General features: G+C 39.5%; 44 protein-coding genes and 1 pseudogene. 24 read left to right on the top strand and 21 right to left on the bottom strand.

The features are described from left to right. Window positions 1–5: 5 nt before the first annotated feature. Window positions 6–1,526 carry an ABC transporter permease subunit gene (locus QUB80_RS33220; protein ID WP_289793727.1) on the bottom strand — a complete coding sequence of 507 codons (1,521 nt, stop codon included), beginning with the start codon at window positions 1,524–1,526 and terminating at the stop codon, window positions 6–8. Between QUB80_RS33220 and QUB80_RS33215 the strand changes: the two genes are divergently transcribed. Both QUB80_RS33215 and QUB80_RS33210 read left to right on the top strand, forming a co-directional pair. Continuing rightward, the gene (locus QUB80_RS33215; RefSeq protein ID WP_289793765.1) at window positions 1,429–1,677 is read left to right on the top strand and encodes a hypothetical protein; all 249 of its coding nucleotides are present in this window, start codon (window positions 1,429–1,431) and stop codon (window positions 1,675–1,677) included. The genes QUB80_RS33220 and QUB80_RS33215 overlap by 98 nt on opposite strands. Beyond that, window positions 1,646–2,419, top strand: a complete 774-nt coding sequence (locus QUB80_RS33210; protein ID WP_289793726.1) for an amino acid ABC transporter ATP-binding protein — start codon at window positions 1,646–1,648, stop codon at window positions 2,417–2,419. The genes QUB80_RS33215 and QUB80_RS33210 overlap by 32 nt, the downstream gene beginning before the upstream one ends. 127 nt (window positions 2,420–2,546) lie before the next feature. Here QUB80_RS33210 and QUB80_RS33205 read toward each other — a convergent pair whose 3' ends face one another. Then, on the bottom strand, window positions 2,547–3,500 hold the full coding sequence (locus tag QUB80_RS33205; protein WP_289793725.1) for a hypothetical protein: 954 nt from the start codon (window positions 3,498–3,500) through the stop codon (window positions 2,547–2,549). Window positions 3,501–3,963: 463 nt separating this feature from the next. Between QUB80_RS33205 and QUB80_RS33200 the strand changes: the two genes are divergently transcribed. After that, entirely contained in the window at window positions 3,964–5,484 is a 1,521-nt protein-coding gene (locus QUB80_RS33200) for a cryptochrome/photolyase family protein (RefSeq protein WP_289793724.1), read from the top strand. A gap of 341 nt (window positions 5,485–5,825) precedes the next feature. Here QUB80_RS33200 and QUB80_RS33195 read toward each other — a convergent pair whose 3' ends face one another. Further along, window positions 5,826–6,698, bottom strand: a complete 873-nt coding sequence (locus QUB80_RS33195; RefSeq protein ID WP_289793723.1) for an MBL fold metallo-hydrolase — start codon at window positions 6,696–6,698, stop codon at window positions 5,826–5,828. Between the two features lie 320 nt (window positions 6,699–7,018). On the opposite strand from QUB80_RS33195, the gene QUB80_RS33190 reads away from it, so the two are divergent. Continuing rightward, window positions 7,019–7,648 carry a DUF3611 family protein gene (locus QUB80_RS33190; protein ID WP_289793722.1) on the top strand — a complete coding sequence of 210 codons (630 nt, stop codon included), beginning with the start codon at window positions 7,019–7,021 and terminating at the stop codon, window positions 7,646–7,648. 178 nt (window positions 7,649–7,826) lie between these two features. Here QUB80_RS33190 and QUB80_RS33185 read toward each other — a convergent pair whose 3' ends face one another. From QUB80_RS33185 to upp, 3 genes are all read right to left on the bottom strand, one after another. After that, entirely contained in the window at window positions 7,827–8,099 is a 273-nt protein-coding gene (locus QUB80_RS33185) for a YggT family protein (RefSeq protein WP_289793721.1), read from the bottom strand. 139 nt (window positions 8,100–8,238) lie between these two features. Continuing rightward, window positions 8,239–8,589, bottom strand: coding sequence for a ssl2009 family thylakoid membrane protein (locus QUB80_RS33180; RefSeq protein WP_289793720.1), 351 nt, complete (start codon window positions 8,587–8,589; stop codon window positions 8,239–8,241). A gap of 74 nt (window positions 8,590–8,663) precedes the next feature. Then, the gene (gene upp / locus QUB80_RS33175; RefSeq protein ID WP_289793719.1) at window positions 8,664–9,314 is read right to left on the bottom strand and encodes a uracil phosphoribosyltransferase; all 651 of its coding nucleotides are present in this window, start codon (window positions 9,312–9,314) and stop codon (window positions 8,664–8,666) included. Window positions 9,315–9,650: 336 nt separating this feature from the next. Between upp and crtH the strand changes: the two genes are divergently transcribed. From crtH to QUB80_RS33155, 4 genes are all read left to right on the top strand, one after another. Further along, the gene (gene crtH / locus QUB80_RS33170) at window positions 9,651–11,192 is read left to right on the top strand and encodes a carotenoid isomerase (RefSeq protein ID WP_289793718.1); all 1,542 of its coding nucleotides are present in this window, start codon (window positions 9,651–9,653) and stop codon (window positions 11,190–11,192) included. A gap of 223 nt (window positions 11,193–11,415) precedes the next feature. Further along, on the top strand, window positions 11,416–11,685 hold the full coding sequence (locus tag QUB80_RS33165) for an RNA recognition motif domain-containing protein (protein ID WP_016872798.1): 270 nt from the start codon (window positions 11,416–11,418) through the stop codon (window positions 11,683–11,685). 331 nt (window positions 11,686–12,016) lie between these two features. Further along, on the top strand, window positions 12,017–12,280 hold the full coding sequence (locus QUB80_RS33160; protein ID WP_289793717.1) for an eL43 family ribosomal protein: 264 nt from the start codon (window positions 12,017–12,019) through the stop codon (window positions 12,278–12,280). Between the two features lie 79 nt (window positions 12,281–12,359). Then, window positions 12,360–12,914, top strand: coding sequence for a pentapeptide repeat-containing protein (locus tag QUB80_RS33155; protein WP_289793716.1), 555 nt, complete (start codon window positions 12,360–12,362; stop codon window positions 12,912–12,914). Window positions 12,915–13,042: 128 nt separating this feature from the next. Here the strand turns inward: QUB80_RS33155 and QUB80_RS33150 are convergent, their stop codons facing one another. From QUB80_RS33150 to QUB80_RS33140, 3 genes are all read right to left on the bottom strand, one after another. Beyond that, window positions 13,043–13,864: a sterol desaturase family protein gene (locus tag QUB80_RS33150; protein WP_289793763.1), complete on the bottom strand. Its 822-nt coding sequence runs from the start codon at window positions 13,862–13,864 to the stop codon at window positions 13,043–13,045. A 133-nt stretch (window positions 13,865–13,997) separates the two neighbouring features. After that, window positions 13,998–15,167: a formate-dependent phosphoribosylglycinamide formyltransferase gene (gene purT, locus QUB80_RS33145; RefSeq protein ID WP_289793715.1), complete on the bottom strand. Its 1,170-nt coding sequence runs from the start codon at window positions 15,165–15,167 to the stop codon at window positions 13,998–14,000. Between the two features lie 152 nt (window positions 15,168–15,319). Then, complete coding sequence (locus tag QUB80_RS33140; RefSeq protein WP_289793714.1) at window positions 15,320–15,805, bottom strand: pentapeptide repeat-containing protein; 486 nt, start codon at window positions 15,803–15,805, stop codon at window positions 15,320–15,322. A 178-nt stretch (window positions 15,806–15,983) separates the two neighbouring features. Between QUB80_RS33140 and QUB80_RS33135 the strand changes: the two genes are divergently transcribed. Then, window positions 15,984–16,547 (top strand): hypothetical protein, encoded by a 564-nt coding sequence (locus QUB80_RS33135; protein ID WP_289793713.1) that lies wholly within the window; start codon window positions 15,984–15,986, stop codon window positions 16,545–16,547. An 18-nt stretch (window positions 16,548–16,565) separates the two neighbouring features. On the opposite strand, the gene QUB80_RS33130 is transcribed toward QUB80_RS33135, so the two are convergent. The 3 genes from QUB80_RS33130 to QUB80_RS33120 all read right to left on the bottom strand — a co-directional run bounded on the left by QUB80_RS33130 (window position 16,566) and on the right by QUB80_RS33120 (window position 19,145). After that, window positions 16,566–17,192: a TenA family protein gene (locus tag QUB80_RS33130; RefSeq protein WP_289793712.1), complete on the bottom strand. Its 627-nt coding sequence runs from the start codon at window positions 17,190–17,192 to the stop codon at window positions 16,566–16,568. A gap of 214 nt (window positions 17,193–17,406) precedes the next feature. Continuing rightward, window positions 17,407–17,658, bottom strand: a complete 252-nt coding sequence (locus QUB80_RS33125) for an acetyltransferase (RefSeq protein ID WP_289793711.1) — start codon at window positions 17,656–17,658, stop codon at window positions 17,407–17,409. 170 nt (window positions 17,659–17,828) lie between these two features. Beyond that, window positions 17,829–19,145: an NAD(P)/FAD-dependent oxidoreductase gene (locus QUB80_RS33120; protein ID WP_289793710.1), complete on the bottom strand. Its 1,317-nt coding sequence runs from the start codon at window positions 19,143–19,145 to the stop codon at window positions 17,829–17,831. 706 nt (window positions 19,146–19,851) lie between these two features. Here QUB80_RS33120 and QUB80_RS33115 point away from each other — a divergent pair. Next, the gene (locus QUB80_RS33115; protein ID WP_289793709.1) at window positions 19,852–20,280 is read left to right on the top strand and encodes a hypothetical protein; all 429 of its coding nucleotides are present in this window, start codon (window positions 19,852–19,854) and stop codon (window positions 20,278–20,280) included. 45 nt (window positions 20,281–20,325) lie between these two features. Here QUB80_RS33115 and QUB80_RS33110 read toward each other — a convergent pair whose 3' ends face one another. Continuing rightward, entirely contained in the window at window positions 20,326–21,225 is a 900-nt protein-coding gene (locus QUB80_RS33110; protein ID WP_289793708.1) for a DUF3267 domain-containing protein, read from the bottom strand. Between the two features lie 284 nt (window positions 21,226–21,509). Continuing rightward, window positions 21,510–22,451: an S-layer homology domain-containing protein gene (locus QUB80_RS33105; protein ID WP_289793707.1), complete on the bottom strand. Its 942-nt coding sequence runs from the start codon at window positions 22,449–22,451 to the stop codon at window positions 21,510–21,512. Between the two features lie 1,001 nt (window positions 22,452–23,452). On the opposite strand from QUB80_RS33105, the gene QUB80_RS33100 reads away from it, so the two are divergent. The 6 genes from QUB80_RS33100 (at window position 23,453) to QUB80_RS33075 (ending at window position 35,631) form a co-directional block, all read left to right on the top strand. After that, window positions 23,453–24,139 (top strand): helix-turn-helix domain-containing protein, encoded by a 687-nt coding sequence (locus tag QUB80_RS33100; RefSeq protein ID WP_289793706.1) that lies wholly within the window; start codon window positions 23,453–23,455, stop codon window positions 24,137–24,139. Between the two features lie 202 nt (window positions 24,140–24,341). Further along, window positions 24,342–27,098, top strand: coding sequence for a CHAT domain-containing protein (locus QUB80_RS33095; RefSeq protein WP_289793705.1), 2,757 nt, complete (start codon window positions 24,342–24,344; stop codon window positions 27,096–27,098). Window positions 27,099–27,607: 509 nt separating this feature from the next. Further along, complete coding sequence (locus QUB80_RS33090) at window positions 27,608–28,570, top strand: DUF1822 family protein (RefSeq protein ID WP_289793704.1); 963 nt, start codon at window positions 27,608–27,610, stop codon at window positions 28,568–28,570. Between the two features lie 44 nt (window positions 28,571–28,614). Further along, entirely contained in the window at window positions 28,615–30,957 is a 2,343-nt protein-coding gene (locus tag QUB80_RS33085; RefSeq protein WP_289793703.1) for a CHASE2 domain-containing protein, read from the top strand. 76 nt (window positions 30,958–31,033) lie between these two features. After that, a complete protein-coding gene (locus tag QUB80_RS33080; RefSeq protein ID WP_289793702.1) occupies window positions 31,034–31,867 on the top strand; it encodes a DUF928 domain-containing protein in 834 nt (277 codons plus the stop codon). Window positions 31,868–32,724: 857 nt separating this feature from the next. Then, window positions 32,725–35,631 carry a substrate-binding domain-containing protein gene (locus QUB80_RS33075; RefSeq protein WP_502875344.1) on the top strand — a complete coding sequence of 969 codons (2,907 nt, stop codon included), beginning with the start codon at window positions 32,725–32,727 and terminating at the stop codon, window positions 35,629–35,631. Between the two features lie 360 nt (window positions 35,632–35,991). On the opposite strand, the gene QUB80_RS33070 is transcribed toward QUB80_RS33075, so the two are convergent. Further along, a complete protein-coding gene (locus tag QUB80_RS33070; protein ID WP_289793700.1) occupies window positions 35,992–36,726 on the bottom strand; it encodes a glutathione peroxidase in 735 nt (244 codons plus the stop codon). Window positions 36,727–36,878: 152 nt separating this feature from the next. Continuing rightward, window positions 36,879–38,825 carry an alpha-amylase family glycosyl hydrolase gene (locus QUB80_RS33065; protein WP_289793699.1) on the bottom strand — a complete coding sequence of 649 codons (1,947 nt, stop codon included), beginning with the start codon at window positions 38,823–38,825 and terminating at the stop codon, window positions 36,879–36,881. A gap of 674 nt (window positions 38,826–39,499) precedes the next feature. Between QUB80_RS33065 and QUB80_RS33060 the strand changes: the two genes are divergently transcribed. The 5 genes from QUB80_RS33060 (at window position 39,500) to QUB80_RS33040 (ending at window position 46,481) form a co-directional block, all read left to right on the top strand. Continuing rightward, window positions 39,500–41,578, top strand: a complete 2,079-nt coding sequence (locus QUB80_RS33060; RefSeq protein ID WP_289793698.1) for a cation:proton antiporter domain-containing protein — start codon at window positions 39,500–39,502, stop codon at window positions 41,576–41,578. Between the two features lie 198 nt (window positions 41,579–41,776). Continuing rightward, window positions 41,777–42,022 carry a hypothetical protein gene (locus QUB80_RS33055; protein ID WP_289793697.1) on the top strand — a complete coding sequence of 82 codons (246 nt, stop codon included), beginning with the start codon at window positions 41,777–41,779 and terminating at the stop codon, window positions 42,020–42,022. A 113-nt stretch (window positions 42,023–42,135) separates the two neighbouring features. Further along, window positions 42,136–43,104 (top strand): GDP-mannose 4,6-dehydratase, encoded by a 969-nt coding sequence (locus QUB80_RS33050; protein ID WP_289793696.1) that lies wholly within the window; start codon window positions 42,136–42,138, stop codon window positions 43,102–43,104. 272 nt (window positions 43,105–43,376) lie between these two features. After that, complete coding sequence (locus tag QUB80_RS33045) at window positions 43,377–44,684, top strand: glycosyltransferase (RefSeq protein WP_289793695.1); 1,308 nt, start codon at window positions 43,377–43,379, stop codon at window positions 44,682–44,684. Between the two features lie 6 nt (window positions 44,685–44,690). Continuing rightward, a complete protein-coding gene (locus QUB80_RS33040; protein ID WP_289793694.1) occupies window positions 44,691–46,481 on the top strand; it encodes a glycosyltransferase family 2 protein in 1,791 nt (596 codons plus the stop codon). A 220-nt stretch (window positions 46,482–46,701) separates the two neighbouring features. On the opposite strand, the gene QUB80_RS33035 is transcribed toward QUB80_RS33040, so the two are convergent. Next, window positions 46,702–47,436: a hypothetical protein gene (locus tag QUB80_RS33035; protein WP_289793693.1), complete on the bottom strand. Its 735-nt coding sequence runs from the start codon at window positions 47,434–47,436 to the stop codon at window positions 46,702–46,704. Window positions 47,437–48,376: 940 nt separating this feature from the next. Here QUB80_RS33035 and QUB80_RS33030 point away from each other — a divergent pair. Beyond that, window positions 48,377–49,147 (top strand): pentapeptide repeat-containing protein, encoded by a 771-nt coding sequence (locus QUB80_RS33030; RefSeq protein WP_289793692.1) that lies wholly within the window; start codon window positions 48,377–48,379, stop codon window positions 49,145–49,147. A 238-nt stretch (window positions 49,148–49,385) separates the two neighbouring features. Beyond that, window positions 49,386–50,012, top strand: a complete 627-nt coding sequence (locus QUB80_RS33025; RefSeq protein ID WP_289793691.1) for a TenA family protein — start codon at window positions 49,386–49,388, stop codon at window positions 50,010–50,012. Between the two features lie 212 nt (window positions 50,013–50,224). On the opposite strand, the gene QUB80_RS33020 is transcribed toward QUB80_RS33025, so the two are convergent. The 3 genes and pseudogenes from QUB80_RS33020 to QUB80_RS33010 all read right to left on the bottom strand — a co-directional run. Next, a complete protein-coding gene (locus tag QUB80_RS33020; protein ID WP_289793690.1) occupies window positions 50,225–51,214 on the bottom strand; it encodes a peptidoglycan-binding domain-containing protein in 990 nt (329 codons plus the stop codon). Window positions 51,215–51,637: 423 nt separating this feature from the next. Further along, window positions 51,638–53,899, bottom strand: a complete 2,262-nt coding sequence (locus QUB80_RS33015; RefSeq protein WP_289793689.1) for a PAS domain-containing sensor histidine kinase — start codon at window positions 53,897–53,899, stop codon at window positions 51,638–51,640. Between the two features lie 618 nt (window positions 53,900–54,517). Beyond that, a pseudogene (locus QUB80_RS33010) lies at window positions 54,518–55,474 on the bottom strand (RNA-guided endonuclease InsQ/TnpB family protein); the annotation flags it as partial. 20 nt (window positions 55,475–55,494) lie between these two features. Here QUB80_RS33010 and QUB80_RS33005 point away from each other — a divergent pair. Further along, window positions 55,495–55,644, top strand: coding sequence for a transposase (locus QUB80_RS33005; protein ID WP_289793688.1), 150 nt, complete (start codon window positions 55,495–55,497; stop codon window positions 55,642–55,644). Window positions 55,645–55,712: 68 nt separating this feature from the next. Here QUB80_RS33005 and glcD read toward each other — a convergent pair whose 3' ends face one another. Further along, entirely contained in the window at window positions 55,713–57,200 is a 1,488-nt protein-coding gene (gene glcD, locus QUB80_RS33000; RefSeq protein WP_289793687.1) for a glycolate oxidase subunit GlcD, read from the bottom strand. Window positions 57,201–57,671: the final 471 nt, after the last annotated feature.

Genomic DNA, 57,671 nt, shown 5'->3' with positions numbered 1-57,671 from the left:
GTCACCTATTTTTTGCGCGATCGCTTGACTGGATTCATCCAAATTTCTAACTTAGAAAAAGCTTGTGAAGAAAGTAGTGTCAAACATAAGTAAACTATAGCCACAGCTGTATAAATTTCAAAGGTACGATAATTTTCTGAAACAATTAATTGTCCTTTACGGAATAGTTCTTCAAAACCAATAATTGCAACTAAACTGGTATCTTTGAGCAAACTAATAAACTCATTACCTAATGGTGGTATCATTCGCCGAAAAGCTTGGGGAAAAATCACATAGCGCATCGTTTGCACAGAATCTAAACCTAATGACTGTGAAGCCTCCTTTTGCCCTGGCTCTATAGATTGAATACCAGCTCGGACTATTTCTGCAATATAAGCGGCGCTATTCAAACTTAATGCTATTACTGCTGCTACAAAACGATTAAAGGTAAATGTTGAACCCAATTCTTGGATAATGGCAGGTATACCAAAGTAAATTATAAAGATTTGCACTAGCAAGGGCGTTCCTCGAAAAAAATCTACATATACTCTTGCTAGCCAACGTATAGGTTTAAGATTGGAAAGGCGTAAAATTCCAATTAAAGAACCACCAATTAAACCAAAAATTACCGAGACTACAGTTAGTTGCAGCGTTATTAATGCTCCTTGTAACAAAATGGGAATAGACTGCAAAACCAAATTAATGGAAGTGACAAATCTAGATGCTCCAACAGGAGTCGCAGTTGTAAACGTTAATTTTTCTGGTAATTGAGGTGGCGCAGTTTTAAACCACTTTTGATAAATTTTGGTGTAGGTGCCATCTTTCAATACTGCTGCCAAACCTTGATTTATTGATACTAAATTCGGTGAATCTTTTGCTGTGGCAATGCCGTAATACTCCTCAGTGAGTAGTTGCTGCACCACCTTAATGCCTTGGAGATTACCAGTATTAATTGCATACAAAGTCACTGGTGCATCGTTAATTACCGCATCTACATTGCCGTTGAGTAGCTCCTGAAGCGCTAAAGGTGCAGAATCGAAGCTCCGAATTTGTGCGCCAGAAATACTCTTAGCTTTGCCTGCACCAGTGGTGCCAATTTGTACGGCAACTTTTTTATTTTTGAGACTCTCAAAATTAGTAATATCTTGATTATTAGTACGGACAGCTATTGCTAAACCTGCTCTAAAATAAGGACGTGAAAACGAGATAGTTTTTGCGCGTTCTTCTGTAATAGTGATGGCACTAATTGCTGCATCCACTGTTTTTGCTTGCAAAGCTGGGATAATTCCATCGAAAGGTAAACTTTGAAACTCAACTATAAAATCACTGCTGTTGGCGATCGCTTTCATTAAATCAATATCAAAACCCTGCAACTCACCCCCTTGCCCTTGAAACTCCATTGGTGGAAATGCAGGCTCTGTCGCCACCCTCAAAGTTTTAACCGCGCCATTGACACTCGAATTGAAACTACAACCACCAAGCAGCAGACAACTAAATCCAATCAGTAAACTCAAACGCAACCACCGTATCACAGCCAACTTAGCCATACTTCCTCTTTTTCTGCGTTCTCTGTATCTGGAGCGGTTTGAAAATCAAGTCAACTTTAACACCAACCGTCCTGATGGCAGTCAGATTACAATCAACTGTAATGCAGCTGAATTTGGCTATGAACAACTCTACTCCCGCGATCGCATTTGAAAACATTGAAAAAAACTTTGGCTCCCTCAAAGTTCTTAAAGGGATTAGCGGCAAAATTCACCGTACGGAAGTAGTGGCGATCATTGGCCCCTCTGGTTGTGGTAAAAGTACTTTACTACGCTGCTTGAATCGCTTGGAAACTATTGATGGTGGGCATTTACTAGTTAATGGTATCGATTTATCCCATCCTCGTTTCAACAAAAAGCAACTGCGACAACTGCGGACACAGGTAGGCATGGTTTTCCAACAATTTAACTTGTTTCCTCATTTGACTGTTCTAGAAAATTTAATACTCGCTCCCTGCAAGGTGCTAGGGAAAACTCGTAAAGAAAGTGTCCAACTGGCGGGGCTTTATCTCGAAAAAGTAGGGCTTTTTGACAAAGCCTCAGCCTACCCAGAACAACTTTCAGGCGGACAAAAACAACGGGTAGCGATCGCTCGTAGTTTGTGCATGAATCCCCAAATCATGCTCTTTGATGAACCAACTAGTGCTCTAGATCCTGAACTTGTAGGCGAGGTTTTGCAAGTTATGCAGCAGTTGGCAGCAGAGGGTATGACAATGGTAGTTGTTACCCATGAAATGCTATTTGCTCGTGAAGTTGCCAATCAAGTGATATTTATGGATAAAGGTGTGGTGGCAGAACAAGGCTCCGCCCATGAAGTTCTGACAAATCCTCAAAGCGATCGCCTACGTCTTTTCCTCAGTCGCCTCAATAGAGATTGGCAGGTAAACGCCAGCTAATACAGCGTTTTGAAGTACATGAGGTACACCCCTCCCTAACCCTCCCCTTGGCAAGGGGAGGGTTAGGGAGGGGTATTTCTGTACGTCACGAAGTTGAAATCTGCTGTATCTGTAATAAAATCAAATGCTATTGGTGAGGAAATCCAGAATCAAAGTTACTTTTCATCATGTTGCTTGGAGCAACAAAATCCCGATTAGGAGTTTGGAGATTGTAAGGTGTGATGTCTGAAGATGACTGACTGCTATTCAAATTCACAGAGGTATTTGGAAATTGATTTTGAGTATTAGTGAAGCGAGAATCTAAATTATGATTGGGGATGGGAACTGAGTTTTGGGGCTGGCTTGTTGCTGTCACCGTATTATAATTATTGCCATTCATCATGGGATGACTTGGTTGTCTAGTTAACCCCGGATTTGACAGCGATCGCTCAAAGGAATTCATCTGAGTTAAACTTGTACCATGTCCAGTTGGTAGATTCTGGTTTGCTGATTGGTTGAGTGCTGTTTGCAAAGCGCTAACTGGAGCAGTACTTTGACTAGAGCTAGAAATTTCTCCTGAACCTATTTGAGTTGGCAATGCCGTTACCCCATTTACTCCAGAGAACTGGCGATCGCTTTGAAAAGCCTTTAACTGTAATAAATTTTCGGCTTGTACTACAAATGGATTTTCTAGATTGGGGATGGATGCAGGATTAGCTAACTTTAAGCCTGGATTTGAATTGGCATTAATTAAATCGTTGACTACGCCTTTATTGTCATTGGTTCTGGTATTTTTCTTTGGCGTACTAGCCGTTGAGGTTATCTCTGCATCTTCAATGTTATAAAAAAGAACTGGCAAATTATCAATATCCGCAGCGATCGCTCTATCTTCCACCGATAAAGAAGAGTCAGTAGATTTTTGTGATGCGACTTGCTCTTTTTGCCCAGTACTCAAAAAATCTGGATGTGTTAAGTATTCTTTAACCACCAACCCCACAACAGATAAAAAAATTGCTGTTCCCCAAAAACCTGGTTGGCTTAGATTCCATAATTTAGTTTTGAGATTGCCTAATAAAGTGGGGTTGAAACGACGGTTTGACATGGACAGATCCTAAACTAATCAATGCATAAAGGTTGAGAAAATTGTTGCTCTCTCATTCAAGTTAGAGAGAGTTAAGACTGATGCGGTTGGCTATAAACTACAGTACTAGAATTTTCTAGTAGTTTTACTTAGATATTTTTTTACTTTTTTTTCATGCTAACTCTAAAGCACTGAAATGTTTATTCCTTATTAGTTAATACTTTTATCCTAACTCTGGAATATAAATTAGTCATTAATAACTAGATGAAATTGTAATATAAATCGTCAAGAGATTATTTATCAAGTAAACCTAAAATGTAAGGTGCGTTACGGCTAGTTCTTACTCTGTTTAACTCTCAAAACTTTACATAGCTGTGTCACGCCACTACCACCTACCACCGTGGCGTAAGTTCTGACTTTTGTGCGTTCCGGAAGCTAACTGCGTTATGTTTATCTGTAGTTCTGGGTAGTTTTGGTACTTACAATGACGATTGGGGTTTGGATCTTAGGTGATCAGCTTTGGGAAAAACAAGCAGCTTTGCAAAGTTGTTCTCATCAACAGAATGTGCCTGTAATTCTGATTGAGTCGTTGCGTCATGTCCAAGTCAGACCCTATCATAAGCAAAAACTAGTCTTGGTTTGGTCGGCAATGCGGCATTTTGCTGAAGAATTGCGCCAATTTGGATACTCAGTAACATACAAAATTGCTGAAGATTTTGAAACACCGCTTCAAGAATGGATCGAGGCAAATCAAATTACTGAGTTGCGGGTGATGAGGCCAAGCGATCGCCCATTTTCGCAGATAATTCAAAGTTTAGAACTTTCTTGCCATAAACTTTTGATTCCCAACAATCATTTTTTGTGGACTACAGAAGAATTCAACAATTGGGCTAAAGGTAGAAAGCGCCTGCTCATGGAAGATTTTTATCGCGAAGGAAGGCGACGTTTCCAAATTTTAATTGAGAAAGACAAACCAGTGGGGGGAAAATGGAATTTTGATCAAGAAAATCGTCAACCACCAAAAGGAAAGCTAAATACACCACCTGCCCATTGGTTTGAGCCAGACGAAATTACTCGCGAGGCGATCGCCAAAGTTAATTCTCTTTCTGTGCCAACTTACGGTGAGGTGGAACCTTTTCGCTGGGCAGTAACTCGCAAACAAGCACTTCAGGTATTAGATTGGTTTCTTCAAAATCGACTTAATAACTTTGGTTTCTACCAAGATGCAATGTTGACGGGAGAAGAGACAATGTGGCACGCGCTGCTTTCTCCCTATCTGAATATCGGTTTACTTCAACCTTGGGAGGTAATTCAAGCAGTTCAACAAGCATATGAGCAACATCAACTACCTTTAAATAACGTGGAAGGGTTCATTCGTCAGGTGTTGGGTTGGCGAGAATATATGCATGGCATCTATCACTATGTCGATGCAGACTACTCGGAAAAAAATTGGTTTAACCACACACAACCACTACCGGAATTTTTTTGGACAGGTAGAACTAAAATGAATTGTTTGCACCAAGTTCTTACGCAAGTGCAGCGCACGGGCTATGCTCATCATATCCAACGGTTAATGGTGGTGAGTAATTTTGCGCTAATTGCCGGAATCTCGCCGCAATCAGTCGAAAATTGGTTTCATGCCGCGTTCATTGATGCTTATGACTGGGTAATGCAGACAAATGTCATCGGTATGGGTTTATTTGCTGATGGAGGGGTTTTGGCATCCAAACCTTATGCCGCTTCTGCTAACTACATAAATAGGATGAGTGACTATTGCAAAAGCTGTGTTTATAATCACAAAGAACGTATCGGTAAGAATGCTTGTCCGTTCAATTTTTTCTACTGGAACTTTCTAAATCGACACCGCGAGCAACTCCAACTTCAAGGGCGGATGAGCTTTATGATGAAAAATTTAGATAAAATATCCCAAGAAGAATTACAAAGCATCCGCCAACAAGCCCACGATTGGCACGCTCAAGAAATATCCTCCCCAAATTTTGGATGATTCCTCAACGAATTGATGAAAAGCCCTCTTCCCTAGTTAAGTAGGGGAGGCAAAAAGCGGAGTGGATGTTCCTCCCGCTTTATTGCCGTTGTGTTACGGGTATGCAAGGATTTGAGAGAGTTTAAGAGAATAAGAACTAGCCGTAACGCACCATAACCCTGCGGTGCTCTATGCGTTGCTTTAACGCACCCTACTGGCTAGCCAGCGTCAGTAGCAGTTATCTTGCTTTATATTGCGGCAGCTTTTCTCTACTGTCATATCTTTCTTAAGCTAGACGCTCATGGGATTAATGCAATGGCAATGACGAATTGATGAAAACCTCTCTTCCCTAGCCCCTATTTTCAATTAACTTCCATCCACTCAATACACTTTTGCATTTGCTCTTTCATAGTCTTGGCATCAGCATGATATCTTCGTCCATGACCGGGTAAAACCCATTCAAAAGTATAATTAGCTAATTTACGCATTGACTTAATTAATTCTGTCCAAGAGTAAAAGCAATATTGACGAAAAGCGAACAAATGCCCAAGTTCATCATTCCAAGCCAGATGATCGCCAGCAAACAAAAACTTGTTTTTATATAACAAGACTGTATGTCCTTTACTGTGTCCAGGAACTGGAATAATTAATAAATCAGGAGTTAACTGAGTTGGCTTTGAGCCAGTCAATTGAATTTCTACATCACGAGTATCGGCAGTAATATCATCCTTGTGAAGGATGCGCTGGCATCCAAAATGCTCTGCATACTTTTGATGATCTGCCACATCATCCATGTGAGTCAGGAACATATAACGCATTCCTCCCATCTCTTCCAAACGCTTGACTAAAGGCGGCGTAAAACGAGGGGAATCTACCAAAACATTACCTTCTGGTAGTTGAATAAAATAGCCTGCTCCACCATAGGATTTTTCTGAATGATAACCACAATCGTAAACGTTATCCTCAACAGGAATTGGAAAACTTAGCTGAACTGTTTTGATATCTTCGGGCTTCTCAATTGTGCCAATAGAACTTGTTGGGCAAGCTAAAAGTGCTTGCAGTGCTTTTATTCTTTCCTTTTTATTCGCTGGTTGATGATAAACAGCTGACATTCCCTCGGCTTCAATAAAAACTTCGGGAGCCATCCAACGACAAGTATCGCAGTCAATGCAGGTGGTATCTACATAAAAGTCGCCACTAATATTTTCGGGGCGACGCAGATTTAAATGAGCCATTTTATTAAACCTTTTTTAGCTAGTCGCAGTCATTTTCTGGAAAAGGAATGAAATTTAATATAACTATATAACTAGGTTAGCAAAGATAGTTCTTGGGTTTGATGGGCTGTTTTTGGTAGTACTTCAGCAGCAACAATTTCTCTTTGATCGCTGCCAATAAAGTAGCGATCGCAAAAATACCTCTACATAAGGCGTTAACTACCGCTACTTAAGTAATACTTTCAGCCAAGAATATTCTTACTTCAGAAAGTCGTAATCTCCTGCCCAGATTCCTACTGTTGAGATAAGAAAATCTTATCTTCCATTTAGATTAAACAGCCATGCAAGCCCAGCCAGAAGTACATACTCTTAATCCTAAATTGGAAAGAATCGCCAACATTTTACGCTTTGTTAGTTGGGTTAGCTTGTGGTTACAGCTTGGATTGGGAGCAGCTTCTGTTCTAATGTTGATTTTTGCAATTTCCGGTCGTAGCTTCAACCAAGCCATAACACCTACTCCAGGAGCACCAGGTGTAGTACCAGGTGTTAATTACAATCAAGGAACAACCCCTGGAGTTAACATTAGTATCTTTTGGGGAGTGTGTGGAATTCTTGCCTTATTATTTACTAGCTATCTCGCTTTTAGAATTACTCGCTTTGCCAAACGACTCCGCAATCCTGATCCAACATTGCATCCTAAGAAAGCAGAAGTAATGAAAGTGCTGCGAATCGCTGTAATTGCAGGTTTTGTAGGATTGTTGCTAACTATTTTGGGAGGAGGATCTGGTTTGGGTGTTCTGCTCTCAAAATCTATTGCTCAACCACAAGGGGTAGCAATTTACGATCCGACTCGGATTATTCGCTCGCTAGATATCTTTGTTGCCATGGCAAGTATGACGGGCATCACCGCTCATTACGTTGGCACAGTTGCTTCTTTGGGGTTGTTTAATTGGTTACATCCTGAGTTGTAAGCAAATTAAGTGGTTGTGCAAAATAAATTATCTAGTTAAGCAAGGGAACGGGGAACAGGGGACAGGAAAAATGTGTAATTAATTCTGTCTGGTTACTTAAAAACAAAAAACAAAATGTAGAGACATCCGTCAGGAAAGTCTCTACAATCGTAATTTTACTTGCTTTGTTGTTCCTAATTTAACCAAGCAATGGCAAACCTCTAAGAGAATAGAGTAGATTGCCAACTATGTTAAGTAGCAGAAATGCCAAGATGGGGGAAATATCGATACCACCCAGTGGGGGAATTATATTACGGAAGATATTCAGATAAGGGTCAGTAACTTGGCTTAAAGCAGCAAATGGTTGGTTGTACCAGTTGATATTGGGGAACCATGACAACAACACCCTGATAATCAGTAAGGTGCTGTAAATTTGGATGAAAGTAGCCAGTGTGGCAATCAGTAAATCCATGGATGGGTGAGTTTCCTTTCTAGCGTAAGTGTAAACTGCGGTCTTATATTTTGATTTTAAGGTAGCTTATGCTGTGGCGTATGAAGTTTGTGGCTGCTATTTGCCACAACGAAGTTGTTTTGCTCCTGTAATCTTCGATTTAGGCATCTTTGGTGAGTGGCTTTTCGTGACTTCCCTGGTTAGAGTTACTATTCACGTTGCCTAATTGCTGTCGCACTTCATCAATTGTTGCATTCAATTGGGCTATTTTATCTTCTAGCGATCGCCGCGCCGTTTCCATCTCCATGCCATCAATTTCTAGAGCTTTCATAGAACGCCGTTTCAAAGATGCTTTTCTAGTTTCTGGCTCGGTAGTAATTTGACGCTCTTCTTCGGCTGATAGTTCGCTGTCAGTGCGAGAAGCAACTACTGCACCTACAACTCCACCTATTACACTACCGAAAATCGCTCCAAGGAAAAAACCGCTTGCAAAACCATCACGCTGACTCATATTTTTACCGCCAATAAGAAACGCTGCAAGTTTTGAATTGTTTAGTTACTTATTTGTTCTAGCTGCATACTAGCTTAAGTCCCAAAGGTGCGATCGCCTGCATCTCCTAAACCTGGTACAATAAATCCCTGGCTATTAACCTCCCCATCTATAGTAGCTGTGTAAACTATGAGACCAGGATAAGCTGTACTCAATTTTTGTAAAGCTGGATGAGCAGCCACCACACATACAATCCGGATTAGAGTTGGATCGACACCCCGTTGTGTCAGTTCTTCTAGGGCTTTGAGCATAGAACCACCCGTTGCTAACATCGGATCGGTGATGAGTACGCGTGTTTGGGGCGGGAATTTTTCTGGCAATTTATTTAAATAACAAGAAGGCTGTAGTGTTTCTTCATTTCGTTCCAAGCCTAAATGGTAAATCGATGCCAAGGGCAGCAATGTTTGCGCTCCTTCTAGTAATCCTAGCCCTGCTCGCAAAATTGGCACCACAGCCACTGGTACACCCGGATCAATCAACGTTGCTGGGCAAGAAGCCAAAGGAGTGTCTACTGTTGTCTCTTGAGTCGGCAACCACTCTCTAGCTGCTTCATAAGTCAGCCAGCGTCCCAGTTCTGTCATGGCAGTGCGAAATAATACTGAAGGTGTGGCAGCATCGCGAGCAACTGCCAACCAATGTTTAATTAGGGGATGGGGTGGAACGTAAACACGCAATTGTAGCGTCATAGCCAGAAATAGGCGTTTTACAAATCGTATAGCAACTGAAACATCATAATACTCTTTCTGAATGTCCGGCTATCGGCTCAAAATTCCTATTTCTAAAAATTATTGAAAACTTTTTTCATTAATAGTTGACAGATTTTCTCAATCAAAGTTATATTAACAGTCAGTGTTCTCCTCTCTTTAAGGATCGGCAGACGGGATCAGCCAGCTTTGCAGGCTCGTCCCTCTTTTTTTTGGAGGATCTTAGGGGCTAGAAGCCAGAGACTAGGGGCTAGGAAGTAAAAATACGTGTATTTATAGGATAATTGTGATAAATATTACTACGCAATAATTTTAAAAATGACTGATTTCATGCTTCCAATCCCCAGTCCCCATTCCCCATTCCCCAATCCCGATTATGATGCGATCATCATTGGTTCTGGAATTGGTGGTTTGGTAACAGCGACTCAATTAGCAGCAAAAGGTGCTAAGGTACTTGTCTTGGAAAGCTATTTGATTCCTGGTGGTAGTGCTGGTTACTTTGAACGGCAAGGCTATCGCTTTGATGTTGGTGCGTCAATGATTTTTGGGTTTGGACAACGTGGTACAACCAACTTACTTACCCGTGCCTTGAATGCCGTTAATGTCAGTTTAGAAGTAATTCCCGATCCCGTGCAGATTCACTATCATTTGCCCAATTGTCTAAATCTCAAGGTTGAACGGATTTATGAAAAGTTTCTACAAAATTTAATTGCATATTTTCCTCATGAAGCTAAAGGTATTCGTCAATTTTATAGCGAATGCTGGAAAGTCTTTAATTGCCTCAATAGCATGGACTTATTATCACTAGAAGAACCACGCTATCTGATGCGGATGTTTTTTCGGCATCCTTTGGCTTGTTTGAGATTGTTACAGTATTTTCCGCAAAATGCTGGAGATGTTGCACGACGATACATCAAAGATCCCTTATTATTGCAATTTATTGATATGGAGTGCTATTGCTGGTCAGTAGTACCAGCAGATATGACGCCCATGATCAATGCTGGGATGGTATTTTCAGATCGTCATTATGGTGGGGTGAACTATCCTAAAGGTGGTGTGGGAAAAATAGCCCAAAAACTTGTGGAAGGACTGATTAATGCTGGAGGTGAAATTAAGTACCAAGCAAGAGTCACGCAAATTCTCTTAAACAATGGGCGAGCTATAGGTGTTAAACTGGCTAATGGTCAAACTTATTATGCCAAGCGTATCGTATCAAACGCTACACGCTGGGATACTTTCCAAAAGTTGCTGCCATTAAGTAAAATGCCTCTTAATGAGAAAAAGTGGCAGAAAAATTATCAAAAATCACCCAGTTTTTTGAGTTTACATATGGGTGTTAAAGCATCTATATTACCCGCAAAGACGGAATGCCATCACATTTTGTTAGAAGACTGGCAAAAAATGGAGGCTCCAGAAGGTACTATTTTTGTGTCGATTCCCACACTGCTAGATCGGGATTTAGCACCTGCGGGATATCATATCATCCACGCGTTTACCCCACATTGGATAGATGATTGGCAAGGGCTTTGTGTAAAGAATTATGAAGCAAAAAAAGAAGCCGCCGCTGAACGAATGATTGGGCGACTAGAGAAAATTTTTCCGGGGTTAGATGCAGGGCTAGATTATCTGGAAATAGGAACGCCACGCAGTCACCGTCGCTTTTTAGGGCGCGAAGATGGTACTTACGGAGCAATTCCTCGGCGCAAATTGCGAGGTTTACTGGCAATGCCATTTAATAGAACTGCTATTAGTGGATTGTATTGTGTGGGAGATAGTACATTTCCAGGGCAAGGATTGAATGCGGTAGCTTTTTCTGGATTTGCCTGCGCTCATAGAATAGCAGTGGATTTGGGATTGTAATTTACTTAACAACTTGTGATGCAGCGTGAGTAGCTTGATCGCCAATTGTTAGGAGTAACGTTCTACTAAGAATTACACGGAAAGAAAGCGCGATCACTTATTCCATGCTAGGGTTAAACTAAAGAGAATTATTTTCGGCTATGTAACTACGCCATAAAAATATTGTCATAGACGCCTTCCCGGATCTAAATCTCTACAACCTATTTGGTTCGAGAGGTGCTATGTGTCAATTTATATAAGTAATATATCTTATGAGGTTGAAGAAGACGACCTCAAGCGTATATTTGAAGAATACGGAACTGTTAAGAAAGTTCAAGTACCTACGAGCAAGAAAACTGGTAAGAACAAAGGATTTGCTGTTGTAGAAATGGAAACATCTGCCGAAGAAATATCGGCAATTCAAATGCTCAGAGGCGCTAAGTGGATGGGTCGTATCCTCAAAGTGAATAGAGCTAGGACTGAATTAGAAGAAGTTTACTCGTGCCATTTATAGTACTTACTCGGAAGCTGAAAAACTTGATTGTTGGTATTTCCAAATGCTAATTATTTTGCAATATTGCAGCCATAAATGGGCAATATATAATGACAAGATCTCCAACATCAAGTCGGAACTTTAGATAACTTCCATATTTAGTATAGCTTTTCATGAATAGAGGTATGAAATCAAAAATTTGACCTCTATAGACAAAGATTTCTTTCTCAAGCAAATTCCTAATCCTTTCAATAGAGATAAGTACAAATAATAACTATAGATTCAACTATAACTTGCCACAGTTAAGTATAACAATCTAAGTTAAATATATTAACAATAACCAGGTAAAAAAATGCAAGTTTTATTAAATAAATCTCTTCAAGCATTGACTCCTTCTTTAACTGGAAGAAGGGAAGAAAATACAGCTATATATACTTGGCATCTAATGAGAAGCAAGCATACTTGCCCTTGCTGCTCATATACTTTGCTACGTCATATTGACTTGAAAGGAATCTACTGGCGTTGTAGTCACTGTTACCAAGAAATGCCAGTTTATCAACCCTTACAAAAACATACAGTCACATTCACAAATCAGCAAAAAATGCTTGCTGCATAAAGCTAAAGCCAGATTGATAAAAAGCCCATTACTTAATTAATTTACAGAAATTTTGACAAATTATTAGGAGATAAAAGATATGGATGTTCAGGAACTTTTGAGACGATACGCATTAGGAGAACGGGACTTTAGCAATGTAAACCTGGTTCATGTGTGCTTAACAAATGCAAATTTAGTTGGGGCACATCTGACTGGAGCACACTTGATTCAAGCAGACTTAAGGGGGGCGGATCTGACTGCTGCACACCTTCGTCAGGCGAAGCTGAATCAGGCAACGCTTGCCGATGCAGTAATGATTAAAATATGCCTGATTAGTGCAGAATTAGTTGATGCGGATTTGAGTGGGGCAAACTTGATTAACGCGAATTTCAGTGGAGCAGACTTAAGCTATGTTAACTTAGGTGGAGCAAACTTGAAAGGGGCAGACTTAAGTAATACAAACCTTACTGGAGCAGATATTAGGGGAGCAGATCTGAGTGGAGCCAACTTGAAGGAGGCGAACCTAGATGGGGCAGACTTAAATGGAGCATATCTAGATAATTCAGATCTGAGTGGAGCAAATATTATAGGGGCAAATATGAGGAGAGCAGGCTTAAGTGGAGCAAAAATGCCCGACGGAACTATTCACGAGTAAAGGAGAAGAGAAAAATAGATTCTTGACGGTAGGAAATTGCTTTGGATTAGCGCTACCGTCTGTAGGATTCTAAAAACTGGCGATCGCATTGCTTGCATTTATAGCATTGTCTGCTACAACAACCATTGTTAAAAAATTTCATTCTCAATCCCCGTAGTATTTGTAATTACACTTTCAGCAATGTCCTCATAGCCAGGGATCTGCGTACCGAATAACTTGTCCCAAAAAGTGAAGTACAATCCATAATGCACGGTATACTTACGATGATGTATTGAGTGATGCATCGGCCCAATCAACCACTTGCCAAACCAGTGGCTTTTAAATGACGAAGAAAATACTTCAAATCCAAGATGATTCAACACAGCCCACACAGTCATCGTCATCAGCACAGCAATTAAGGTGATGAAATGAAGTGGGACTATGAAGACTATAACAATAAAGAAGAGCGCCTGTATAATCGCTTCTGGCAAGTCGAATGCAAAAGATGTCCACGGTGTTGAATCTCCTGAACGATGATGCCCATAATGCATCAACCTAAAAAGTGACGGGTGGTGGAATATCCGATGGATAAAGTAAAAGTAGGTATCCTGAAGGATGAGCACCAAAACAAAACTAACTCCTAAATACCACAGCCCGTACTCACGCAAGTCAGTGTACAAGAGTGTTACTCCCAAATCGTACTCTGACATAATGAGCGCCGCACAAACAGCAAAAACTACAGCTGACAGTACAGATAATTCGATATCTTTTAAAATTGACTGAACCATCGGAGGTTTTCGCCGCAAACTCCGTTTGGCAAGTGACTTCCCTAGAAGTGAATAGAAGAGCAAATAGGCTCCCCCAGCGAAGAGAAAGTATCGGGCGATAATCAACCCGAAGAAGACAAACAAATAGAACCAAAATGAGTGGTTCAACAATGTAAAGTTTCCTCCTGAAAGTGAGGGAAGCAAGCCATCTACCATTTGCAACCTAAATATTGTGGCTGTAGCATGACTGAGCTAGAAAGTGGCTAAAAATTCTCTATGGCACCCACTGTATTAATATCAACTTTGCGATCGCACAAACAATAGCCAAATAGACATTTTATAGTAATTTGATTTTCTTGGCGGCTCTTATCGCTTTTTCTGTTGCTTCTTTTATGTTGCTGCCCTTAGCCAAAGCTACTCCCATCCTTCGGTAAGGGTGAGCATTAGGTTTACCAAATAGCTTGATATCTACATCTTGTTCTGATAAAGCCTCAGCCACACCTGTATACACTATTGAATCTGATTTTGCCGAGGCTAAGATTACAGCACTAGCCGAAAATCCTAATTGTTCTATATGGGGAATAGGCAAACCTAAAATAGCTCTTAAATGCAATTCAAATTCATTCAAATTTTGCGAAATTAAAGTTACCATTCCTGTATCATGGGGGCGAGGTGAAAGTTCAGAAAAAATAACTTCATCTTTAGTGATAAAAAACTCAACTCCAAAAATTCCAGCACCTCCCAAAGCATCAGTAACTTTTTTCGCTATTGATTGCGCTTGTGAAATCATTTCTGTCGAAATCTCGGCTGGTTGCCAAGATTCTTGATAATCTCCTCTTTCTTGACGATGCCCAATCGGAGGACAAAAAATAGTCGGGGCATTCCACTGTTTAATAGTTAGCAAAGTAATCTCAATTTCAAAATCTATAAATTCTTCAACAATTACTTTTTGACTGTCACCTCGCGAACCTGCGATCGCATAGTTCCAAGCTTTCTCAACTTCCATGCTATCTTTAACTACAGATTGACCTTTTCCAGAAGAGGACATCACAGGTTTGACAACATTAGGAAATCCAATTTCTTTGGAAATAGCGATTAATTCTTCTAGGGTAGAGGCGTAACCATATTTAGCAGTCCTAATGCCTAATTGTTGATGTGCTAATTCTCTAATTCTATCCCGATTCATCGTATAGTTGGTTGCGGCTGCCGTCGGGATAACTGTAATCCCTCGTTGTTCAAATTCCAACAATTTTTCTGTTCTAATTGCTTCAATTTCTGGAATGATAAAATCTGGCTGATACTTGCTCACAATTCTTTCCAAGTCTTCTGCATTTAACATGGAAATAACTTCTGAGCAGTCTGCAACTTGCATTGCCGGAGCATGAGGGTAACGGTCAACGGCAATTATATAATTACCAAGACGTTGAGCAGCAATTACAAATTCTTTACCAAGTTCTCCCGAACCTAGTAACATTAATTTTTTTGGTAGCTGAATCGAATTATTCATTAATCTTCTTCTTCCTAACTCAAAATTTTTTATCTTTTAGTGTACTTTTTGTGCTAGCTTTTCATAAGTTAAGCTGCTCTTGTGAAAAGACACTTTTATTCCTATGCCTGTCTCCCGGACGTCCATGTGTTTTATTATTTCACTTAACTATTTTATATAAAATTGAACTGAGCACCGCGAGATTTTAAATTTTGGCATTGCTCTTTAGGCAACCCAATTCCTTCACCAAGTTTACATCCATCTACTAGAGTATCAAGCCAAATAGTTTCATTCAAAGTTGCATCACTTAAATTTGCACTTCTCAAATCTGCTCTTGTAAAATTGGCAAAGATTAAATCTGAATTTACTAAACTACTTCCGCTTAAATTTGCATCTGTAAAATTACCACGAATAAAGTTAGAATTATTCAAATCTAAGCCTGATAAATCTGAGCCTGTTAAATTAGGAAATTTTAGTTGATTAGGGTTTTGCAAAAATCTATTTACACAAGTTATATTTGCCTCATTCAAGGAAATTTTGATTAAAAAATCATAACGAGCAATACCGAGTTGCTTGAGAATTTGCAAACGTTTTTCAGGAGTTTGTTTTAGAAAATAGACAGCACTGTAGTAGGAATTATGAAATATATTATCTAACATCCTAAATACTGTATAATAATTCTTTTTGTGCTTAATTTTTTTATATTGTTTGCTTACATAGTTAAGAGATATTTTTGTTAATATAATTCAATTATCGAATTGACATCATACAATTTTAATCACACCATTGTCAAAACTAAGCAAAGTGACTATCTCCATTATATAAGCACCTATGAAAATGAAAAAAATTGCAAGACTACATCAAATCCAACCTCGTGTATTGGTGACAACAATAGGTTTAGGAGTGCTTCTACTAGCTTCATTTACTTTTTTTCTATTTGATATTCTCAAAATCAGAGTTATAAATGTTGATAATGCTAGGAGAATATTAGCCGAGCAAAAGCGAAAAGAGAATAATAATTTTGGTATATCTAAAATTGCCTTTCAACAGGGTTCAAATAATAAAGGACTTGATTTGAGGTGTTTAAATTGGTCTTCAAAACAGTTGTACAATGGTTGGAGCAATATTGGCAAAGACCATGACTTTTTTATTGATTATTATCTACCCTCTGGCAAAAAAGCTATTATTTGTACAACACCTGCATTAGCTACTGCACTAGCTGCAAACTCTAAAACAAGATTTTTATATGAAGTGTCCACGACTGAGTTAGATGATGGTTTATATGTTCGGATTGTTGTTGGACTTTCAGAAGTTAGGGAAACTTGTAAATTAATTACAGGTAGTGTTGATTGTTTGAACTCAATATTGATGCGACAAGCAATAGTGAAATATGAGCCTTGAAACTGATTGTTTATATTGTTACTGTACCGCATTAAAAGCCATCTGCCAAAAATCTTTTTCAAATTTCGCCACTTTTATGAAAGCTTCTTCAGCTTGGTTTTGAATAGAAGTGGAAGCTGTTTGTAATACTTGATCAGCTTGCTGTTCTAAGAGTTTTACATATGCTGTAAAGTCAGAATTACCCCATCTATGTGCAAATTCGTTGTAGGGTGCGGGCATAGCACCAGGTAATTGCCAACCTTGATTATAGGCACATTCAATAGCCCACAATGCAGTTGCTTGTACTGGATAAGGCATATCGGCTAGGCTATGCATATATTTACAGTATTGCTCACAAGTTGGCTGTTTTTTTGTATCAAGATTAAGTTGTCGTTCAGCCGCTTTTTCTTTAAACCAATTAAGCTCATCTTTAAGTGCTGCTAATCCTACAAGTATCACATCAAAATGTTGTGGAGGCGCACTAGCTAATACTCTTGCCAGCATCCGCGTAAAATCGATAACAAATAAGTAATCTTGTACTAACCATGTATTAAATTGATGAGGTTGAATTGTACCTGATTTACAATTTTCTAAAAAAGGATGCACAGTAGCTTCATGCCAAATTTCTGTGTATTTTTGGAGAATGTGAGCGCAGGTAAAAGACATAATTAAAAACTTAGTTAAATCACTACATAATCATTTTTATAGGCAATAGCAAAGGGCGATCGCCTGGGATAAATCAGTGAAATTGATTAGTAGCGATCGCCCTTTGGATACCGAACAATCTCAAATTTTTATTGCTACTCCAGAAAGTATCGTTGCCTTGAGTGTTTTCACACTAGATCAGCAGCGAAATTACTAGTTGCTCTCTTACAAATAATTAGCCGTTCTTAAGACTTAGCTCCTTTTGATTAGTAGAACGTTCTGTATCGCGATAATGGGCATCCAGCCAACAACGCGGCAAACGTTCACCAGAAGGAAACGCCAATTCTATTTTTTGATAGCAAGCTGGATCTTGCATCTCTTCACCAAAGTGATCGACTCCTGTTACTTCTTTAGCACAGGGGTTGAAGAGTTGATCTAAGGTTAAAATTTCGATTAAATCTCCTGTAGGCTTGTGCATCAAGAACATAGTAATTCTCCTATGTCAAGAACTCCTAGCTAAATGCTATAACGAACCTAATCAAGAGATTCATCTCCGAAATAGATCGCAAAATTAAGATACATCAATAGACACTAGTAGTTCGCCACTATAGATCCCCGACTTTTTTACAGAAGTCGGGGATATGAACACTTTCAGTATCAACTCTGCCCTTGCTTCCAACCCTTTAACTTCAAAGCATCACCCTCAAACCGTTTCCCTTTTAACATCCGATTCCAGTAAACCCAAGGTAAAACATGGCGCTTCACCAACCACATACTGTAACGTTCCTCCCTGGGATCAACTGGAAAAGTAGACATGGGTTGGTTAGTGTAATCAAACTCTGCCATGATAACTTTGCCGTATCCCGTAATTAGCGGACAGCAAGTATAGCCGTTATAGCTTCCTGTCAAAGAGCTAGAGTCGATGAGAGCCAGTAAATTCTCTACCAGCACAGGAGCTTGTCGGCGAATGGCAGCTGCCGTTTTGGAAGTTGGCAAAGAAGAAGCATCTCCCAAACTAAAGACATTAGGATAAATATTGTGCTGCAATGTCTCTTTATTGACATCTACCCAACCTTTTCCAGCCCCCTCAGCAACAGCCAGCTTGCTAGTCTTAATGAAATCAGGAGCGCTCATTGGTGGGGTTACGTGAATTATGTCATAGGGGATAACTACCTGCTGTACACCTTCGTCTGTGGTGACATCGAAAACTGCTTCTTTAGCTTCCGCCCGGATTGCTTTGAGATTGTGTTTGAATTTTAATTGAATATTTCGGCGATCAACTACTTTGAGCAATCTTTCTGCATAAGCAGGAACAGGAAAAATCGCACCTACAGCAGAGCAAAACATCATGTTAGTTTTGTTGCAAACACCCTGCTTGCGAAAGGCATCATCAGCCATATACATAATTTTTTGGGGAGCGCCACCGCATTTAATCGGAGTTGCTGGGAAGGTAAATAAAGCATTCCCTCCTTGAAAATTCCGAATTACTTCCCAAGTATGGGGAGCATATTCAAACGCGTAATTACTGCATACTCCTCCCTTACCTAATGCATCTTGCAAGCCTTCTATCAAATGCCAATCAATTTGAATACCAGGGCATAGCACTAAGTAATCGTAGTGAATTTGTTTACCACAACGGCTAAGTACAGTATTATTATCGGGGTCTAGTTCGGTAGCATAATCTCGAATCCAAGTTACTCCTTTGGGAATACAGCTTTGTTCTGACTTAACCGTAGCATCAATGCTGTATTGCCCTCCTCCTACCAACGTCCAAGCTGGTTGGTAGTAATGTTTATCGTTTGGTTCTACAATGGCTATATTGAGTTTGCCATTCTTCGTTTGCAATTGGGATGCGACTGTAATTCCTGCGGCACCGCCACCTACAATAACAATTTGGTAATGTAGCTTTTCCTGAGTAGAACTATTGGCAGCAATTTCCGAAGTATTTGTTTTCGCTTGAATGACTGATGACATATTTTCTTGAAGTAATTTGAAACAAATTAATAGAAGCTTGTAGATGCTGCGGGGTGATTGAAGTTATGAGTAATGCAAATAGCAGTGTTAGCTTACTTTACTTTTGTTGAGGAAGAAAAATTACCTGTGAAAAATTTCATCTTGACTGATGTTAAATCGTTCTGAGAAACATCTCTAACTTTCACATAACTTTCACAATTTTTCGTGAAACTTTTATTGTCTCTACTAATGACACAGATTAGCTGAATTGCTTAGAAAATCTTTACGTAGATTTTGAATCTAACGAAATATAGAAATCCGATTTGATGATTGAAAAAATCTAAAGTATTTGTAGGGAAGGTAATTTGTGGTGTAAATTTTCTGACCACAAAACGGTCGTTGTGTTAAAACGAAGTCCGTAAGCACCAAGACTTGGAGATGGTGCGTTACACCAATACATCCTACGTATGTATTCAAAAAATACTAATCCTACAGACACGTAGATAATAATTACGAATTATACTTATATAGATAATATAGATAATATAGATAAATTTAGTAGTTATAAAATATACAACTAATGAAAAATTATTAAATTATTAAAGATTGCCAATAATCTTTCTTGTGAAGCATACATGAGAAAAGCTTGACGTATAAAATTTCAATTATTATTTATACTTCATACAATCATTATCAAACTCTATCCAGCATGGTTAACAGTTAGGTTATGAATGTTGAAATTTTCAATCATTTCCCTTGGACACCTGTAATGTTACTGTGGCTTTCTTATGCTTTCTTAGGATGGTATCTATCTGTTCACCACATTATTTGGGTTGTGGGAATATTGGTAGTAGGTTTAGTGCTTACAGTTGTTGGGCAGAGCTTATCTTGGTTAGACCGTTTAATTAGATATGGTTCTCAAATATTAATAGTAGTTTTATGTTTAAGTGCATCGGTTGCTTTAGTAGCGACTTGGTCATTATTTTTTACGTTTGTTCTAACGCCATTAGCAACTACAGTTTTAGCCGAAATAGAGTTGCGCTTTGCAGGCTTTAGTAAACGAGACGCACTGTTGTTATTGAGTTTGGTTGCTGCCTTTGGTTTGGGAGTAGGTGAAACAATAGATTTATTTTTCTTGCCCAGTGGCAGATATTAATCTATCAAATTGTGAAACGCTTCAAATAGTGAACTTCTCAAAACTCTAATTTGATGATTGGCTTCGGAAAAATACCTGCACTAAAATACCCAAAATTCCAATTCCAGCAGCTATTAGTAGTAAAGACACCAAGTTAAAAGTAAGCCCAAATCCTGTTGCGTCATTTTGCCACCGGATCAGCCAAAAAGCATCTGTACCTAGCATAAATGAGGGTACTTGCAAAATATTAAAAATCAGGGGTAGCAAAAAACTACCTATCAAAAACACCATTAAGACTATTAACGTGATGTTACCCCAAGCTCCCAAAACCGAACGAGTTTTGTCAATAGAAGATTTAAAGGGTAAAGAACGAGGATCTATCTCACCAGGAGTATAAATTGCCATACCTGCACGACGATCTTCTACTTGAATTAACTGTGGGCAACGCAGAAGCAGTATAGCCATCCAGATATCACCACTTGCACCAGAAGTATTAATTACTAATACCCAAACTAACCAAGTAGCTTGTGGAAAGATTGCTAGTAAAACCAAACACACCAAATCAATCACTATCAAGGGAGCAAGCCCAATTGTTACAAAGGCGTTGCGAGAAAATATATCTCCTGGTGATGTGGCGTAAGCATAGGGAAAGAAATATTTAACTTTGATACCATAACGGGGTGATCCGCCAAAAGCACGAAAAGCCAACCCATGTAATAATTCGTGAATGACGAGCGTACCAAAAAAAATCACAACAAAAGCCAGAAACGTCAGAAATCCAGTCCAGGTTTGGGAAGATGTTTGCCAAGAAAATGTCCACGGTTGCCCGTGAATTACTTGATACAATCTACTTACGCCTGCCAGAGTTAGGACAAACAACAGGATACTCAAACTTGTCCAACGCAGAGCCAACTCAGGTGTGATGCGGAAAACATAAGTTGGTTCTCTATAAGTCGATATTGTCATGATTACGCCATTTCTTTGCCTATATCTCGCCTGCGCCGTAAGCATCTAGCTATGTCGCCAGTGGTAACAAACCCTTGCAAAGAGGTATTTTTGGTAACTGAAAGTTGCCTGTTATTTTCGGAGCGATCGCCAGATAATTAGTTACATTGTTCACTACTAACTCTCCAGAGGAAGCTACACAAGAGTGCAATGATCACTCAACGCGAATTTCAAAATCATGCAAATTCTGATTGAGATTACATCAATATATGAATTAGCAATCACAAATCAGAAGACATAAAATACTATTGACCATTCTGGTTGGTATTATCAGTACGAACAATGTACTGATAAGTTGGCGTATTAATCGCAATAGGTTCTACTTTCCCTTGAGCAACTAAGGTTTGATAAATCAGAGCAGCAACCTCAGCACGAGTGGCAGGCTGATTAGGATTTAGCACATTGGAATTAGGATAGTTGACTACTATATTTTTTTGGGTTGCTGTTGCTACCGAGCCAACTGCATATTGAGGAATCTGATTGGCATCTTTGTAAGTTTCACTAATGAGAACTGATGCCGGGCGCTGAGGAGTTGTTGTTGATGCTGTTGTTGTCGGTGGTGTTTCTGCCTGGGCTGGTGGAACCATTAAAGGCTGCATTAAGGAGGTAATTGCTAATGGGAAGAATAAAAATGGCCTTTTTGCCCTTTGTTGTCTCCTGGGTGCAGTAGCTGTCGGTGGGATTGTGGCTGGTGCAGTAGTTGCTGGTGCTGTTGATGTAGCAGGAGTTAAATCTAAACCTCTTGTTAAAGCTACAATGGCTTCAACTTTGGTAACTTCTTGACGCGGGCGAAAATAACCACCAGGGTAGCCTGCCATAAATCCTTGTTGATAAGCTTGCTCAATTGCATTAGCTGCCCAATAATTTGTAGGAACATCTTTGTAGACAGATCCACTTTCTATTTGCCGTATTGGCTCTTGATCAAAGGCTTGGCGAATGATTGCGGCAAATTCGTCACGCTCTATAGTTTGTTCTGGTCGATATGTACCATCTGGATATCCGGTAATAACATTTCTTAAAGCCAAACCACGAATAAATGGTTGCGCCCAATAACTAGGTTCAACATCAGGAAAAACAGTCTGTGTTGAATTTTGAGCATGAGTTCTTAACGGCGCAGATGCAAACACTGTCAAACATAAAGCTGACAAAGATGTACTGACTAACAACCATCTAGGTAAACTAATCATCAAAAATTACTCCTACGATTGTCTGATTCTGTCTAATTGATTTAATCTTATTATTGTGGGTATTCAGATTTTGTCTATCTAACAAAATTTAAAATATACATCTGTGGATAGATGATATTTGGCAATTATTTTTAGTTATTTGAAAAAGATATGTTTGGAATTTGAAAATAAGCTAATTAACGCTATTACAATTGCGTGATTTATCAATAAAAAACTTGAGATTTAAAAATATCAACAAATATTAATTTAAATCTTAGTTGTTTTATGATTTAAAAGACAAAGCTGTGTAGTTAAAGTGAAAATTCAATAGCAGATTCACAAGTTAATACTTAAATACGTAGTAATTTGAGGTATAATAACAAGTAAGTGCGTCGAAAAGTGCGCTCTCTAATTTTGTTTTAGATATCTAAAATTTCTGCAATGGTACCAACTTGGCGAAGCTAATGATACCTGTTGTTCAATTTTCGCCCCATCTAGGCGATCGCAGTTAAATCAAAGCTAACAAAAAGTTAAAAACTAAATAAAATACATAATTTTTGTACAATTATGGTACAAAAGCATAGATATTTAATGATTAACGGCAAGACTACAAAGGCTAGTTTTCGATAGCTTTTCAATTTGTGAATCTCCGATGACACACGAAGCTTTTCACGAGCCTAAGCAAAGATGTAAAGTTTTGTAAAGTTTTACGTAATAGTTTGCTCTCAAACAGAATATTCCATTGGAATAACTAATTTGCTTCAACTGGGTTAATTTAAGGTGTAAGGAGAATTAAAGTGTTTATTGATACCCATTGATATTCTTTAATATTCATCCTAAAAATTTATTTGGAATCCAATTTTATTTAATGATTGACTCGGTTTGTGCCTCTTAGCTATAAGGTGGCTTTGTACTTTTTCCCTCAACTAATCAAATACCGCCTTTATACTTTTTGTGAAGATGTAGCACACAGAGGGAAAATCAAGCGAATTCCCATAAGTATTGAGATGTGAGAACCAAGCATGAACAAAGATTTACTTCAACCAAAACTTAAAATTTTTTTAATTGATGGTCATGAAATTTGTCTGAGTGGAACACTCAAATTGCTACAAAACCAGTATCCAGAGGCAAAAATTTTTACTTATAAAACTGCTGAGAATGCTTTAAATCAAATTTCTATATTTCAGCCTGATTTAGTTGTCATGGATATTTGCCTTCCAGAAAAACCAGGTACAACGGCACGGACTACTACAGGTATTCAACTACTCAGGCATTTGCTAAATAACTATTCCAAGCTGAATATTGTGATTCAAAGTGAATATATTAGAAAATTAGTGCAATTAAAAACTGAGATAGATTCCCATAAAGGAGGCTTTACAATTGCTGATAAATGTCTTTCTAGCCGAGAAATGCTCACTAGAGTTAGTTGGGCATTACAGGGATTAACTCATCTCAAAGATATTCAAGCAATTTATTTCCAATCAGAACTCAAACCGGAGTTGGTGAAACTGCTAACCCTAGCTTTTCAAGAAGGGCTGCAAGATAAAGCGATCGCCCAAGAAATTAGTGTATCGGAACGCATGGTACGCCACTATTGGGATCGGCTCCAAAATTTGTTGGGTATTGATTGTCAAGAATTAAAAAATCAAGGAAAAAATGTCCGCGTCGTTACTCAAATTCGGGCTAGAGAAGCAGGTTTAATTGACTAGGGGCTAGAGGCTAGTAGATAGAGTAAATTCAATCTATCTGCAACCTCTAACCTGTAATCTATAACTTATAACATATAAAAAGCTTATGGCAGGAAAACGGTTTCTACTTTTTCATCACTGCCAATCCTGCTTGAGGAGGGAGGAGATAAAGAGGCAATGGCAAATATTTCCCTCTACTGTGCGCTTTTTGATTCTGGTGTTGATGACGATTCTATTGTGCATATACACCTCACCAGCTTTAGCAAAACTAGCTCAGAGTAACCCTTCTTTTGTTGCCATCTCTACAAAACTTTCTAATTCTGCCTTACAACAAGGAAAAGCACTATACGATGCCGGGCGATTTACAGAAGCAGTAAAAGTACTGCAACAAGCAGCCGAAGCTTATCAACGGCAAGGAGATACCAACAAACTTGCGGCAACTTTGAGCAATCTTTCTCTTGCTTATCAGCAACTCGGTGCTTGGAAAGAGGCAGAATCTGCGATCGCACAAAGTTTAAATATTCTTGGCTATCAAAAAGTAGAAAATAGGACACAAAAGTATACTAGCAGCACAGCAGAGCAGAAAAATCTTCCAAATCCGCAAATATTGCCTCAAACACTGGATATTAAAGGGCGTTTGCAATTAACAATCGGACAGCCAGAAGAAGCCTTGAAAACTTGGCAGCAGTCAGCAGATATTTACACTAAGCTTTCGGATCGAAACGGCGTAGTCCGATCACAAATCAATCAAGCTCAAGCATTGTTGTCAAGCGGATTTTATCGTCGTGCAGAAACAACATTGTCAGCGTTAAACCAAACATTGCAATCGCAGCCAGATTCTTTAGAAAAATTAATCACATTGCGATCGCTTGGTGATGTTTTTCAGTTAGTTGGCAACTTGTCAAAATCTCGAATTCACCTGTTACAAAGTTTAGAAATTGCCAAGCGCCTAAAATCTCCCGATCATATTGCTGCCAGTCTTTTTAGTTTAGGCAATAATGCCCGCGCTCAAGACCAAATACAACAAGCGATCAACTATTATCAACAAACAGTTAAGGAAGCTACCTCACTCAAAGTCAAAGTTCAAGCACAACTAAATTACCTTAGCCTCTTGATTGAGGAGGGACAATCAGAAACAGCCTTAAATTTATTACCAAAGATACAATCCGAACTAGAGCAACTTCCCCTCAGCCGTGCCAGTATTTTTGCTCGAATTAATTTTGCAGAAAGTCTCGCTAAGTTAGGGAATCAAGAGGACAAGGGAACAAGGGGAGGACACTTCCGTGCGGAGGTTCCCTCCGTTGAGGAAAGTGTCCGTCGACAAGGAGGTGAAGGGGGTGAGGAAGTGATAAGAGTAAATTCTTCCCCATCTTCCTCATCTTCCCTATCTTCCCCATCTGTTTCTCCCCCACTCCCCGCCTCTTCTTCCTCCGCGTCGTCACCCGCCCAACTCCTAGCTCAAGCTGTGCAACAAGCCCGCAGTTTAGATGACAAGCGAGCAGAAGCTTATGCTCTTGGAAGTTTGGGTAGTTTATACGAACAGACTGGGCAGTGGCAAGCAGCACAAAACCTGACACAACAGGCATTACTTTTAGCACAAGCTAGCAATGCATCAGAAATTGCCTATCGGTGGCAATGGCAGTTGGGAAGACTTTTAAAAGCACAAGGAGATTTGCAGGGAGCGATCGCAGCCTATGATGTAGCTGTAGAAACTCTGCAATCTCTGCGCAGCGATCTAGTTGCAGTTAACCAAGATTTGCGATTTAACTTTCGAGACAGTGTCGAACCAGTCTATCGGCAATCAGTGCAATTACTGCTGCAAGAACAACAAAAACAACCAGACGAAAAAACTTTAGAGAAAGCACGCCAAATCATAGAAGCACTACAGTTAGCAGAATTAGATAACTTTTTTCGGCAAGCTTGTTTGCAAGGTCAGCGAGTATTATTAGACCAAATTGTAGACAAAGAAAATCCCACAGCTGCTATTTTATACCCTATCATTCTTCCTGAAGAGATTCAGGTAATTGTCAAAATTCCCAAACAACCTTTACAACATCATCAGATTAAAATTTCTCAAGCAGAAGTCGAAAAAACAGTAGTACAACTGCGGCAAAATCTGATCAATCCTGCGGCAATCAAAGCAGTGAGATTACAGTCACAGCAAGTTTATAACTGGCTGATTAAACCGATTGAATCGAAATTGTCGGCAAGTGGAGTCAACACTCTGGTTTTTATTCCTGATGGAGTGTTACGCAATCTACCAATGTCTGTCCTTTACGATGGTAGACAATACTTAGTAGAAAAATATGCAGTTGCCTTAAGCGTCGGCTTGCAACTTCTCGATCCCAAACCATTACAACCACAGCAGTTAAAAGCTCTTACAGCAGGATTAACTCAGCCACCACCAGGGTATTCTAACTTTTCACCCTTACCTGCGATCAAAACTGAAATCGAAATGATTAATGAAACTGGGATATCAACTACTGACCTTTTAGATCGGCAGTTTACCAGTCAAGCATTAGAGAACAAAGTTAATGCTACTTCTTTTAACGTGGTACATTTAGCAACCCACGGTCAGTTTAGTTCCCGTGCCGAGCAGACTTTTATTTTAGCTGCCGATGGCCCAATAAACGTTACGGAATTCGACAATATTTTTCGTCGCCGAGACGAAACCACATCAACACCAGTACAACTATTAGTGTTGAGTGCTTGTCAGACAGCAGCAGGAGATAAGCGTGCGGCATTAGGACTTGCTGGAGCGGCTGTAAGGGCAGGCGCACGCAGTACAGTAGCTTCTCTATGGCAGATTGATGACGATTCGACAGCCCAGTTTATCGGCGCTTTCTATCGACAACTAAAAAATGTCGGTATCACCAAAGTGGAAGCTCTTCGCCGTGCTCAACTTCAATTGCTTCAACATCCTAACTACAATGCACCTGGTTTTTGGTCTGCTTATGTTTTAATTGGAAATTGGTTGTAAGTAAAAGGTACAGAGAAGTTAGGTTGGAGTAAGCCTCCGCTCCAAACTTCAAAAGGGGCAGAAGGAAATAGGATTTGATATCATGTCCGGTTAATCAAACTGAATAAAAATATTTGCTCGTAGTGAGGACTTTAGTCCTCAAGCCGGGACTGAAGTCCTCACTACAAACTGTTTATTATGGGTGATTTGGCGGACATCATATGACTGGTTTTTCCATTCATAGCGGGTGGCGATCGCATGGCATATCGGAGGCATTCGCCGCCAGTGAATCTGCTATGAAGAAACTCTTTGTTCAGTCCGCGCAGGCAGGCTTAGTTCTTATCGCCCAATTCTTCTAGAATTTGGGTAATATTTCTAATTTCCTTCTATTCTCTGTCTTTGGCATAGCTGCCTTATTTTTTAGAGATAAATATTTACATATAGCCGCCTGGACTAACTATTTTCTTGCGTAATTTGCGTGATTAGGAAAGATAAATATACAGCAGCATCCATTCTCTTGAAAAGAACTTATGACTAAATTTGAGCTAGACAATAAGGGTTTAACTTTGCCTATTACCCAAGCAGCTCGCACAATTGCCCAGCATTTTGCCAATCAGCAACCAACTTCTAAAAGTGCTGAAAGAGTCCGTTTGAATACACTGTGTGTGCTGGTAGTCAATGACTATTTGCAAATGATGAATATTCCTACTGATTTGAAGTCTAGCAATACTTGGAACCCTGTGATACGTATGTGTGCTGATGTGGCTGATATAGAAATACCAGGAATTGGAAGTTTAGAGTGTCGTCCCATACGTCTAAATGAGCAATTTTGTTACATTCCCCCAGAAACTTGGGAAGAGCGGATCGGTTATTTAGTTGTGCAGGTAGATGAGTCTCAATTGGAAGCAAAGGTGCTAGGTTTTGTCCGTAATGTTACTTCTCAAGAACTGCCTCTGAGTCAACTGCAACCTCTAGAAGCTTTGATTGAACATCTATCACCCACACTAAAATCAACAGTTCCAGAATCAGTGAGCCTGAGTCAGTGGTTTGCAGGAATCTTTGAAACAGGATGGCAAACACTAGAATCCTTGTGGAATCAACCAGAATTTGCACCAGATTTTGTGTTTAGAAGTAAAAATTTGATGGAAAAAATTCCCTCTACTCAGCCAGAACAATTTATCCGACGAGGAAAACTGATTGATTTGGGAATCCAAATTGCTAGCCAATTCGTCATTTTGATAGTGGAAATTAGCCCTTATGTAGATCAACAAGTCAGTGTTCGCTTACAATTACATCCCACAGGTAGTCAAAATTACCTTCCACAGGATGTGAAACTTACAGTTTTAGATCACTCAGGAGCAGTGTTTTTAGAGGCTCAAGCAAGAAGTGCAGACAACTACATTCAATTACAGTTTCGAGGAGAACCCACAGAGCAGTTTAGCGTTCAAGTAGCATTGAATGATGCCCAAGTTACGGAACGCTTTGTAATTTAGTTGAGATGAAGGTTTATTTTCAGACTTCATACTTTATTTAATTTATGGGTAAGTTAGTAGTTCTGAAATTCTCAGACGGTAGTTTTGAAGAAGGATTTGCTGTCACACTGCAAATTGGTACAGAAGGTGAGCTACCTTCATCGGAAATTGCAGGTAAATTACCTCCAGCAACAGAATTATTACAAAAGTATAGAGAGTGGCAGTCTAGTTACCTGAAGATGGGTAACCGCTATCGCTTATCGGCAGACAAGGTACAGGTGACAAATGTATCAATAGTTCAAGACTGCGATCAAACTGCTTATACTTTGCGATCGCATCTCAATAGTTGGCTACTTGCTCCAGAATTTCGTCCCGTACGGGAAAAATGGCTAGAACAATTGTTGCCAACAGACGAAGTGCGAGTCATATTGCAAACAGATAATCGGGATCTCCAGCGATTACCTTGGCATCTTTGGGATGTGATGGAACGTTACCGTAAGGCAGAAATTGCGATCGCACCTCTAAGATACGAACGAATTGCTTCTAAAAAAACATTTAATCACAAAGTAAATATACTAGCGATTATCGGCAATAGTCAGGGAATTAATACTCAAAGAGACAAAGCTTTGTTGGAGGCTTTACCAGCAGCAGAAGTCAGCTTTTTGGTGGAACCACAACGTAAAGAATTGAATGACTTTCTGTGGCAAAAAAACTGGGATATTCTTTTCTTTGCTGGACACAGTTCTAGTCAGGGGACTAATGGTGTTGGGCGCATATTTCTCAATCAAACTGATAGCCTAAGTATTAGTGAATTAAAATACGCTTTAAGAAAAGCCGTAGAACGGGGCTTACAACTAGCAATTTTCAACTCTTGTGATGGTTTGGGATTGGCAGAACAGCTAGCCGACTTACATATCCCTCAAATAATTGTTATGCGCGAACCTGTGCCTGATTTAGTAGCGCAAGAGTTTTTAAAGTATTTTCTCGAAGGATTTGCTGCTGGTGAGCGTTTTTATTTAGCAGTGCGGGAAGCAAGAGAACAACTCCAAGGACTAGAAGATAAATTTCCCTGCGCTACTTGGTTACCAGTAATTTGCCAGAACCTTGCGGAAGTACCATCTACCTGGCAAGATATTACCGGCACAATTGCTGCGAAACAAGCAGTCAAACCAATTGCTGTCTCGTCTTTTGTACGTAATTGTACTCAAGTTTTACTTACTAGTGCAGTTATAACTACAGTAGTGGTGGGAGTAAGATTTTTTGGGTTTTTACAACGTTGGGAGTTACAAGCTTTTGATGGAATGATGCGATCGCGCTCTGTTGTGCTTGATGAAGGGCCAGATCCGCGTCTTTTGTTAGTAACAATTGATGATGCTGACATTGCAGCCCAACGCCGTCAAGGCGAATCTCTCAAAGGTACATCTGTTTCTGACAAATATCTCAATCTTTTATTGGAGAAACTTCAACAGTATCAACCTCAAGCGATCGGTTTAGATATCTACCGTGATTTCTCTGCTGAATCTCCAGATTTAATCAAACGCCTGCAAACAACCGACAATTTAATCGGGGTTTGTAAAGGTAGTTATGCCAGAGGCAATACCACTGGCATTGAGCCACCTCCAGAGATTCCCGAACCTCGTTTGGGTTTTAGCGACTTTGTCAATGATGATGATGGAGTGGTGCGTCGGCATCTACTATTTATGAGACAAGAAGCAACATCACCGTGTCCTACAAACTATGCCTTTAGTACGCAACTAGCGCTCCACTATTTACATTCTCTAGGTATTCAACCGCAGTTCACACCCCAAGGAGATTTACAACTTGATCGCATGATTTTGCAACGCTTGCGATCGCGAAGGGGTGGTTATCAAAAAATCGACACCAATGGCGGTCAAATATTGTTAAATTATCGTTCTTCTAAGCAAGTTGCCGAACAAGTAACGCTGACGCAACTTTTATCAAATTCAGTTAATCCTAACGCTATCAAAAACCGAATTGTACTCATTGGTGTTGCTGCCAAAGGTGATTTTCCAGATTATTGGGCTACATCCTATGGAAGTGAGTTAGATAAACAACTACCAGGAGTATTGCTACAAGCCCATATGATTAGCCAGATTCTTAGCGCTGTAATTGATAGACGTCCTTTACTAAGGACATGGCACCCCATGGCTGAGGTGTTGTGGATTTGGTTTTGGGGTTTAGCAGCAGGATTGCTGACTTGGCAAATACGACATTTACTACCACGCTTGGTTGTGATTGTAATTGTTTCCTCTGGAGTTATTTATATTATCTGCTTAAGTTTCTTGATTGGGGGATATTGGGTACCATTTGTACCTTCAGTATTGGCACTTCTGGCAACAGTGAGCGTCACATCAATTCAGCATTCTCAATTAAAAAGTCAAAATTAATCGGTTGATTCATTTTTAATAGTTAACAGGCAATATTACTTACATATTTGACAATTATTAAAATGAGGGAGGGCTTATGAGGATTAGTTTACCATCGGTCAAACTGGTTTTAGCAGTTGCCCTCAGTAGCACTAGCTTTTTAAGTAATTTTACTTGGGTTAAAGCACAGAAGCCTGGGCCAATTTCAACACCATCTCCTCAACCAAACTTAAATTCATCACCACTACCTGCTTCTGCTCCTATTAAAGGAAGAGTACGTGTTGTATTGCCCGAACTGCCACCAGGAATAGGCCCTGCTCCTGGGGGGCGCAGATTTGGCGGAGCGACAAGGGGACAGTGTCCTACTGTCAAACTGCCTTTAGCTGCCCTAGTACCTTTGACAAAGCAACCACCATCGATAGTCAATGTCTGGGGATTAACTACACAAGAATATCCAAAGTTATGGTTCTACCTACCATACACGACTAACTCTGCCTATCCAGCTGAGTTTACGATGCTAGATGATGAGTCAAAAGATCCGCTCTATACAAGTGCGATCGCTTTACCAAAACAAGCAGGTGTGATAGATGTTCCTTTACCTACTAACGTTTCTGCATTGCAAGTAGGCAAACGATATCGCTGGTTCTTGAATATTTACTGCGATCCTCAAAAACAATCAGCCCCTATTTATGTTGAAGGAGTAATTATACGTACAGGACTCAACCAAACTTTGGCTAAACAACTGCAAAAAGCAAAGCCCATACAGCAAGTCGCTATTTACGCTAACAATGGTTTCTGGCATGACGCTCTCACAAAACTAGCAGAACTGCGTCAAAAAAATCCTCAAAATCACTACCTTCAGACAGAGTGGACAAATTTGTTAACAGCGATCGGCTTGGGTGAGTTGTCAACTATGCCTTTAATTCCTTGATATGGGACGCGGGGACACGGAGAAATCGTCAATCAGCTGTTACCCCTTTACTCTTAGTGCTTCTTGCCTAATACCCAGTCCTTGGAGTCCGTTTTCAAACTAGCCGACACTCGCGGATTACGAAAAACCAAGTTTTGAGCCTACCAAAAGCAGGCTTTGTCCTTGTAGCCTCAGGCTTTAATTTATTACTGAATCAATATTTCTTACAATAAATAAATTTTTGTGTAATTTTATGTTTTAGAGCATCTCAATTATTTATTTAATGTTAATCTTATGAGATTTTAATGAGTAATCAAAAAGTTGCGATTAATGACATTTCAAGCAGTAAATTACTTAGCAAGTAGATTTACCTTAGAGGTTGTTTGAAAAGTAGTTGACTGTGAGCTTCAGCACTTATTGATCCCCCCAGCCACCCTTAAAAAGGGGGAACCGGAATCAAAGTCTCCCTTCATAAGGGGGATTTGGGGGATCTAAGACTTTTTGCTACTGAAAAGAGGACTTTTAAAATATTCTCTTAGTAAGTAACTGTGGATATTTTCTGACATAAAAACGAAAATATCTTTCTATGACATTAATCTGCTTGTAGAAGCAATATGTCTAAATATTGCCAAAATCGAAAAAAGTCAAAATCACCATTTTTCTTTAAAAAAGATTAATTAAAATTTCTTCAAAAAAATATAGAGATGGTGTTGATGCGATCGCAAAGCAAGGTATTCTTGATGCTAAGTATAAAAATATACGATGATTGTGGTAACAAAAAAAATAACACGGTTGTATAATTGGCGCGTTCTCCTCTAGAAAAACAGCTATTAGGACAGGCTAATTTTTTGTTTCCTTTATCTTCAATTAAAAAGCATATGTGGCAAAAAGACAAAAAAGATAGTTCCATAATTAATTTAGCGTTATTGCTGGCGTTAGCTACAACTCCAATGACAGCGAATTTGACGCTCCTAGAACCATCATTAGCTCAATCTGCGGCTGATGTACCGTCTTTTCCACTGCCATCAGCAGTACCAAGTGATACAGTAGTGCGGATAGATGGTTCGAGCAGCATGGTTACAATTAACCAAACCATGAAAGAAAAATTTGAGCAACAGTTTGCTGGCACTAGAGTAGAGGTAACAGCTAATGGTACTGAGGCAGCACTGAAAGCTTTACAAGAAGGGACAATTGATATAGCAGCCATTGGTCGTGGTTTGACACCACAAGAGAAAGCTCAAGGTTTAGAGCAAGTGAGATTACGGCGAGAAAAAATTGCGATCGTAGTCGGTGCAGACAATCCCTTTAAAGGCAGCTTGACGAATCGACAATTTGCCAGGATTTTTCGAGGACAAATTACAAATTGGTCACAATTAGGGGGGCGTCCAGGTAAAATTCGATTTATAGATCGCCCAGCCACAAATGAATCCAGAGAAGCTTTTCGTAGTTATCCAGCTTTCAGGAGAGCTAAATTTGCTACAGGTGCAAATGCGATTCAGCTAACTGAGGACAACACCGCCGAAGTTGTCAGACAATTGGGCAAAGACGGTATTGGCTATGTTTTAGCAAATCAGGTATCCAAACTTAAAGGTGTGCGCATTCTCAGGATACATAACACTTTGCCACAAGATGCTAGGTATCCTTTTTCACAACCTTTTGTATACGTTTACAAGAAAAATTCTAGCCCAAACGTGAGTAGTTTTCTGGGTTTTGCTACCAACTCACCTGGAAAGCAAGCTGTGCAGGCTGCGATGACTGCTGAAGCCGAGGCGATCAGAGCCAGCCTAGCTCAAGCAGAATCTCCAGCACCGACAACGGCAGCAACAGTTCCCTTTACTGCGACTACCACACCAAATAACGTCACTAGCTCACCCACTACAGAACAGACTCCAGCTGCAATTGCTTCACCAACAACAATCACTGAAACTCCAACCACTGTAACTGATGCTAATACTCTTGTTGATAGCAATCAAATAGAGCAAAACCAAACAGCACTTTGGTGGTTAGTGTTACCATTTTTAGGCTTAGGCGGATTATTGCTGTGGTTGTTACGAAGAAAACCCAAGAATCAGACAAAAGAGGCTGTTGCAACATCTGAGCCGACTCCCGCCCTCGAAGAAACGCGATCGCCCCAAATGGCAGGTGTTGGTTCTGCTAGCAATGGTAATACTCAGATTGGTGATTCTAGCCTGCTACAAAAAGTATCTAAAATTTCATCTCACCAGAATCAAGTAGAAAACCTTACACACAATCATGGAAATGCCGTAGCAGGAGCAACCCTATTATCGAGCAAAGATTCACAAATAGTAGAGCGCGATCGCACATTTACTGAGGTCGATGAAACTACAATTAAATCAACACCTCCAGCCACACCCTCATTTACTGAGACTACCGGATTTGATTTAGAAGCACCGGTGACAGTTGTCAGAAATTCGTACACAGCACTACCAGAGCCGCTATATGCTCCTTCCCAGGAGATTCCGCCAACGATAGCAACAGAAAATACTTCTAGAGAGCAGCTATCTAACAAAGGAACACAAACCGAATCGCAGAGAACTTCAGTTAATAATGATGTTGAAGTAGTAAAAGATGAATATCCCCCACTTCCAGATGTTTGGGAAGATATATCTGAAGAGAAAATCTTATCAACACAAGTGATAACTACTTATGCAGAACCGCCTGAAGTTCCGCAGATTTCATCAGATGCACAGATAACATCACAACAGTCACAAGAGGTAGATGCTACACCTCCCACAGTGGCTGAAATTCCAGAAACACCAGACACAGCTTTTGTAGCCGAACAGTCAAACAATTCTGGAGTCTCGTTGCAGGATTTAGAGCCTTCAGTCACCGTTGACAGTAGTGCATACCGTCCTTTACCCGATGTTTGGGAAGAAACTCCAAATACTACACCTGTAACTGAAGAACAACCTGATGTTTCAACAATGAATACTTCTGCTCCAGAACTACCCGATCTGGGCGATGATGAATTGAGTATGCAAGCCCAAGCAGCAGAAGATACAATTCTTCAGCAAGTATCTAGCCCTAGTTCCAATGTTTTAGAAGACATATCTCAACCAGATAATAACTCAGAAACAGATCCAACAATTGGACCGTGGGCTACTATTTACGGCATCCATGATAATGAGAATCTAAATACCCATTTGCAAAGTTCCAGCAGCAATGAAAATGCTCAATCCCAATATTTAAATGTTGAGAATAGCATTATTCTTGTGCCTCGTACTCCTAAGTGGGCTTATGTGTCTTGGCAGGTTGCCGATACCGCTAAAGAAATGCTGCGGCAGGGCGGTGGTTCTCAATTTGCATTGCGACTATATGATGTTACTGACATTGATTTGAGTTATCAAACTCCTGTTCTGGTTCAGCAATATGAATGTGAGGAGACAATTAATGATCGCTATGTGGCGATTCCAGCTAGCGATCGCAACTACATGGCAGAACTTGGCTACGTGACTGATGATAGTCGCTGGTTGTTACTTGCCCGTTCAGCTATTATTCGTGTTTTCAGCCGCCCAGAGAAGGATTTCTGGTTCATAGCAGATGCAGAACTGATTATCCACGGGGCAACGGAACCTGGCTCAAGCGTAAATGTTGGTGGTCATCCGATTAAACTGAAACCAGATGGTACTTTCCACTTGCGTATACCTTTCACAGATAGCTTAATCGAATATGTGATGAATGCCACTGCTGCTGATAGCGAACAAACTAAATCGATTCGCGTGAAATTTTTTCAAGAAACTCCAATAGGGAATTCTGAATATTAATTACGATTTTTGTAGGGTGGAAAATGTTTAGGGTTCAATCAAACCCTTATTCTGATATTGTGGATGATGCTCCGAAGTTTCTTGAGCGAAATGCGCTTCAGGTACAAGGGCAAACTGCCTCACTTCGGGATTTATATCATGTCCGGTTAATCAAACTGAATAAAAATGTTTGCTCCTAGTGAGGACTTTAGTTCTTAAGCCAGGACTAAAGTCCTTACTACAAACTGTTTATCATGGGTGATTTGGCGGACATCATACTTATTTCCACCCTACGGTTATTAAGAATATGGCTTTAAGAAGTCAGACACTCATGTATAAATCACACAATGAAGACATGAAAATCTTTATTCCTTCTGCCTTCTACTTACCATTCAAGTAATCTGCTAAAGCCTCAGATCCACCAATAAGTTTGCCGTCAATAAAAACTTGTGGAACCGTCGATGCACCTGTTATGGCTTGCAAAGAACGAGTTGTTGCATCTTTACCTAAAACAATTTCTTCATAATCAAAACTGTGTTCCTTCAGCATCTGTTTAGCGCGAGCGCAGTAAGGGCAACCAGGCTTTGTAAACAGAGAAATTAAATTTGGTTTGACTGCACTGGGATTGATGTATTTGAGCATTGTTTCTGCATCAGATACTTTAAATGGATCTCCCGGTTCTTCTGGCTCAATGAACATTTTTTCAATTGTGCCATCTTTGACTAACATGGAATAACGCCAGGATCTTTTGCCAAAACCTAAGTCTGACTTATCCACAAGCATTCCCATTTGTTCAGTAAATTCACAATTGCCATCTGGAATAAAACAGATGCTATCTGCTTCTTGATTCTTTGCCCATTCATTCATCACAAAGGAATCGTTCACAGAAATGCAGACGATATCATCTACACCATTTTCCCTAAAAGTCTTTGCCAACTGGTTATAGCCAGGAACATGAGTTGAAGAGCAGGTAGGAGTAAAGGCTCCTGGCAAAGCAAAAACTATTACGGTTTTGCCTTTAAATAACTCGTCAGTTGTTACATTCACCCACTGATCGTTCTGACGCACGCGGAAGGTAACGTTGGGTACTTTTTCTCCTTCGCGGTTTGACAACATTAAGTTTAGCTCCTTGATTAGAATTCTCTTTAAAGCGTACTCGTTATGAGTATGAATGTCAATATATATTTTGCTGAAGGCGAGGTTATAGATCCCCGACTTTTTCAAAAAGTCAGGGATCTAAACAATGGGTGGATTAATAGTTCTCGGTACTAAGATTCTCTTCCAGATGCCCAAGTGTCACGCCATTTAACAGTACCTTCGCTAGCAATTACCCAACGACGAGAAACAAGGTTTTCCCGCAGGGGAGAACGCCCTTCTCGTAACATAGCGTATTTATAATTGATCAACTTACCAGCACTTTCGTTGAAGGGAATTTCGCCAAACCAGGTGTTAGAGTTGATGTATTCTAGGGGATGTGCTTTGCCAATATCCCAATTACCGAGTTCGGGACAATCTCCAATCACAACAATTGTTTCTCCAGGTTGGGTGCAGACGCCATTTAATTGTACTCTGACAATTGTTTGTCCTTTGACGCGTTCCCCAACATGGCTAATTGCGATCGCTTCTTTGGGAGCAAGTTCTAGGTTATAAATTTTCCCATCTTGGACTTCAAATTTGCGCCCTGTCAACAAGCAAGTATGTTCTCGATCTGGCAATTCTGTATCTACTACGTCTAGAGTCACGGCATCACCTCTGTTTAAAGCCACAAAACAACGGGACTCACGATAGCGGCGCACGTAGCAATAAACATCTGGGGTAATATATTTTTGCCACTGACTGCCCATTGAGATGGCTGGGTTGAGACGGCGCAATCCCGAAAGCTTGCGTATATCTCGATAGATAGGAGTATCGCTATCCCAACTTTCCATCATCGGACGATTGTAGGGATCGTTATTGCCGTAAATATTGCGATCGCCATTGGTATCATTATGCAGATATTGTTCCGTACCATAAAACAGGCAGGGAATTCCACGAGTCGTCATCAACAAAATCACTGCCAAGCGTAAAATATCATGGTCGGGGTTGACAGTTAAAAAGCGGTGCATATCGTGGTTATCGATAAAGGTGATTAGTTCTGTCGCACCGTTGTAGCGATAGTCTTCATCCAATACATTCTGAACTAAATAAAATCCTTTATCATCATAGGCTGCTAAAGCTTGCCGAATTGCCATGCACAACCCAAAGTCAAGAATTGTCATCCCAGAATTGTTGGTGAATTCAACCGCGCGATCGTCTCCGGGGTTGCTGTAAATCCATTCCCCAAAAATGAAGACATCTGGCTTGTGGTTGTACATCTCGCCTGTAAACTCTTGCCAAAACCAAATAGGCATATGCTTGACTGTATCCACCCGCAGTGCATCCACACCCCGATCCAACCACTGCTTAATTGCAGATTTAATATAGTTGCGGTACTGAACATTGTTTTCGTTAAAAGTGGCTAATCCTGAAAGTTCACAGTTTTGAACTTGCCACTCATCTTCCCAATTGCTAACTTCGCCGTAGTGATGATACCAATAGTCTTTATCATCATTGAAGTCAGCAATTTTGACTCCATCATCGTACAATTCACCCTTACAACCGCCTGTGTCTGGGCTGCTGTGGTTGCAGACAATATCTAGCACTAGCTTCATTTTGCGCTTGTGCAATTCCTCAATTAGGCGATCAAAAACAGTGTTTCTGGTTTCTTGAGTGTTATTGAGAGAAGGATCGTCATCAGCAGCAATAAAGCGAGGATTTAAGCGTTTAAAATCTTTTGTCCAGTAACCATGAATAGCAGCACTTTGAATAAATAATTGCTCAACTTGCTCAAATAAGGGGGTTAGCCAAATTGCAGTCACTCCCATATTTTTGAGATAATCTAGTTTGTCAATTACTCCTTGCAAGTCTCCACCCCAGTACTTGCCCCAATCTTGGGCATTTGGATCGTAAAGTTCAGGATTGGGGCCTTCACTGTTATTTGGATCGCCATCAAAAAAGCGATCTACTACAAGAAAATAGATTGTTTCTTGGCGAAACTCAATATCTCTGGTGTAAAGAAATTCTAAATCAATATCTGAATCTGGTTTTGGTGATTGAATAATTGCTTCTACTTCTGCTGTTGGATTTTCTACTTTATATTGAGCTTCTGAAGTTTGAGATGGAGGATTTGCTACCATAGTGAAGTGATAAACCAAGCAATATATAAAGGAACGATCACAGAACGTAATTTTGCACAATACTATTGCTTCATTACGTTCTTCTGTCATTCGACAGTATCTATTTATTTATAAAAAAAATAAATCTGTCTCAAGTTAGTTTTTATATTAAAACTTGAGATAGATACGAATTTTATTAAATTTTATAATATAATTAGAAAATATAAAAATAAATTATGAGAAGTAATAATCAATATATTAAGTAACTTGGTGCAATTTTAAAGATAACTGTGAATGTTATCATTTGTTATTGTTAGGGGCGGATTTTATGGATAATCTCCCTTCTCAAATTGATAATTTATTTTTTGAACCCACCCGTACATTACAGTGGTTAGTATAAACTTTCAAGCCTATTTACGTTTTGTAATATAGTTTGGTTTATTTCCACTAACTTACTTAAATGTTATTCATATTAAGTTTTTAGCGAACAAGATTAATATTAAAAACTAATTAACCTGGCAAGTAAAGAAACTAAATAATGTACTAAAAGCTAAAGATTAAAATAAAGCAGTTAAGTTGAAGCCATTATCCTAATTAATTTAGTGAATAGAGTTAGTGTAATTCAGATTGCCTAATTGTTAGACTCTTGTAGGATATAATTTTTCTACCCATTTCTTTACTAAGAGGGTAAAAACTTGTTGGCACAAAGTCCCATAATTGCCTTTACTATTCTTATACTCGTCATTTTTACAGTACCACCAATTTTTGAGCGATTTCGTTTACCTGGCTTGGTAGGTTTATTAGTAGCTGGTGTAGTACTAGGTCAAAATGGTTTAAATCTTCTCAACTCGGAATCCGAGACTATTAAACTCCTGTCAGAGATTGGTAAAGTTTACTTAATGTTCGTAGCAGGTTTAGAAATTGATTTAGAACAATTTCGTAAAACCAGAAATCGCTCGATTGGATTTGGAACATTAACTTTTTTAGTACCGCTAATTACGGGTATAATTATCGGGCGCTTATTTAATTTTGGTTGGAATGCTTCGGTTTTGATTGGTTCTTTACTTGCCTCTCATACTCTTTTAGCTTATCCAATTGTTAGTCGCTTAGGTGTAGTTACAAACGAAGCAGTAACAGTCACAATTGGTGCGACAATTTTTACCGATACGGGTGCTTTGCTCGTTTTGGCAATTTGTGTAGGAATTCATGCTGGAAAATTTACAGCTTTAAGTTTAGTTACGCTTTTAGCTGGATTAGCAATTTACTCTGTTGTAGTTTTATTTGGCTTTGACTGGCTAGGAAAAGAGTTTTTCCGCCGCTCAGGGGATGAGCAAGGTAACCAATTTTTATTTATCTTGTTGGCATTATTTATAGCTTCGGTAGGAGCGCAGGTAATTGGAGTTGAAAAAATTGTTGGTGCGTTTTTAGCAGGTTTAGCTGTCAACGACGTTTTGGGACGTAGCCCAGTTCGGGAAAAGGTTGAGTTTGTTGGCAGTGTTTTATTTATCCCTTGTTTCTTTGTAGACATGGGACTATTAATTGATATTCCAGCTTTTCTTAAAACTCTTAGTTCAGTTTGGCTGACTTTGGTAATTGTAGCGGGGTTAATTGGCAGTAAATTTATCGCAGCATTCCTGGCCAAACTGTTGTACCGCTATAATAACGCAGAATTGCTAACAATGTGGTCTCTATCATTACCACAGGTAGCAGCTACACTGGCAGCAACTTTGGTTGCATATAAAAGCTTAAACTCTGCTGGAGAGCGGTTGATTAATGAAGGTGTTTTAAACAGTGTAATTGTATTGATGCTGGTGACTGCAATTGTTGGCCCTATAATTACATCACGATTTGCAACTTCGCTCACAGTCCCCCAAGCAAACTTAGCAACAGATAAACTCTCAACTTGGTGGCAAAGTAGTATGGGTGAAGAAGTGGAAGAGCAAACACCCACACCCAGCCCATTCACTGTTGTAGTTCCAATTTATAATCCCAAAACCCAGCGCTATCTAATCGAAATGGCAGCGCTGCTAGCACGTCACGAATCTGGAAGAATCGTACCACTCTCAATCGCAGTCGGTCGAGTTCATATGGACGATCCGCGATTAAATGCAGCACTAACTCAGTGTCGGCAAAGATTGGCAGGAGCTTTAGAAATCAGTCAAGAATTTGGGGTGGAAGCTTCGCCAGTCACTCGAATTGATGACGATGTAGCTTTAGGAATTAGCCGCACCAGCCGAGAAGAAAACGCCAATTTAGTAGTCATGGGTTGGTCGCGTAATACTGGCTTACGTGCTCGCTTATTTGGTAATGTCATTGATAGCGTGTTTTGGTCTTCTCACTGTCCGGTAGCAGTTACACAGCTTTTGAGTAGTCCAACAAAAATTCAGCGTATTCTTGTACCAGTGGGAGATTTAACACCACAAACCGTAGGTGCTGTTAAATTTGCCCAAATTTTGGCCGATGTAAATCGGGCGCAAGTAGTTTTATTACACGTGTGCGATCGCCGAACACCTCAAGCTCAAGTGAGTAAATTTGAGTCACAGCTTGCTGAGATTGCTGCCCAAAGCAAGTTGCAGGTAAATACTAGTGTCAAAACCATTCTTAATGATGATATTGCCAGAGTTATTATCCGCGAAGCTGAGGCATTTGATTTGGTTGTGATGCGTTCTACTCGTTATCGTACTGCTGGTGGATTAGCTGTCAGTGAAGTAACAACCGAGGTAATTAAAGAACTCAATTGTTCAACTGTCTTGCTAGGAGAACCTCACTCGTGATCTTCTCTCACATCAAATCAGTGACTTCTAACCCTCGTTACTAGGTTCAACCTAATAACAAGAAGGGCAGTATCCTAATTTTTTCAAAACACAAAATAAAGTAACTCTGCTTAACGCTCTGCGATCCTCTGCGTGACTCTGCGTTTAAAAATAAACTCAAACATTTGGGATGCTCCCACAAAAACTAGAGGATCATTCATGAGCAGAGTTCATAATCAAGAAATGACAGCGAATCTTTCCCTTCTGCCCTTTGCCTTTAAGAAGCGATCGCAACAGCATAACGCAATACACAACAGCGATGCTTGTGGCGGGCTGCGCCTACACAAATTTTATTCACAAGATGGCGATCGCACTCTCTGCCATGGCATACATACACCAACGAAAATGATTGATGGAGCCAGAACTTCAAAGCAGCAGGGAAGTAGGAAACTTAAGAATTTTTGATCCATCCGAACAGTATATTTTGGTTTTGACAATAGCAAAAGTGGGTGCAGCTTGCTTTAATAGTAAAAACGACAATGCTGTATAAATTACTATAAAGTCGATTTCTAGCAAGTATGACCAAAAAGGCTCTAATTACCGGATTAACTGGGCAAGACGGTTCCTATCTCGCCGAACTTCTTTTAGAAAAAGGCTACCAAGTATACGGTTTAGTTCGCCGTTCTAGCACCAGCAATCTAGAGCGGATCAATCACCTTTTCAACCAAATCCAAATTGTATCTGGCGATTTATTGGATCAATCTTCGCTCATGGATGTTGTGAGCGATTGTCAACCGGATGAAATTTATAACCTTGCTTCTCAAAGCTACGTTCCTTTATCTTGGACACAACCCGCTCTAACTGCTGAATATACCGCCCTTGGTGTTTCCCGTCTTTTAGAATCAATCCGACGCTGTAAGCCAGATGCTAGATTTTACCAAGCTTCCAGTAGCGAAGTATTCGGTCAACCCGATGAATCTCCTCAAACCGAACGCACTGCTTTTCGCCCGCGTAATCCCTACGGTGTTGCCAAAGCATACGCCCACTGGATGACAGTAAATTATCGCCAACAATATAAACTATTTGGTTGTTGCGGTATTACTTACACTCACGAATCTCCACGGCGTGGAACAGAGTTTGTATTTCGCAAAATCACCCGTACTGCGGCGATGATTAAACTAGGTTTAGCCAATGAATTGAAGCTGGGTAACTTAGATGCTCGACGTGACTGGTGCTATGCCAAAGATGCAGTGTGCGCGATGTGGATGATGCTCCAGCAAGAAAAACCAGATGACTATATTATTGGTAGTGGCGAAACTCACTCAGTGCGGGAGTTAGTAGAGTGTGCTTTTAATTGTTTGGGATTAGATTGGCAGGATTATGTTTCTGTCGATCCCGCTTTTTATCGCCCAGATGAGCCTGTACAGTTAGTTGGTTGTATTTACAAAGCTAAAGCACAATTAGGTTGGAAACCCCAGTATTCCTTTCAACAGTTAGTAGAGTTAATGGTTGATTGTGATTTAAAAGCATTGAGTGACAATCCGTAATTAAGTAAGTAGGTGGAATCAAAGCGATACGCGTTAAGGAATGTAAAATAGCTGAAGCTCTTACTCATGACTAATAACGATCTTAACTAGTTCAATTTCTTTGTACTGTGCTACTTATGTGAGTTAAATATTGTTTTAATTTACAGGTTTACAGGTAACGCTCTCATCAACTGGTGCTGTCAAAGCAAGCATCATGATCTTAGAAAATACAACCTAGATACAGCCAGCGATTTTCAATCCAAAAATATATTAGATATTCAAGGAGGACAATTATGCAATCAACACCCGAAATTTCAACTAAGGTTGCAAATTTTCCTCTTGGTGTTAATATTTCAGGCTATGTAAACAGTGAATTTGGACTAGGTGAAGGAGTTAGAGGAACTATAAGAGCTTTAGAAGCTGCTGGTATTCCTTTTGTAATTAACAATTGCAATTTTAATACCATGCACAGAAAGTTAGACTCTACTTACACTGATTTCTCAGAGAAAAATCCTTATCCAGTAAATATTGTACAAGTCAATGTGGATATGATCCACACTTTTATTAATTCTACTAGTCCTGCATATTTTCAGAAAAAATATAACATTGGATTTTGGGCATGGGAACTTCCAGAATTCCCAAAAGAATGGCTACCTGCTCTTAATCTTTTTCATGAAATCTGGACACCCAGTAGTTACTGCACAGAAGCGATCGCACCTGTATCTCCTATTCCAGTACTGAAGGTTATGCATAGTCTCTTCCTTCCGCAGCCTTCAGCCACTAAACAAGCATTAGGCTTACCTGAGAATAAATTTATTTTCCTGTTTATCTTTGATTTTTGTAGCATTTTTGAACGTAAAAATCCCACAGCAATTATTGAAGCATTTCAACTTGCATTCGGAAAAGAAAATCAAGATGTGCTATTAGTAATTAAATTTTCTAACGCCAAATATTTTCCTGAACAACTCCAGAAATTAAAAGTCTTAATGGAAGGATTTAAAAATATCAAATTAATAAACGATTATTTACTCAAAGATGAACTTAACGCGCTTATCTACCACTGTGATTGTTATGTATCTTTACATCGTTCTGAAGGTTTTGGATTGACGATGGCAGAAGCTATGTTATACGGTAAACCGGTTATAGCAACTGCCTACTCAGCTAATACTGAATTTATGAATATTGGTAATAGTTTTCTTGTCAAGTACTCTTTAGTAAAATTAGCAGAAAATTACGGCGCTTACAAAAAAGGAAATGTATGGGCGGAGCCAGATATTCACCATGCAGCAGATTTAATGCAATACGTATTTAATAATTATGAAGAAGCAAAACAAGTTGGTGGAAAAGCAGCTCAAGATATTCAGTCTATGTTGAGTCCTAAAGTAATTGGAGATAAAATTAAAAGAAGATTAGAATATGTAATGCAAGTAAGTCATAAATACTCAGATATTTACCAATTGCAAACAGAGTTACAATATCAAAATGCAGAAAATTATCGATTAAAAACTCTGGTTAAAGAAATGGAAAATAGTAAGTTTTGGCAATTGAGAAATCAATGGTTAAAGCTCAAAAGAAAAATTAATTTTAATCATAAAAATTAATAAAGTATGCAAATTCATACAAATAGTAAAATACAAAAAATAAAAAATATTTACAAAAGGCGAGGAATACTAGGTTTATTAGGTTTTATATATCAAATAACTAAATCTCGATTGAAAAATAAGATAGCGTATCAAAAATGGATTAAAAAAAATACTTTTACCCAAAAATATATCACATCTGCTATTCAGCAAATTAAGGAATGGCAACTGCATCCAAAATTTTCAATTATTATGCCTGTTTACAATGTAGAGGCAAAATGGTTAGAAAAAGCGATTGAATCAGTTCGCAATCAAATCTATGCTAATTGGGAGCTTTGTATTGCTGATGATGCCTCTACTTATCCTCATATTCGTTCCATATTGACTAATTACAGTAAACTCGATCCACGCATCAAAGTTATTTTTCGTACAGAAAATGGGCATATTTCAGCAACTAGTAACTCTGCTTTAGAAGTAGCTACGGGAGAATATATTGCACTTTTAGATCACGATGATGAATTATCAATTAATGCTTTATTTGAAAATGCCAAATTAATTAATCAACATCCAGAAGCAGATTTTATTTATAGCGATGAAGACAAAATAGATGAGAATGGTAGCCGATTTTCACCTTGCTTTAAACCAGATTGGTCGCCAGAATATTTTTATTCTTGCATGTACACCTGTCATTTAGGTGTTTATAGGACTAGTATTATTGGTGAAATTGGCGGTTTCCGCAGTGAGTATGACGGCTCACAAGATTACGACTTGGTATTAAGAGTTGTAGAAAAAACCAAGAACATCTACCACATTCCAAAAATTCTCTACCACTGGCGCAGCATATCTGTCTCAGCCGCTTCTGGTTCACAAGCAAAGCCTTGGGCTTACACTGCTGGTAGAAAAGCTCTAGAATCTATGTTGGAGCGCAGTCGATATCCAGGGCGTGTAGAGGAAACTATTAATCCCGGAATTTACAGAGTTCGGCGTGATATTATTGGCAATCCCTTAGTTAGTATCATTATTCCTAGTGCTGGTACAACAATAGAAACTCCTTCAAATTCACTGTGTCTATTGGAAAATTGCCTCCGCAGTATTCAACAGGTGAGTACCTACCGCAACTTTGAGATTGTTGTGGTAGATGGTTATGATATTCCCAAAGAAATTTTAGAAAGAACCACTGCTAGTAATGTAGAACTAGTGCGCTGTGCTGAACCCTTTAATTTTTCAATGCGAATTAACAAGGGTGCAGCAAAAGCTAAAGGAGAGTTTCTGTTATTACTAAATGATGATACAGAAGTTATTACTCCTGATTGGCTGGAATCGATGTTAGAACTTGCACAACAGATGGAAATTGGTGCAGTGGGTGCAAAACTTTTATTTCCGGATGGGAGAATACAGCATACAGGAGTGCTAATTCTCGAAGGAAATCCTTGTCATGCATTTTATGGTTTTGATAACGAATACTCTGGTTATTATTGCTCAAATATTGTTAACAGAAACTACTTGGCTGTAACTGCTGCGTGTTTGATGATGCGAAAAGAGATATTTCAACAGTTGCAAGGATTGGATGAGGATTTTCCCTTGAACTATAATGATGTTGATTTATGTTTAAGAGCATATCAAGCTGGATATCGTAATGTAGTCACACCCTATGCCCAATTAATACATTATGAATCAGCTAGTAGACAAAAAGGATTAAGACCAGGAGAATGGCATCAATTAAATCAGAAATGGAAGAATTACTTTGAAAACTTAGAGATAGACCCATATTATAATGTAAATTTATCATTAAAAACGGCTAATTTTGAGATTTTCTAGGAAAGAAAAAACGAACCAGACTTTACTTACAGCATATTTCATATAAGTGCTGCTTTAACGTACCCTACTTTTGCGTTTACTCAAGAGAATTAGATTTAGTAAGTAGGATGTGTTACGGCTATGAAAAGATTTGAGAGTTTCAGAGAATAAGAACTAGCTGTAACGCACCACTAACGGGGCGGTACGTTACGCGCTGCTTTAACGCACCCTACTTTTACGTTTACTCAAGAGAATTAGATTTAGTTTCAGCTAGTTTTTTAGAAGCATTTGTGCGTTTCAAGAACAATACTGTACCTATAGCCCCAACGCCTAAGAGATTAGATGCTGTATCTTCTGGAGTACTTTCTGGAACAGCATTTACTATTAAACCTTGCGAAGCAGGTGTAAAGTCTTCATCATTTACCGCCATTGATATAAGTCCGTTGAATCCACTGCTAGGTAAATCACCTATTTCATCTTTATATTTGCTATAAACGATAAATTGGAGCTTAGTTGAAGTACCTATTTCTTGTAAGTTAACGTGATATTTAGTACCTCCAATCCAACTAGAATCCAGTGATTCATTTCCTTGTCTGTTTATGTCAGATTCAGATATTCGAGAAGCTTTAATACTACCTGGTTTGAATTTAATAGTACCAGAGCATAAATCATTTATTTCTTCTGCACATACATATTGAGCTTTAATCACAGATCTTGGATAAAAACCTCTTTCTGATGAAGGTTGTGAATCTTTCACAGAAGTGTTGAGAACAAAAGTAAAGGTACTTTCTCCCTGATTGGCAACAAAAGTATAACTTAAATAGGGCGTGGCTAGAACAGCTTCAGGAACTAAACAAGAAATTACAGAGAAAAACGTACTGAACCCTATAACTCTCTTGAAGTTATTTAGTTTAGTCAAATAACCCATTGAAGCACCTCCAAGTTTTTGGATTAAATATATAAATTGCAAAGCCAATATTTCTGGGTATAGTTGATGTTTTATCTGCAATTTACCCAGATCCCTGATGTTAGAAAAAACTATTTGTAGATTTGCTTTTTAAAGAGTGGAGTAATTTACAACAGAGCAATTTTAAATAAACTATATTACTGCCGTAACTCTGTTACCACTCTAATTTGTTGATGTATTTTTTAATGTCTAATACATATTATCAAAGCATAAATAATAGTAATTATACTGATTAATTTGCTATTTTTTATGAAAAAAAAGATAGATTTTGACACAATTTATTTACAATTTTTCACTCTATTGTAGATTGCACTATATTTTTTATTTAAGAATAAATTAACTGACGTTATTGTGGAACATAAAATAATTTTCTTTTGCTAATTTTGAGGATGAAATAGTAGCAAAAAATTATAAATATAGTTCGCGATTAAAGAAAATCATACCAATACTGTGCAATCTATCAAGAAAACAATTCTCAACATAATATGTATTTACGCAAAAAACGCAAAAAATTCTTTGCAGAGTTTGGAGTGATGATTTTGTAGATCTACACTCCCAAAACTCTAGTGACTTGCAGATTGCTGTCTTGAGTCTTGCTGATGTGCAAGCGATCGCTTAATATTTGTCCCCACAGCAATTACTTTTTCCAAGGTAGTTTAGTACCCATCTCAGTTAAAGCTGAGAACACAAGATACAGCACAAGAACAACAATGCCGATGAGAAAAAAAACAAAGTCGTTATCCATTCTTTATTTGTGTAAGTAGCAACAGAGACTATCAAATCTAGATTAGTAGCTGATGAACTTGTAGTACAGCACCACCGATGATTATTTGCGCAAAATTGCAGTAGTGACTCAAAAATTGATGCCAGAAAAAATATGCTGAGGTATAAATGTGTCTACAAGTAAGTGAATTATGCAGTAGAAAGCGCAGATAATACCACACCGATTATGAAAAACAAAATTATAGCTATAGCCGCATTTGTAAGTATAATCAGCACTATACAAACTGCTGTAGCTGCCAACTCAGAGCATATTAGGCAACTGTTAGCAAACAAACAATGTCGTGATTGTGATCTCAGTGGTGCTGGTTTAGTAATGGCTGACTTGAGTAATGCAAATTTGAGAGGAGCTAATCTTCGTGGTGCAAATCTCAGTCGTGCCAACCTCAGTGGTGCTGACTTAAGTAACACCAACTTAAGTGGTGCAGGATTATTTGGTGCTAACTTAAGTGGAGCAAAATTGAATGGGGCGACTCTAGTGGGTACAGATTTGAGAAGTACTTATTTAGTAAATGCAGAAATGACTGGTGTGAATCTCAGTAGCGCCAATTTACAAGGTGCCTTGGGCGTGCCATTACAAATTGCCAAATCAGAAGATTTCTATGCTTGGGGTGTTGCTGAAGCACAAAAAGGTAACCATCAACAAGCGATCGACTATTTCGAGCAAGCGATCGCTCTTCAACCAGATTATGCGATCGTTTACCTAGCTCGCGGTGTTGCCCGCTACCAACTATTTGACAGACAAGGCGCTTTTCAAGATGCCCAGACTGCTGAAAAATTATTTACAAACCAAAAAAATAGTGAAGGTATGCAAACCGCACAAGCTTTTATGAAAGAACTGCAAACACCCCAAACAGCCCAAGTAGATCGTGGTAAACCAAATTTTATGGACTTTTTGGGAGGAATTACTTCACTGTTTCTTCAGTTAACACCCTTTTAGGAAAAGGGGGAGAGTGGAGGATGGGAAGACACGGAGACGCAAAGACGCGGGGAGGGGGAAACAAGGAGACAATTAATCACTGTACGGGCGGGTTGAGAAGATAGATTGTTGGTTTCAGTGAAAGATTATTTATCAAACCCGCACGGCAGTCGCACTCGACGCGCTTAACCCGCAAGGGCGCACTGGCTCCGCAACGCGCTGCCTCCCCTACTAACCACTAACCACTAACCACTAACTAATGACTATTTCTAACCAATTGTGGGAAGCAAATCAAGAACTAGCACAAGCTTGTCTAGTACATCCCTTTGTCCAAGGTATTGCAAATGGTACTCTAGCAACCTATAAATTTGCTTATTATGTAGGACAAGATGCATTTTTTCTAGAAGCCTTTGCCCGTGCCTACAGTATCGCTGCTGCTAAAGCTCCAGACTGGCAAGGTTTTAATACATTTCATTATTTAGCTGGAGGTGTGCTGCAAGAACTATGGCTGCATGAAAGCTACGCAGCTAAGTGGAATGTTAATTTGCATTCTGTAGAAATAGGAGCCGCTACCCGTCGTTATACAGACTTTTTGTTGGCTACTGCTTGGGGAAAAGATATGGGTTTAACTGCTGCGGCGATGTCTCCTTGTATGCGTCTTTATGCCTTTTTAGGAGAACAGTTAGCTCAAGATGGCATTCCCAATCATCAGTATGCAGACTGGATTCGTACTTACAGTGGCGGTGATTTTCAGTCATTGGCACAAGAATTAGAAAGTTTAGTTGAATGCTACGCAACTACTTCTGCCTTGACTGACTCGACTTATCGTTATGCCATGTTATGTGAGCGAGATTTTTTTCAAGCAGCGTGGGAAGTAAAGGGATAGAAAATAGGGAGAACAGACAAACAGAAAAATTCTCTCTTACTCTCCCTAGCTCTGTTTTTAAGACAGTTGTTCATGGGCAAATCTCTTTCCCATACCCCATCAACTATTTATATTGCTTCAATCTGAAAATTTTGAAACGTGATTTGACAGTCTTCGTTTTCTGGTGATGCACATACTAACCCTACCTGCACTGTTTCTTCCTCAATTAATGACTAAAAGTATTCTACGCGGGCATCAAAACCGAGTTCACGTAAAAATTGAGAATGCTTTTCTGCTTCAGAGCGATCGCGAAATGTTCCAGCATTCACATAATGTCCCAATTTGGATCTAGCTGCAAAAGCTTTGGGAATATACTGACGCACTCTAGGAAGAGTATCAGCCCGACGAATTGGTACAACTACTACATACCGATTCCGATTCGCAGGGGTAGGATTGTTAATTGCAGTGGGGGGGTTATTGCTACCTAATCCTAATCTTTGCCAAGTTGAAAAATCTACATTTCCAGTTGGATACATTCCAGCATCTCGCTGGAATTGCGCTACGGCATTTCTTGTTGTTGCACCATAGTAACCCGTGATTTCCTCTGTAAAAAATCCTAGTTGGCGCAGACGTTGTTGCACTGTTGACACTCGCGAACTTTTCTCACCTAAACAGATATAACCGCTATTTATTGAACAAGCAGAATTTGGGCTTCCCATTGCTCTAGATATTTGTGCCAAGGTTTGTGGATCGGCAATGCCACTAGGTGGGAGTTGGTTATGTTGCTGGAAAAGAATTACAGCATTTGTAGTTGTAGTACCAAAATAGCCAGTAGGATTTCCCTTAAAATAGCCCAATTGTTGTAATTTTCTTTGCAATTCTGACACTTCTGGCCCAGCATCGCCTTCACTGAGATTATAGGAAAAGCGATCGCTAGTATTACTGAAAGTATAGCTTTGACGAGACTGTCCATTTTGACATACGTATTGTAGGGCTTGTTGAGTCTGCGCCCCTACTATTCCTGTCGTACCTATATTATTAGCTCGCTGAAATTTTTTTACAGCTTCTTCAGTTAATACACCAAAATTGCCATTGATCGGCCCTTGAAAATACCCTAAGCTTTGTAAACATCTCTGAAGATTACTAACTTCCGAACTGCTATCTCCTCGTTGCAGTGCTAACGCTTGTCCTGCAAAATTGAAAACTGTTATAGTAACCGCCACAGACAAAAGCTGTGCTATTCCACTATGAAAGTGTTTATTTGTAGGCTGCTTAGTTATAAATGTGCAGTCAAATTTGGTTTTAGATACTTGGGATAAAGGGAAAAAATTAATATTTTCCATGTGTAGCTAATTACTAACTTTTAATTGCTTTGCTGGTTTTACAAAAAAAGTCAGAGGCAGAAGGCAATCTGTATTAATAACAACTTTAGTTTTGAGTCTAAAGCCCAGTAAAAAATAATTGTATAGAGGCACTTCTGTTCTAGTGCCTCACTACTTCTGCTTTGTGAAATCTCAGTTCAGGCTGCTGTATTACATAATGCAGTGTATATATAAATATATTCAGTATTCATTCTAGTTGCTGAGTCGGAAATAAGTCTATAATTTACAATATAGTTAGCAGTATATTTGCTAGACATTTATTTATCATACTTTAATCTCTCTCGGTAAACTGAGAGTGAAAGTAGTAAAAGCTGCTTGACTTTCTACACGAATTGAAGCTTTTAAATGTTTTACCAGCTTCTGTACTAATGCCAATCCCATTCCTGTACCTGTGTGTTTCCACGGATCATGCTGGGGAATGCGATAAAAAGGCTCAAAAATGCGTGAAAGTTCGTTGGTGGCGATGCCAATGCCATAATTAGTAACGCTAATCTGTACGGTATCCCCTACAGCAGAAGCAGCAATCATAATAGAACCACCAGCAGGCGTATATTTACAGGCGTTATTTAACAGTTCTGTGATAATACGTTCTAAGTCGGTAATATCAGTTTCTAAGCAAGGAAGCTCACCATTTATATCCAAAATTAAGTTTTGTTGATGACAAGCGGTAAGTTCTCGAAAAGATTCAACAATCGGAGGAAGCCAGGATTGTAAATCGATTGTAATTAAAGTTAAAGGTTCGATTTCAGCCTCTAGATATGTAAGTGTCAGTAGATCATTAATCAATTTGCTTTCTCGCCCACACTCACTTTGGAGAATCTGTAAAAGCTGAGATACAAGCTCTGTATCTAATACATTTTCTTGTCTGATGATGCTATCTAGTGTTTGAACAGCAAGACAAATACTTGTAATTGGTGTTCGCAGTTCATGAGAAAGGGTTCTGAGGAATTCGTGTTTGAGGTTTTCGAGTGTTTCAATGTCTGTTAAGCGTGTCTTAGCTTGTTGCCAGAGACGAGATTGACAAATAGCGATCGCACATTGATTGGCGATTTGCTGCACCAGATTAACTTCCCATCCCTCAAACTCTTTTTCTGTTGCCCTAGTTAGCCAAATATTTCCCATCACTCCTTGTAGATCAAAAATTGGACAAGCAAGCTGTGTGATTACAACTAACCTTGGGTTCCAATCCCGCATAATTTTCCCAAATTGCAAGGATTGTTTTTGCAACAGTGGCTCATAAAGTTCAGGAAAGTCTTCAATTACTCTCACAGCTCCTTGGCACAAAGGAGGAGTGGTGGTGTATTCGTGGGCAACAGTCGCAAGGGTGTTGCGAGCATTATATAGTTCGATTTGACAGCGATCGGCTTGTAATATACGTCCTAACTCCTCAGTGGCTGTTTCCAAAATCCGATCTATATCCAGATTGTCACGAATTTGCTCACTCAGGCGCTGCATCAAGCCTTGAACTTGTAGAGTTTGCTGTTGCCATTTCAACTGAGCTTGCAGAGCTTGTACTTGCCGATACAGTTTTGCTTGTTGGGCGGCAATGCCAATTTGAGTTGCTAATTGCTCTAACAAATCTATTTCTGTTTGCTGCCATTGTCGTGGTTCACAGCAGTGTTGGGTAATTAATAGCCCCCATAAATCTTGCTGAAATATAATCGGCACTACTAAATTAGCTCTCACTTGCAAAGAAGCCAGAACATCAATTTGACAAGGATGCAATCCTGCTGCATATATATCCTCTACAATTTGAATACAACCACTTTTGTAGCGCTCTAAGTGTCTTTCGGTAAAACAGCTAACTTGAAGATTGATTCCTACCAGCGAAGTACCGGAAACAATTGTAGATTCTGCAATTATGACTCCATTGCTATCATCCTGGAAGCGATAAATTAACACGCGATCGCTCATCAAAAATCGCCGTAGCTCCGTAACTATCTGATTGAGTATCGCATCAAAATCTAAAGAGTCACGAATCCCTTGGGTGATTGTTCCTAACAGCTTTTCCCGCTCGGCTTGACGGCGTAGTGCTTCTTCTGCTTGCTTGCACAGACGCGTAGCGGCTTGCCGTGAGGCATCGCTAATATTAGTACTAGTACCAATCAAGCGGTAAATACGTGAACTTTCATCCCATAAAGGAGTCAAAGTTGTACTCCACCATGTGGGAATTCCTTGAAATTCCAGACATTCTTCATAGGAAATAGTTTTACCAAAGCGTACGCAATCTGCATAATGCTGACGCGCCCTTGCTGCATCTACTGGTGACAGCACCTCCTCCAGTTTTCTTCCTTGCAGCTCCTCTGAACTCATGCCAATCCGATGCTCATGAATTGGATTGATCCCCAAATACCGAAAGTTACCATCCTCCAGAACATCAATCACAAATACAGATGCCTGCACATAATTGCAAATGCTGCAAAGAAACTGTTGATGATTTTGATTTTTTATATCTGTATTGATCTGAAAATGCTGACAAGACGGCTGTGCCAACTCTGTGGTAGATTCAGATGGATTAATAGTCATGCGAGAGTCCCTGGGGTGTGGTAGCTGAGTCTACTAGGCGCTCTCTCATACATATACAAAAGTTGTGGTAGATACTTTTTAGCGCCTAAGGCAAAGTACTTTTAGCGTTGATTGACGCTTATTTGAATAATGTGTGCTTCTAGTTGGAAAGCTAGTAAAGCTTATGGGAGTAAGTTTAATTTTTCCTGCTAATACAAGCTATGCTACATTTGCAGGTCAGTCAAAACGCGACATCAGTGATTTTCAATATTGTCTTAAAATCTTTGCACAAAAAATTATCAAAATTTGATGACGTAGACAAATTTTACAAATATTCATAACAATACAATTTAAGGACACAGAATTGTTCAAGTGAGACAGTTGCCCTACGTAAAATTCCCCCATCAGGGAACTAAACGTAGAATATCGTCACACTGATTGTGTAGATGCGTAGATGTCCAGAGTGCAGCTTCAAGGAAAAGTAGGCTACATTCCTTAGAGTACAGAACTAAGTGAACTAAAGCAATTCTTTTCAGAAACAAGGCAATGAAAACAGAGAAGTCTGTAGCCGCAGGGGCGCAGTGGCTCCTGTGTCTGCCCTATTTTCACATAAGTACTATCAAGCAGGTGACATACTCCCTACGCTGACCTCTTTGAGGTACAGCGAGGGCTTATCGGTTTTTTAGTTCGAGCTTCAGGCTTTACGCCTATCACGGAATGCCCTACCGCGATTGCACGATTTTTGATTACAATGGCTGAGTTGTGATCACGGCTTATTTCTAATCCGCATTTAGGACAACAATGCCACCTATGTGCTAAAGATTTTGATACTTTAGTACCACAACTAGAACACTGTTGACTAGTTCCGTTTGGATTCACTTCTATTACTAATCCACCAGCATTTGCAGCTTTGAGTTTTAGTATTGACAAGAAGCTAGCCCAACCAGCATCATTGACTGATTTAGCCAATCGTGATTTAGCTAAATTTTTTAGATTCAAATCTTCACAAGCGATAAACTTAGCTTTAGCGACTAGTTTATTAGCCACTTGATGATGAAAAAACTTACGCTTATCTACTACTTTCTGATGTTGCTTCCCAACTTTAGAAACAGCTTTAGCTCTACGTTTGCTACCTTTGTTCTTTGTAGAGACTCTCCGTTGTAACTTAGCTAACCTATCTTGCGATTTTCGATAATATTGTGGAATCGGTTCAGCATTTCCGGAATCATCTACTAAAAAATCAATCAAACCAAGGTCGATACCTATTGTATTTTCTTGATTTGGTTTTTCTTGAGGAATTAGTACTGGAATTGACTTATCCTCTAAACTCAAAGCAACATACCAACCATCAGCTTTGACACTAACTGTTGCTGTTTTGATAGTAAAGCCATCGGGTATAGGTCGGTGGTAAATGAACTTGACCTCGCCAATCTTTGGCAACTTTATCTTGTTGCCTTTGATACAGCATTGATTCATCTGTGTAAAAGTAAATGACCTAGATCTACCTTTACCTTTGAATCTTGGTTTACCAAATCTTTTACCTGTGTGATCTGGGTTTACAAATCTATCAAAAGCTAATTCAACTCTGTTGACACAATTTTGTAATACTTAGTAGGATGATAAATAAAAATCACCAACAATACCTAAAAAGTTTTGACTGGAAAGACTCAGTACTATGGACTAAATCCTACTTCATTGCTAGTTGTGGCGGCGTAACAGTTGAACAACTAAAACAATATGTAGAATCTCAAGATTCTCCCTCCTAGTTATAGACCCTGTTCGGGATTCATCCCTACGCTAACTTCGTATAGCGAGGTACTTCTCCCGATTGAAGTTAAAACCGCTCCACCCCTTCGATGGCTTCAAACTTCTTGCCACTCTCACTAATCGCTCTTGCAGCTTCTCCACACGTGCGCGGAGTCGGGAAAATCTTTTCAGGATTAGCCAAACCCTGAGGATTAAAAACTTGCCGCACCCATTGCATTGTTTCTAAATCTGCTGCTGTGAACATCTCTGGCATATAGCATTTTTTATCTGCACCGATGCCATGCTCACCAGAAATACTCCCACCAACTTTCACACACAATTTGAGAATTTCTCCACCTAATTCTTCCACTATTTCCAATGCACCTGGAACAGAATTATCATAAAGAACCAACGGATGAAGATTGCCATCGCCGGCGTGAAACACATTAGCGATACGATAACCATATTTTTGACTTAATGCTTCAATTTCTTGCAGTACATAGGGCAATTGAGTACGAGGAATTACTCCATCTTGTACATAATAATCTGGACTTAAATGCCCGGCGGCGGCAAAAGCTGCTTTGCGTCCTTTCCATAATTTCAGTCGTTGTTCTGGATCGCTTGCAGATGTAATATTACGTGCTCCATTCTGTTGACAAATTTCTGCTACTCTTTGTTTATTTGCTGCAACCTCCACTTCCAAACCATCAATTTCTACTAACAGGATTGCAGCCGCATCGCGAGGATAACAATTTAACGCTGTGACATCTTCTACGGCGTTGATGCTGAGATTATCCATGATTTCCATCCCGCCAGGAATAATTCCTGCACTGATGATGTCAGAAACACTAAGCCCAGCTGCTTCAATATTTGTAAAATCTGCCAGTAAAACACAGATTGATTCTGCACTTTTGAGAATTCGCAGCGTAATTTCTGTAGCAATTCCTAAAGTTCCTTCCGAACCAACAAATATACCCGTTAAATCATAACCAGGCATTTCGGGTATCTCTCCGCCCAAATCTAGAATTTCACCTTCAGGAGTGACTATTTTTAACCCCAAAACGTGGTTTGTAGTCACACCATACTTGAGACAATGCACTCCCCCAGAGTTTTCGGCAACGTTACCACCAACAGAGCAGATAATTTGACTGGAAGGATCGGGAGCATAGTAAAATCCAGCACCACTTACTGTTTGCGTTACCCAACTATTAATCACCCCTGGTTGAACAATCACACGTTGGTTTTCTAAATCTATATTAAGTATTTGCCGCATTAAGGAAGTAACAATCAATACGCTATTCGCAATCGGCAAAGCACCACCCGACAAACCAGTACCAGAACCGCGAGCAATAAAGGGAACAGAGTATTTATTGCATATCTTTACTACCGCCGCCACTTGTTCTGTAGTTCTGGGTAATACTGCCACAGCTGGGCGTTGGCGATAGCTGGTTAATCCGTCGCATTCATAGGTGATAAGTTCCTCGCGGCGTTGTACTACGCCATTTTTGCCAAGTACAGCCTCAAATTCTTTAATAATGGGTTGCCAATTACGTTTTTGTGTATCTTGGATCAGCATAGGTAATTTTTATAGTTGCAAGAAGATATTCTGATTATTCGTAGCGGTGATAGGGGTGTACCGCTTCTTTAGTTGTGCTGTTTAATTTAACATTCCACAGCGATCGCCTCTATACCTTTAAGGATAATATTTAGTCCAACCTTAATATCAGCTAGTGTCTGTTCTTCTGTGATACTACTAAAAACCCAAGACTGGGTGGGAAATTGCTCTGGTTGTTCGTGAAGCCGCGTCAGTAAATTTTACAACCTGCTATTGTACCCGATGTTTTTCTAGAGAATTTGAAGGTAGGCAGTCCCTATGAACTTCGTACACCACCAAGTATGAAAGAGGATTCTTTCCCCTACACCCCTAAACCCTTATACACGCCAGATGACGCCACGTGCTTTATGCCGGGAAACCCTTTCGCCAGTCGCTACAAGTCGGCACTAGACGCGAAGCGGCTTCCCGGAGGGTAGCCGCCCAACGCGCTGG

The organism is Chlorogloeopsis sp. ULAP01, assembly GCF_030381805.1.
Taxonomy (GTDB): domain Bacteria; phylum Cyanobacteriota; class Cyanobacteriia; order Cyanobacteriales; family Nostocaceae; genus Chlorogloeopsis.
The sequence above is the reverse complement of the archived record's forward strand: the minus strand, read 5'-3'. Positions and strand labels throughout refer to the sequence as shown.

What these genes read in the sequence shown, in the direction of transcription:
- QUB80_RS33220 (WP_289793727.1), bottom strand. Translation starts at nt 1,526, where the DNA reads ATGGCTAAGTTGGCTGTGATACGGTGGTTGCGTTTGAGTTTACTGATT.
- QUB80_RS33210 (WP_289793726.1), top strand. Translation starts at nt 1,646, where the DNA reads ATGAACAACTCTACTCCCGCGATCGCATTTGAAAACATTGAAAAAAAC.
- QUB80_RS33205 (WP_289793725.1), bottom strand. Translation starts at nt 3,500, where the DNA reads ATGTCAAACCGTCGTTTCAACCCCACTTTATTAGGCAATCTCAAAACT.
- QUB80_RS33200 (WP_289793724.1), top strand. Translation starts at nt 3,964, where the DNA reads ATGACGATTGGGGTTTGGATCTTAGGTGATCAGCTTTGGGAAAAACAA.
- QUB80_RS33195 (WP_289793723.1), bottom strand. Translation starts at nt 6,698, where the DNA reads ATGGCTCATTTAAATCTGCGTCGCCCCGAAAATATTAGTGGCGACTTT.
- QUB80_RS33190 (WP_289793722.1), top strand. Translation starts at nt 7,019, where the DNA reads ATGCAAGCCCAGCCAGAAGTACATACTCTTAATCCTAAATTGGAAAGA.
- QUB80_RS33185 (WP_289793721.1), bottom strand. Translation starts at nt 8,099, where the DNA reads ATGGATTTACTGATTGCCACACTGGCTACTTTCATCCAAATTTACAGC.
- QUB80_RS33180 (WP_289793720.1), bottom strand. Translation starts at nt 8,589, where the DNA reads ATGAGTCAGCGTGATGGTTTTGCAAGCGGTTTTTTCCTTGGAGCGATT.
- upp (WP_289793719.1), bottom strand. Translation starts at nt 9,314, where the DNA reads ATGACGCTACAATTGCGTGTTTACGTTCCACCCCATCCCCTAATTAAA.
- crtH (WP_289793718.1), top strand. Translation starts at nt 9,651, where the DNA reads ATGACTGATTTCATGCTTCCAATCCCCAGTCCCCATTCCCCATTCCCC.
- QUB80_RS33160 (WP_289793717.1), top strand. Translation starts at nt 12,017, where the DNA reads ATGCAAGTTTTATTAAATAAATCTCTTCAAGCATTGACTCCTTCTTTA.
- QUB80_RS33155 (WP_289793716.1), top strand. Translation starts at nt 12,360, where the DNA reads ATGGATGTTCAGGAACTTTTGAGACGATACGCATTAGGAGAACGGGAC.
- purT (WP_289793715.1), bottom strand. Translation starts at nt 15,167, where the DNA reads ATGAATAATTCGATTCAGCTACCAAAAAAATTAATGTTACTAGGTTCG.
- QUB80_RS33140 (WP_289793714.1), bottom strand. Translation starts at nt 15,805, where the DNA reads ATGTTAGATAATATATTTCATAATTCCTACTACAGTGCTGTCTATTTT.
- QUB80_RS33135 (WP_289793713.1), top strand. Translation starts at nt 15,984, where the DNA reads ATGAAAAAAATTGCAAGACTACATCAAATCCAACCTCGTGTATTGGTG.
- QUB80_RS33130 (WP_289793712.1), bottom strand. Translation starts at nt 17,192, where the DNA reads ATGTCTTTTACCTGCGCTCACATTCTCCAAAAATACACAGAAATTTGG.
- QUB80_RS33125 (WP_289793711.1), bottom strand. Translation starts at nt 17,658, where the DNA reads ATGTTCTTGATGCACAAGCCTACAGGAGATTTAATCGAAATTTTAACC.
- QUB80_RS33120 (WP_289793710.1), bottom strand. Translation starts at nt 19,145, where the DNA reads ATGTCATCAGTCATTCAAGCGAAAACAAATACTTCGGAAATTGCTGCC.
- QUB80_RS33115 (WP_289793709.1), top strand. Translation starts at nt 19,852, where the DNA reads ATGAATGTTGAAATTTTCAATCATTTCCCTTGGACACCTGTAATGTTA.
- QUB80_RS33110 (WP_289793708.1), bottom strand. Translation starts at nt 21,225, where the DNA reads ATGACAATATCGACTTATAGAGAACCAACTTATGTTTTCCGCATCACA.
- QUB80_RS33105 (WP_289793707.1), bottom strand. Translation starts at nt 22,451, where the DNA reads ATGATTAGTTTACCTAGATGGTTGTTAGTCAGTACATCTTTGTCAGCT.
- QUB80_RS33100 (WP_289793706.1), top strand. Translation starts at nt 23,453, where the DNA reads ATGAACAAAGATTTACTTCAACCAAAACTTAAAATTTTTTTAATTGAT.
- QUB80_RS33095 (WP_289793705.1), top strand. Translation starts at nt 24,342, where the DNA reads ATGACGATTCTATTGTGCATATACACCTCACCAGCTTTAGCAAAACTA.
- QUB80_RS33090 (WP_289793704.1), top strand. Translation starts at nt 27,608, where the DNA reads ATGACTAAATTTGAGCTAGACAATAAGGGTTTAACTTTGCCTATTACC.
- QUB80_RS33085 (WP_289793703.1), top strand. Translation starts at nt 28,615, where the DNA reads ATGGGTAAGTTAGTAGTTCTGAAATTCTCAGACGGTAGTTTTGAAGAA.
- QUB80_RS33080 (WP_289793702.1), top strand. Translation starts at nt 31,034, where the DNA reads ATGAGGATTAGTTTACCATCGGTCAAACTGGTTTTAGCAGTTGCCCTC.
- QUB80_RS33075 (WP_502875344.1), top strand. Translation starts at nt 32,725, where the DNA reads ATGTGGCAAAAAGACAAAAAAGATAGTTCCATAATTAATTTAGCGTTA.
- QUB80_RS33070 (WP_289793700.1), bottom strand. Translation starts at nt 36,726, where the DNA reads ATGTTGTCAAACCGCGAAGGAGAAAAAGTACCCAACGTTACCTTCCGC.
- QUB80_RS33065 (WP_289793699.1), bottom strand. Translation starts at nt 38,825, where the DNA reads ATGGTAGCAAATCCTCCATCTCAAACTTCAGAAGCTCAATATAAAGTA.
- QUB80_RS33055 (WP_289793697.1), top strand. Translation starts at nt 41,777, where the DNA reads ATGAGCAGAGTTCATAATCAAGAAATGACAGCGAATCTTTCCCTTCTG.
- QUB80_RS33050 (WP_289793696.1), top strand. Translation starts at nt 42,136, where the DNA reads ATGACCAAAAAGGCTCTAATTACCGGATTAACTGGGCAAGACGGTTCC.
- QUB80_RS33045 (WP_289793695.1), top strand. Translation starts at nt 43,377, where the DNA reads ATGCAATCAACACCCGAAATTTCAACTAAGGTTGCAAATTTTCCTCTT.
- QUB80_RS33040 (WP_289793694.1), top strand. Translation starts at nt 44,691, where the DNA reads ATGCAAATTCATACAAATAGTAAAATACAAAAAATAAAAAATATTTAC.
- QUB80_RS33030 (WP_289793692.1), top strand. Translation starts at nt 48,377, where the DNA reads ATGAAAAACAAAATTATAGCTATAGCCGCATTTGTAAGTATAATCAGC.
- QUB80_RS33025 (WP_289793691.1), top strand. Translation starts at nt 49,386, where the DNA reads ATGACTATTTCTAACCAATTGTGGGAAGCAAATCAAGAACTAGCACAA.
- QUB80_RS33015 (WP_289793689.1), bottom strand. Translation starts at nt 53,899, where the DNA reads ATGACTATTAATCCATCTGAATCTACCACAGAGTTGGCACAGCCGTCT.
- QUB80_RS33005 (WP_289793688.1), top strand. Translation starts at nt 55,495, where the DNA reads ATGATAAATAAAAATCACCAACAATACCTAAAAAGTTTTGACTGGAAA.
- glcD (WP_289793687.1), bottom strand. Translation starts at nt 57,200, where the DNA reads ATGCTGATCCAAGATACACAAAAACGTAATTGGCAACCCATTATTAAA.